The organism is Fodinicurvata halophila (assembly GCF_042651425.1).
Taxonomy (GTDB): Bacteria; Pseudomonadota; Alphaproteobacteria; order Kiloniellales; family DSM-21159; genus Fodinicurvata; species Fodinicurvata halophila.
This window is the reverse complement of the sequence record NZ_JBHSCW010000003.1, coordinates 225954-282332: the sequence shown is the minus strand read 5'-3', so window position 1 is coordinate 282332 and position 56379 is coordinate 225954. Positions and strand designations below refer to the sequence as shown.

General features: G+C 61.2%; 55 protein-coding genes (2 of these 55 running past the window's edge). 21 read left to right on the top strand and 34 right to left on the bottom strand.

Going from position 1 to position 56379, the window contains the following annotated elements; all coding sequences use genetic code 11:
* Both ACFOW6_RS06145 and ACFOW6_RS06140 read left to right on the top strand, forming a co-directional pair.
* Positions 1-242: the final stretch of a 4-hydroxyproline epimerase gene (locus ACFOW6_RS06145; protein ID WP_382421463.1), read on the top strand. It extends 769 nt beyond the left edge of the window; 242 of the gene's 1011 nt are visible here — the last part of the coding sequence; the start codon falls outside the window, past its left edge; it ends in the stop codon at positions 240-242.
* 94 nt (positions 243-336) lie between these two features.
* On the top strand, positions 337-1521 hold the full coding sequence (locus ACFOW6_RS06140; protein WP_382421462.1) for a GNAT family N-acetyltransferase: 1185 nt from the start codon (positions 337-339) through the stop codon (positions 1519-1521).
* Position 1522: 1 nt separating this feature from the next.
* Here ACFOW6_RS06140 and ACFOW6_RS06135 read toward each other — a convergent pair whose 3' ends face one another.
* Together ACFOW6_RS06135 and ACFOW6_RS06130 are read right to left on the bottom strand one after the other, a co-directional pair.
* Positions 1523-2398 carry a 50S ribosomal protein L11 methyltransferase gene (locus tag ACFOW6_RS06135; RefSeq protein ID WP_382421461.1) on the bottom strand — a complete coding sequence of 292 codons (876 nt, stop codon included), beginning with the start codon at positions 2396-2398 and terminating at the stop codon, positions 1523-1525.
* Between the two features lie 54 nt (positions 2399-2452).
* Positions 2453-4699: an ATP-dependent helicase gene (locus ACFOW6_RS06130; protein WP_382421460.1), complete on the bottom strand. Its 2247-nt coding sequence runs from the start codon at positions 4697-4699 to the stop codon at positions 2453-2455.
* A gap of 176 nt (positions 4700-4875) precedes the next feature.
* On the opposite strand from ACFOW6_RS06130, the gene ACFOW6_RS06125 reads away from it, so the two are divergent.
* From ACFOW6_RS06125 to ACFOW6_RS06115, 3 genes are read left to right on the top strand one after another with little or no spacing between them, the layout of a single operon-like run.
* Complete coding sequence (locus ACFOW6_RS06125; RefSeq protein ID WP_382421459.1) at positions 4876-6018, top strand: succinylglutamate desuccinylase/aspartoacylase family protein; 1143 nt, start codon at positions 4876-4878, stop codon at positions 6016-6018.
* A 13-nt stretch (positions 6019-6031) separates the two neighbouring features.
* On the top strand, positions 6032-6523 hold the full coding sequence (locus ACFOW6_RS06120; protein ID WP_382421458.1) for a GNAT family N-acetyltransferase: 492 nt from the start codon (positions 6032-6034) through the stop codon (positions 6521-6523).
* Complete coding sequence (locus ACFOW6_RS06115) at positions 6520-7026, top strand: GNAT family N-acetyltransferase (RefSeq protein WP_382421457.1); 507 nt, start codon at positions 6520-6522, stop codon at positions 7024-7026. Before ACFOW6_RS06120 ends, ACFOW6_RS06115 begins: the two co-directional genes overlap by 4 nt.
* Before the next feature lie 5 nt (positions 7027-7031).
* On the opposite strand, the gene ACFOW6_RS06110 is transcribed toward ACFOW6_RS06115, so the two are convergent.
* Complete coding sequence (locus ACFOW6_RS06110; RefSeq protein WP_382421456.1) at positions 7032-7268, bottom strand: hypothetical protein; 237 nt, start codon at positions 7266-7268, stop codon at positions 7032-7034.
* Between the two features lie 288 nt (positions 7269-7556).
* Here ACFOW6_RS06110 and ACFOW6_RS06105 point away from each other — a divergent pair, with 288 nt between their 5' ends.
* Together ACFOW6_RS06105 and ACFOW6_RS06100 are read left to right on the top strand one after the other, a co-directional pair.
* A complete protein-coding gene (locus ACFOW6_RS06105) occupies positions 7557-8075 on the top strand; it encodes a superoxide dismutase family protein (RefSeq protein WP_382421455.1) in 519 nt (172 codons plus the stop codon).
* Positions 8076-8192: 117 nt separating this feature from the next.
* Positions 8193-9101 (top strand): NAD(P)-dependent oxidoreductase, encoded by a 909-nt coding sequence (locus ACFOW6_RS06100; protein ID WP_382421454.1) that lies wholly within the window; start codon positions 8193-8195, stop codon positions 9099-9101.
* On the opposite strand, the gene ACFOW6_RS06095 is transcribed toward ACFOW6_RS06100, so the two are convergent.
* Together ACFOW6_RS06095 and ACFOW6_RS06090 are read right to left on the bottom strand one after the other, a co-directional pair.
* A complete protein-coding gene (locus tag ACFOW6_RS06095) occupies positions 9067-9840 on the bottom strand; it encodes an AraC family transcriptional regulator (RefSeq protein WP_382421453.1) in 774 nt (257 codons plus the stop codon). The genes ACFOW6_RS06100 and ACFOW6_RS06095 overlap by 35 nt on opposite strands.
* A 162-nt stretch (positions 9841-10002) precedes the next feature.
* Entirely contained in the window at positions 10003-10512 is a 510-nt protein-coding gene (locus tag ACFOW6_RS06090) for a pentapeptide repeat-containing protein (protein WP_382421452.1), read from the bottom strand.
* Positions 10513-10726: 214 nt separating this feature from the next.
* Between ACFOW6_RS06090 and ACFOW6_RS06085 the strand changes: the two genes are divergently transcribed.
* The 3 genes from ACFOW6_RS06085 to ACFOW6_RS06075 all read left to right on the top strand — a co-directional run bounded on the left by ACFOW6_RS06085 (position 10727) and on the right by ACFOW6_RS06075 (position 13507).
* Positions 10727-11671 carry a hypothetical protein gene (locus tag ACFOW6_RS06085; RefSeq protein ID WP_382421451.1) on the top strand — a complete coding sequence of 315 codons (945 nt, stop codon included), beginning with the start codon at positions 10727-10729 and terminating at the stop codon, positions 11669-11671.
* A 346-nt stretch (positions 11672-12017) separates the two neighbouring features.
* Positions 12018-12824 (top strand): MlaA family lipoprotein, encoded by an 807-nt coding sequence (locus ACFOW6_RS06080; RefSeq protein ID WP_382421450.1) that lies wholly within the window; start codon positions 12018-12020, stop codon positions 12822-12824.
* Between the two features lie 68 nt (positions 12825-12892).
* A complete protein-coding gene (locus tag ACFOW6_RS06075; RefSeq protein ID WP_382421449.1) occupies positions 12893-13507 on the top strand; it encodes an MlaC/ttg2D family ABC transporter substrate-binding protein in 615 nt (204 codons plus the stop codon).
* Between the two features lie 43 nt (positions 13508-13550).
* On the opposite strand, the gene ACFOW6_RS06070 is transcribed toward ACFOW6_RS06075, so the two are convergent.
* Positions 13551-13865 (bottom strand): Rieske (2Fe-2S) protein, encoded by a 315-nt coding sequence (locus ACFOW6_RS06070; protein ID WP_382421448.1) that lies wholly within the window; start codon positions 13863-13865, stop codon positions 13551-13553.
* A gap of 144 nt (positions 13866-14009) precedes the next feature.
* Between ACFOW6_RS06070 and ACFOW6_RS06065 the strand changes: the two genes are divergently transcribed.
* Entirely contained in the window at positions 14010-14462 is a 453-nt protein-coding gene (locus tag ACFOW6_RS06065; RefSeq protein ID WP_382421447.1) for a CAP domain-containing protein, read from the top strand.
* Between the two features lie 15 nt (positions 14463-14477).
* On the opposite strand, the gene ACFOW6_RS06060 is transcribed toward ACFOW6_RS06065, so the two are convergent.
* Genes ACFOW6_RS06060 through ACFOW6_RS06050 form a run of 3 tightly spaced genes read right to left on the bottom strand, consistent with a single transcriptional unit; the run spans position 14478 to position 18162 of the window.
* A complete protein-coding gene (locus ACFOW6_RS06060; RefSeq protein ID WP_382421446.1) occupies positions 14478-15644 on the bottom strand; it encodes an acetyl-CoA acetyltransferase in 1167 nt (388 codons plus the stop codon).
* A 35-nt stretch (positions 15645-15679) separates the two neighbouring features.
* Positions 15680-17029, bottom strand: coding sequence for a dihydroorotase (locus ACFOW6_RS06055; protein ID WP_382421445.1), 1350 nt, complete (start codon positions 17027-17029; stop codon positions 15680-15682).
* 23 nt (positions 17030-17052) lie between these two features.
* Positions 17053-18162, bottom strand: coding sequence for a glycosyltransferase (locus ACFOW6_RS06050; protein WP_382421444.1), 1110 nt, complete (start codon positions 18160-18162; stop codon positions 17053-17055).
* Positions 18163-18256: 94 nt separating this feature from the next.
* On the opposite strand from ACFOW6_RS06050, the gene ygfZ reads away from it, so the two are divergent.
* The gene (gene ygfZ, locus ACFOW6_RS06045; protein ID WP_382421443.1) at positions 18257-19150 is read left to right on the top strand and encodes a CAF17-like 4Fe-4S cluster assembly/insertion protein YgfZ; all 894 of its coding nucleotides are present in this window, start codon (positions 18257-18259) and stop codon (positions 19148-19150) included.
* On the opposite strand, the gene ACFOW6_RS06040 is transcribed toward ygfZ, so the two are convergent.
* Positions 19116-20063 (bottom strand): ArgK/MeaB family GTPase, encoded by a 948-nt coding sequence (locus tag ACFOW6_RS06040; protein ID WP_382421442.1) that lies wholly within the window; start codon positions 20061-20063, stop codon positions 19116-19118. The genes ygfZ and ACFOW6_RS06040 overlap by 35 nt on opposite strands.
* Before the next feature lie 78 nt (positions 20064-20141).
* Between ACFOW6_RS06040 and ACFOW6_RS06035 the strand changes: the two genes are divergently transcribed.
* Entirely contained in the window at positions 20142-20975 is an 834-nt protein-coding gene (locus tag ACFOW6_RS06035) for a class I SAM-dependent methyltransferase (RefSeq protein WP_382421441.1), read from the top strand.
* A 62-nt stretch (positions 20976-21037) separates the two neighbouring features.
* On the opposite strand, the gene ppdK is transcribed toward ACFOW6_RS06035, so the two are convergent.
* The 3 genes from ppdK to ACFOW6_RS06020 are packed head-to-tail and all read right to left on the bottom strand — an operon-like array spanning position 21038 to position 26759.
* Positions 21038-23710, bottom strand: a complete 2673-nt coding sequence (gene ppdK, locus ACFOW6_RS06030; RefSeq protein WP_382421440.1) for a pyruvate, phosphate dikinase — start codon at positions 23708-23710, stop codon at positions 21038-21040.
* 45 nt (positions 23711-23755) lie between these two features.
* A complete protein-coding gene (glyS, locus tag ACFOW6_RS06025; protein ID WP_382421439.1) occupies positions 23756-25843 on the bottom strand; it encodes a glycine--tRNA ligase subunit beta in 2088 nt (695 codons plus the stop codon).
* Positions 25836-26759 carry a glycine--tRNA ligase subunit alpha gene (locus tag ACFOW6_RS06020; protein WP_382421438.1) on the bottom strand — a complete coding sequence of 308 codons (924 nt, stop codon included), beginning with the start codon at positions 26757-26759 and terminating at the stop codon, positions 25836-25838. Before ACFOW6_RS06020 ends, glyS begins: the two co-directional genes overlap by 8 nt.
* 337 nt (positions 26760-27096) lie before the next feature.
* Between ACFOW6_RS06020 and ACFOW6_RS06015 the strand changes: the two genes are divergently transcribed.
* Positions 27097-28587, top strand: a complete 1491-nt coding sequence (locus tag ACFOW6_RS06015; protein WP_382421437.1) for a methyl-accepting chemotaxis protein — start codon at positions 27097-27099, stop codon at positions 28585-28587.
* Positions 28588-28596: 9 nt separating this feature from the next.
* Here the strand turns inward: ACFOW6_RS06015 and ACFOW6_RS06010 are convergent, their stop codons facing one another.
* Both ACFOW6_RS06010 and ACFOW6_RS06005 read right to left on the bottom strand, forming a co-directional pair.
* The gene (locus ACFOW6_RS06010) at positions 28597-28857 is read right to left on the bottom strand and encodes a hypothetical protein (RefSeq protein ID WP_382421436.1); all 261 of its coding nucleotides are present in this window, start codon (positions 28855-28857) and stop codon (positions 28597-28599) included.
* Between the two features lie 31 nt (positions 28858-28888).
* Positions 28889-30187 carry a class I SAM-dependent RNA methyltransferase gene (locus tag ACFOW6_RS06005; protein WP_382421435.1) on the bottom strand — a complete coding sequence of 433 codons (1299 nt, stop codon included), beginning with the start codon at positions 30185-30187 and terminating at the stop codon, positions 28889-28891.
* A gap of 107 nt (positions 30188-30294) precedes the next feature.
* On the opposite strand from ACFOW6_RS06005, the gene sppA reads away from it, so the two are divergent.
* A complete protein-coding gene (gene sppA / locus ACFOW6_RS06000; RefSeq protein ID WP_382421434.1) occupies positions 30295-32118 on the top strand; it encodes a signal peptide peptidase SppA in 1824 nt (607 codons plus the stop codon).
* A 10-nt stretch (positions 32119-32128) separates the two neighbouring features.
* Here the strand turns inward: sppA and ACFOW6_RS05995 are convergent, their stop codons facing one another.
* From ACFOW6_RS05995 to ACFOW6_RS05970, 6 genes are all read right to left on the bottom strand, one after another.
* Complete coding sequence (locus tag ACFOW6_RS05995; protein ID WP_382421433.1) at positions 32129-32869, bottom strand: TlyA family RNA methyltransferase; 741 nt, start codon at positions 32867-32869, stop codon at positions 32129-32131.
* Positions 32866-34302, bottom strand: a complete 1437-nt coding sequence (locus tag ACFOW6_RS05990) for an MATE family efflux transporter (RefSeq protein WP_382421432.1) — start codon at positions 34300-34302, stop codon at positions 32866-32868. Before ACFOW6_RS05990 ends, ACFOW6_RS05995 begins: the two co-directional genes overlap by 4 nt.
* Positions 34299-36215, bottom strand: coding sequence for a 1-deoxy-D-xylulose-5-phosphate synthase (gene dxs, locus ACFOW6_RS05985; RefSeq protein ID WP_382421431.1), 1917 nt, complete (start codon positions 36213-36215; stop codon positions 34299-34301). Before dxs ends, ACFOW6_RS05990 begins: the two co-directional genes overlap by 4 nt.
* 68 nt (positions 36216-36283) lie before the next feature.
* The gene (locus tag ACFOW6_RS05980; protein ID WP_382421430.1) at positions 36284-37168 is read right to left on the bottom strand and encodes a polyprenyl synthetase family protein; all 885 of its coding nucleotides are present in this window, start codon (positions 37166-37168) and stop codon (positions 36284-36286) included.
* A gap of 24 nt (positions 37169-37192) precedes the next feature.
* The gene (locus ACFOW6_RS05975) at positions 37193-37474 is read right to left on the bottom strand and encodes an exodeoxyribonuclease VII small subunit (protein WP_382421429.1); all 282 of its coding nucleotides are present in this window, start codon (positions 37472-37474) and stop codon (positions 37193-37195) included.
* Positions 37475-37496: 22 nt separating this feature from the next.
* Positions 37497-38426, bottom strand: coding sequence for a histone deacetylase family protein (locus ACFOW6_RS05970; RefSeq protein ID WP_382421428.1), 930 nt, complete (start codon positions 38424-38426; stop codon positions 37497-37499).
* Positions 38427-38545: 119 nt separating this feature from the next.
* Here ACFOW6_RS05970 and ACFOW6_RS05965 point away from each other — a divergent pair, with 119 nt between their 5' ends.
* Positions 38546-39688, top strand: coding sequence for a 2'-deoxycytidine 5'-triphosphate deaminase (locus tag ACFOW6_RS05965; RefSeq protein ID WP_382421427.1), 1143 nt, complete (start codon positions 38546-38548; stop codon positions 39686-39688).
* Positions 39689-39690: 2 nt separating this feature from the next.
* Here the strand turns inward: ACFOW6_RS05965 and ACFOW6_RS05960 are convergent, their stop codons facing one another.
* Together ACFOW6_RS05960 and ACFOW6_RS05955 are read right to left on the bottom strand one after the other, a co-directional pair.
* Complete coding sequence (locus tag ACFOW6_RS05960; RefSeq protein ID WP_382421426.1) at positions 39691-40065, bottom strand: DUF423 domain-containing protein; 375 nt, start codon at positions 40063-40065, stop codon at positions 39691-39693.
* Between the two features lie 4 nt (positions 40066-40069).
* On the bottom strand, positions 40070-40831 hold the full coding sequence (locus ACFOW6_RS05955; RefSeq protein WP_382421425.1) for a glycerophosphodiester phosphodiesterase: 762 nt from the start codon (positions 40829-40831) through the stop codon (positions 40070-40072).
* 140 nt (positions 40832-40971) lie between these two features.
* Between ACFOW6_RS05955 and queA the strand changes: the two genes are divergently transcribed.
* The 5 genes from queA to ACFOW6_RS05930 are packed head-to-tail and all read left to right on the top strand — an operon-like array spanning position 40972 to position 45049.
* A complete protein-coding gene (gene queA / locus ACFOW6_RS05950; RefSeq protein ID WP_382421424.1) occupies positions 40972-42000 on the top strand; it encodes a tRNA preQ1(34) S-adenosylmethionine ribosyltransferase-isomerase QueA in 1029 nt (342 codons plus the stop codon).
* Positions 41997-43145: a tRNA guanosine(34) transglycosylase Tgt gene (tgt, locus tag ACFOW6_RS05945; protein ID WP_382421423.1), complete on the top strand. Its 1149-nt coding sequence runs from the start codon at positions 41997-41999 to the stop codon at positions 43143-43145. Before queA ends, tgt begins: the two co-directional genes overlap by 4 nt.
* Complete coding sequence (gene queF / locus ACFOW6_RS05940) at positions 43142-43606, top strand: preQ(1) synthase (protein WP_382421422.1); 465 nt, start codon at positions 43142-43144, stop codon at positions 43604-43606. The genes tgt and queF overlap by 4 nt, the downstream gene beginning before the upstream one ends.
* Positions 43593-44723, top strand: coding sequence for a tRNA epoxyqueuosine(34) reductase QueG (gene queG, locus ACFOW6_RS05935; protein WP_449267352.1), 1131 nt, complete (start codon positions 43593-43595; stop codon positions 44721-44723). The genes queF and queG overlap by 14 nt, the downstream gene beginning before the upstream one ends.
* Entirely contained in the window at positions 44720-45049 is a 330-nt protein-coding gene (locus tag ACFOW6_RS05930) for a DUF1491 family protein (RefSeq protein ID WP_382421421.1), read from the top strand. The genes queG and ACFOW6_RS05930 overlap by 4 nt, the downstream gene beginning before the upstream one ends.
* Positions 45050-45088: 39 nt before the next feature.
* Here the strand turns inward: ACFOW6_RS05930 and ACFOW6_RS05925 are convergent, their stop codons facing one another.
* The 11 genes from ACFOW6_RS05925 to ACFOW6_RS05875 form a co-directional block, all read right to left on the bottom strand.
* Positions 45089-46315, bottom strand: a complete 1227-nt coding sequence (locus tag ACFOW6_RS05925) for a polyhydroxyalkanoate depolymerase (RefSeq protein WP_382421420.1) — start codon at positions 46313-46315, stop codon at positions 45089-45091.
* A gap of 173 nt (positions 46316-46488) precedes the next feature.
* Positions 46489-47469, bottom strand: coding sequence for a branched-chain amino acid ABC transporter permease (locus tag ACFOW6_RS05920; protein WP_382421419.1), 981 nt, complete (start codon positions 47467-47469; stop codon positions 46489-46491).
* Positions 47466-48374: a branched-chain amino acid ABC transporter permease gene (locus ACFOW6_RS05915; protein ID WP_382421418.1), complete on the bottom strand. Its 909-nt coding sequence runs from the start codon at positions 48372-48374 to the stop codon at positions 47466-47468. The genes ACFOW6_RS05920 and ACFOW6_RS05915 overlap by 4 nt, the downstream gene beginning before the upstream one ends.
* The gene (locus ACFOW6_RS05910) at positions 48374-49081 is read right to left on the bottom strand and encodes an ABC transporter ATP-binding protein (protein ID WP_382421417.1); all 708 of its coding nucleotides are present in this window, start codon (positions 49079-49081) and stop codon (positions 48374-48376) included. The genes ACFOW6_RS05915 and ACFOW6_RS05910 overlap by 1 nt, the downstream gene beginning before the upstream one ends.
* Before the next feature lie 2 nt (positions 49082-49083).
* Positions 49084-49794, bottom strand: a complete 711-nt coding sequence (locus tag ACFOW6_RS05905) for an ABC transporter ATP-binding protein (RefSeq protein ID WP_382421416.1) — start codon at positions 49792-49794, stop codon at positions 49084-49086.
* 99 nt (positions 49795-49893) lie between these two features.
* Positions 49894-51231: an ABC transporter substrate-binding protein gene (locus ACFOW6_RS05900; protein ID WP_382421415.1), complete on the bottom strand. Its 1338-nt coding sequence runs from the start codon at positions 51229-51231 to the stop codon at positions 49894-49896.
* Between the two features lie 301 nt (positions 51232-51532).
* Entirely contained in the window at positions 51533-52003 is a 471-nt protein-coding gene (locus ACFOW6_RS05895; RefSeq protein ID WP_382421414.1) for an Hsp20 family protein, read from the bottom strand.
* A 164-nt stretch (positions 52004-52167) separates the two neighbouring features.
* On the bottom strand, positions 52168-53589 hold the full coding sequence (locus tag ACFOW6_RS05890) for a sensor histidine kinase (protein ID WP_382421413.1): 1422 nt from the start codon (positions 53587-53589) through the stop codon (positions 52168-52170).
* Entirely contained in the window at positions 53576-54253 is a 678-nt protein-coding gene (locus tag ACFOW6_RS05885) for a winged helix-turn-helix domain-containing protein (protein WP_382421412.1), read from the bottom strand. The genes ACFOW6_RS05890 and ACFOW6_RS05885 overlap by 14 nt, the downstream gene beginning before the upstream one ends.
* A 164-nt stretch (positions 54254-54417) precedes the next feature.
* On the bottom strand, positions 54418-55908 hold the full coding sequence (locus ACFOW6_RS05880) for a DegQ family serine endoprotease (RefSeq protein WP_382421411.1): 1491 nt from the start codon (positions 55906-55908) through the stop codon (positions 54418-54420).
* A gap of 137 nt (positions 55909-56045) precedes the next feature.
* Positions 56046-56379 carry the 3' end of an ABC transporter ATP-binding protein gene (locus tag ACFOW6_RS05875; RefSeq protein ID WP_382421410.1) on the bottom strand. The gene runs 737 nt beyond the window's last position, so only the last 334 of its 1071 coding nucleotides appear in the window; its start codon lies off the right edge, out of view; its stop codon occupies positions 56046-56048.

The following is a 56379-nucleotide window of genomic DNA, read 5'->3' as shown; positions in this document are numbered from 1 at the left end:
GCACCGGCACCTCGGCCCGTATGGCCCAGCTCGCCGCGCGCGGGCAGCTGAAGCCGGACGACGAGTTCGTGCACGAGAGCATCATTGGCAGCCTTTTTCGCGGCCGCGTCGAGGAGGCGACCGAGATCGCGGGGCTCCCTGCCATTGTGCCCTCCATCGAAGGCTGGGCTTGCATGACAGGCCTGAACACGATCTTCCTCGACGAACGGGATCCCTACGTGCACGGCTTCCAGTTGGCCTGAACCGGACAAGGGCGCCCTTGCCGAGGATGGATTATCGTTCCAGTCTTCTGTGCTTGCAGATGGCTTTCCCAAACCGACAGGAAATGCGACGGACATGTCCGAGAGCGACAGCAGCTTCCACGCCAGGGTCACGCACAGTCTCTCCGATATTCCCGCTGCCGATTGGGACGCCTGCGCCGGCACCGGCAACCCCTTCCTGACACATGCGTTCCTTTCGGCACTCGAGGAAAGCGGCTGCGTCTCGGCCGAGACCGGTTGGCAGCCCTTTCATATCCTGCTGTCCGACGAGGATGGACACCTTCACGGAGCCGTCCCTCTTTATCTGAAGAACCATTCGTTCGGCGAATACGTCTTCGACTGGGGATGGGCCGACGCCTATGAGCGCGCGGGCGGCCAGTACTATCCCAAACTCCAGTGCGGCGTGCCCTTTACGCCTGTCACGGGACCGCGTCTTCTCACTGGAACGGCAGAGCATCCGCAACATGCACAACGCCTGCTGATCTCTGCTCTTTCCTCCGTTGCGGAGCAGACGGGTGTCTCCTCACTGCATGTGACCTTCCCGACCCGCAACGAATGGGATGCGCTCACCGAGGCCGGCTTTCTGGCCCGCACGGGGCAACAGTACCACTGGTACAATCATGGCTATGCGGATTTCGACGACTTCCTGGCCACCCTCTCCTCTCGCAAGCGCAAGAACATTCGCAAGGAACGCGCCCGTGTGCGCGAGAGTGGGATCACCTTGCGCGCGCTCAGCGGCGAAGAGCTGCATACCACTCATTGGGAAGCCTTTTATCGCTTCTACATGGACACCACCGATCGCAAGTGGGGACAGCCCTACCTGTCACTGGAGTTCTTCCTGCACCTGTCCGAGAAACTGGCCGACCGGATCGTTCTGATCCTGGCCTATCATGATGACCAGCCCGTGGCCGGCGCCTTGAACCTGCGCGACGATGAATGCCTGTACGGCCGTAACTGGGGATGCGCGGCGGATTTCCGTTTCCTTCATTTCGAAGCCTGTTACTACCAGGCCATCGACTATGCGATCTCTCACGGCCTGTCGCGCGTGGAAGCCGGTGCCCAGGGCGAGCACAAGATCCAGCGCGGCTACTTGCCCGTGGAAACCTACAGCGCCCATCTGATACGCGACCCGGCTCTGCGCGAAGCCGTTGAAAGCTACCTGAAACGCGAGCGTGAAATGGTCCGTCACACGATCGATCACCTGCAGGAGGAAAGCCCCTACCGCAGGGAAAATTCCCCGATCCCGGACAGGCAGTCCTGATTCAGGCGCGCAGCAGCAGGGTGGTCCAGTCGCCGAGCCTGTAGCGCGCTTCCAGCGCGAGCCCCGCCGTGCGGTGGCGTTGACGCACCCAGCGTTCCTGATGCCAGAGCAGGCCGGACAGAATGACGTGCCCGCCCGGTGCCGTATGGCGGGCGGTGTCGGTGGCCATGCAGCAAAGGGGGGCTGCCAGAATGTTGGCGACCACCAGATCATAGGGCCCCTCGGCCTTGATTGCGCGATGGGCGTATCCCTGGCTCAGGTAGGTCCGGATGCGCCGGGAAACCCGATTGAGCCTGGCGTTCTCGCGCGCCACCCGGACCGAGCCGGGATCGTTGTCCGCAGCCAGGATTCCGGCTTTCGGCCAGAGATAGGCCGCACCCATTGCCAGAATGCCGGAGCCGCATCCCATATCGAGCACGCGCTTCTTGCGGCCGCGCTTGGCAAGATCGCACAGGGCCAGCAGGCATCCCCGCGTCGTCTCGTGCCGCCCTGTACCGAAGGCAATGTTTGCGTCCACCAGCAGCGGAATCGCACCGGCGGCGGGACGCTCCTGGACATGACTGCCATGGACATAGAAACGTCCTGCCTGCAAGGGTGGCAGGGCCGCCTGGCTCTCCGCCACCCAGTCGGTTTCGGGCATGATCTCGTAGTGATAATCGGGCATGGGAATGCCGCATCCCAATGCAGCAGCCGCCATTCGTCCGAAAAGCTCTGTTTCACCGGGATCCGCGCCCAGATAGACCTGCAGCGGCGTGTTCTCGTGCCGGTCAGGACCGCCCACGGCAATTGCCGCTCCCAACCCTTCCAGGGCGTTCTCGAAAACCGGAACCGCCTGCGACGGTACGGAAAAGGTTAGGCAGTAAATTGGCTGGGTCATGGGCTGCTGGGTGATCTTCTGTTGATCCGGGAATTGCACGCAAGCGAGGCGTTTTCAGTCCGCCTCATCGGCCGGTACGACGAAAGAGGCCATGACCTTCTTCTCGCCGCCATGATCGAAGCGGATGGTCAGGCGGTCGCCATCCACCATGTCCACCGTGCCATAGCCGAACTTGCGATGGAAAACACGTGCCTTCGGAGCATAGCCCGCCGTATTCGGCGAGAGCTTCTCGACAGACTGGGCTTGCACGTCGATCACCTTGTCGGAGGCACGCTCCCGCGCCCGCATCATTCCGGGCGACACCCGGGTCTCGCCCCAGTCGTCGAAGCCACCGAAACGCCCACCACCCCAAGCCTGGGCGGAGGCACCGTAGAGCCCCTGGTCGCTTTCCTGAACCTTGTGCTCCTCGGGAAGCTCGTCGATGAAACGTGATGGAATGGCCGCGGCCCAGGATCCGTAGAGGCGACGATTGGCAGCGAAACTGACGATCGCGCGCACCTTGGCCCGCGTCAGGCCCACATAGGCCAGGCGACGCTCCTCCTCCAATCCCTTGAGCGCCTGTTCATCAAGCGCCCGTTGGTTGGGAAACAGGCCTTCCTCCCACCCCGGCAGGAAAACGGTCTCGAACTCCAAGCCTTTCGCGGCGTGCAGTGTCATGACCGAAACCTGATCCTGGGAGGTGTCCTCCAGGTTGTCCATCACCAGGCTGACGTGCTCCAGGAAGCCGGCGAGGGTTTCGAACTCCGCCAGGGCATCGATCAGTTCCTTCAGGTTCTCCAGGCGCCCGGGCGCCTCGATGGACTTGTCCTGGCGCCACATATCGGTATAGCCGGACTCCTCCAGGACGGTTTCCGCCAGTTCCGGATGCGGCATCTGCAGCATGTCGTCGCGCCACTTGTCGAAGAGGCCGATGAAACTCTTGAGCGCCCGACGGGCCTGGGGACGCAGTTCGTCTGTTTCCGTCAGCCGCCGAGCAGCATCGAAAAGGGACAATCCTCCGGCACGCGCCACTTCATGCAGGGTCTTCAGTGCTGCTTCCCCCAGCCCGCGCTTCGGCTTGTTGCAGATGCGCTCAAACGCCAGGTCGTTGTCCATGGAGACCAGCAAGCGCAGATAGGCAAGCGCATCGCGAATCTCCATGCGCTCATAGAAACGCGGCCCACCGACCACTCGGTACGGAAGGCCGAGAGTGACAAAACGCTCTTCGAACTCTCGGGTCTGCGCGCCCGTGCGCACCAGAATGGCGATTTCCGACAGAGCGTGGCCCTTGGTCTGCAGGGCCTCGATCTCGTCGCCCACGAAACGGGCCTCGGCTTCGCCGTCCCAAAGACCGCGCACGCGCACCGGCTCGCCCTGGTCGCCATCTGTCCAGAGCGTCTTCCCCAAACGGCCGGCATTATGCGAGATCAGACCCGAGGCTGCGCCCAGAATGTTGGGTGTGGAGCGATAGTTTCGCTCCAGGCGTACGATATGGGCACCCGGAAAGTCCTGCTCGAAGCGCAGGATGTTCCCCACCTCGGCACCTCGCCAGCCATAGATCGACTGGTCGTCGTCGCCCACGCAGCAGATGTTCCTGTGCTTCTGGGCCAGCAGTCGCAGCCAGAGATACTGGGCAATGTTGGTGTCCTGGTACTCATCGACCAGCAGGTAGCGGAACTGCTCCTGGTAGCGGCGCAGCACCTCCTCGTTGTTCTGGAACAGGCTCACGCAATGCATCAGCAGGTCCCCAAAGTCACAGGCGTTCAATTCCTTCAGGCGCCGCTGGTAGAGCGCATAGAGCGTCGGGGCCCGCCCGCCCGCGAACTCGCTGCTGTCCTCCGAGGACACCCGGTCGGGTGTAAGAGCGCGATCCTTCCAGCGTTCGATAATCGACATCAGCGCTCGCGGCGGCCAGGCCTTCTCGTCGATATTCTCCGCCTGCATCACCTGCTTGAGCAGCCGCAACTGGTCATCGCTGTCTAGGATGGTGAAATTCGATTTCAGGCCGACGGCTTCCGCCTCGCGCCGCAGGATACGCGCGGCCAGGGCATGGAAGGTTCCCAGCCACCAGCCCTCCACCGATGGGCGTCCCAGCAATTCGGCCACGCGTTCCTTCATTTCGCGGGCCGCCTTGTTGGTGAAGGTGACCGCCAATAGCTGACCGGGTGCCGCCCTGCCGCTGTAGAGCAGATGCGCCAGCCGCGTGGTCAGGGCCTTCGTCTTTCCCGTTCCCGCCCCGGCCAGCATCAGCACGGGACCCTCGAGCTGTTCCACTGCATTGCGCTGGGCTTCGTTGAGGCCCTCGGAGAATGCAGGAGGCATAGAGGCCGCTGCAGGCGGCGTGGAGGTGGACGAGGATACCGGCATGTTTCCTTATAGCCTTTTCCAGGCGGAGTCGCAGAGAGCCCCTGAACCATCGCCCGGCTCTTTGCTGCCGTATTGACCGGAAGGTTGGCTCCGGTCATCTATTTCACGGGCAGCAGGTTCACGGGAATTCCATGTCACATAGCATTGAACGGCAGATCCTTAAAGGCAGTCCTCCCGGAACGCAGCGGGAATTGGTGCTTCACCGCTTTGGTCCGGCCGAAGCAGACGCAAGAGCCTATATTCAGGCCTCGCTGCATGCCGACGAGGTTCCGGCCATGCTGGTGGCCCAGCATCTGCTGGAACTGCTGAAGGCAGCCGATGCGCAAGCTGCGATCAAGGGCCGTATCACCGTGGTTCCCTATGCCAATCCGCTTGGGCTGTCGCAGTTCGTGAACGGTGTCCACCTGGGCCGTTACAATCTGCCCGGCGGAGGCAATTACAACCGTCTATGGCCCGATCTGTACGACCTGATCCGAGACGAACTCCGTGGACGGCTCGGCCCCGATGCGAACACGAACAAACAGCTGATCCGGCAAGCCATGAAGCAGGCCGTCACGACGCTCCAGGTACACAGTGAACTGGAGCACCTGAAACAGCTTCTGGCCCGCGAGGCCTGTGATGCGGACCTGGTGCTCGATCTGCATTGCGATGACGATGCCCTGATGCACCTCTACCTGACCCCGGAGCACTGGCCGGCCGGCACGGACCTGGCCGCGGACCTGGAGTGTCGGGCCGTGTTGCTGGCCTCGGATTCGGGCGGGGGCTCCTTCGACGAAGCCTTTTCCACGCCCTGGCCGCGACTGGCTGATGCCTTTCCCGAACATCCGATCCCGCGCGACGCCTGTTTTTCCGCCACCGTGGAACTGCGTGGGCAAGCCGATGTCGACGACACGCTTGCCGCCGAGGATGCCAGGGCCCTTTACAGAGAGCTCCAGCGTCGCGGCCTTGTTGCCGGACTACCCTCGCCCGCCAAGGCCCTGCAATGCGAGGCCACGGCACTTGAGGCCTGCGAGCTGGCGAAGTCCCCTGCAAGCGGCATCCTCAGCTATCGTAAGAACTTGGGAGAGCGGGTTGCAAAAGGCGATGTCATCGCGGATCTCGTGGACCCTTCTCACTATGGCGACACCGCGAGCCGGCAGGAAATCCGCGCAAGCACCGACGGCGTACTGCTCACCCGGCGCTTGCACAAATATGTCCGTGCCGGAGACAACCTGGCCAAGATCGTTGGCACTGAGCCCCTGCCCGAGCGCACGGGTCTTCTTCTGGAGGACTAGGGAAACGGACGTCATGACCGAACAGGATTTCTCGAAAGCCAGCCCGGAAGATGCCTCCGAACTTGCCGAAATGGTCCGGGAACTGGCCGCAAGCGAGGGCAAGAGGAATACCGGGGAATTGAGTGCAGAGAAGGTTGCGGATTGGCTGTGCCAGGATCCGCCCGCCTTCGAGGCGCTCCTGGCCGGGCCACCCCGCAATCGACAGGGCTATATCGCTTTCTACAGGGCCTTTTCCCTTTTTCGCGGCGGACCCGTTCTGCTGGTGGAAAACCTTTATATCCGCCCATCAGCGCGCGGCAGCGGCCTGGGACGCCAACTCCTGAAGCAGGCCAGTGCCCATGCAGTGGCCCAGGGAATAGACCGCGTGGAATTGAACGTGCGCAGCAACAATCCGGATACCATTGCCTTCTACCAGCGCTGTGGCTTCCACCCACCCGGCGAGGAAGTCTTCCGGATCGAGGGAGCTGCGCTCAGGGACTTTGCAGGAAAGGATACGGACTCTTGATCCAGATACGCCCCGCACGCGAGGAAGACTGCGCTCAGATCCTGCAGCTCGTGAAGGAACTCGCTGCGTTCGAAGAGCTATCCGACCAGGTCCAGGCTACGGAAGAGGACTTGCGGCGCGATGGTTTCGGCCCGTCTCCGCGCTTTGAATGCCTGCTTGCCGAGACCCACGAAGGCTCTGGAACCTCACCGACGGTGGTGGGTTTCGCCCTATTCTTCCTAACATATTCGACTTTCGCAGGGCGGCCCGGACTGTATCTCGAGGATATCTATATCCGCGAAACCGCACGTGGCCTTGGAGCGGGCAGACAGCTGCTCGCCTGGTTGGCGGCCATAGCCCGAGCGAGGAACTGTCCACGTCTCGACCTTTCGGTACTGCACTGGAATCCGGCGCGCGGCTTCTACGAGAAACTGGGAATCCGCCACCAGTCTGAATGGCTCCCTTATCGGCTCGAGGGTGAGTATCTGCAGGAACTCGCCGATACAGCCCGGGACACGCTGTAAGAGCACTAGGTCCGGTCGGAGAGCGTGCCTCCTGCGCCGGCCGCCTTCGCACAGTGCGCACAGCAGTATACCTTGCCATCGCTCTCGACACCGTGCCCGATCACCTTGCAGTCGCAGTGCGGGCAAACCGGAGCCATCGCACGAATGGCGCACTCGAAACTGTCGAAGGTCAAGGTCTGGCTGCCCATGGTGATCTGGAAAGCCTTGTCATAGTCATTGCCGCATTGATCGCATTTGGCCATTTCCAGTTCTCCCGTTTTGTGAAATGGAACACTCTCCATTTCGTGATCTGCACATCCATATCAAAGGAAGAGATTGTGATCTTTCTCTGGCTTGTGCAGAAAACCATTCCCCGAAAGTAGGAGTCATTTCCCGAAATCGTAAGGGATACGTGTCCTTCACTACAACATCATGATTGAAAAATAACACTAACCGGCATGCGTGTAGCTATTAGTCTCGTTTATCGAGAAGGATATATTCTTTAACCGCAGGCTGTTCTGACCAGCCTGCCTGCATCAGGGAATCCGTCGATGAAAAGATCATTCCCGTTTCTCCTCCTTACCGGTATGGGCCTGCTGTCCGTCGCCAGTGCGACAGCCCAAGAGCCCTCCACAGCAACTGCAACCTTCGTGGACGCGAACGGCAATGAAATCGGAAATGCTACGGCCACCGAGACTCCAAGTGGTGTGTTGCTGGACCTTAGCGTTGACGGGCTACCCAAGGCGACCTGGGTTGCCGTGCATATCCATGAGAACGGAGAGTGCGATCCGGCCAGTGCTCACGATTCGGCCGGTGGACACTTTAATCCCGCCGGTCGGTCCCACGGCTATTTCTCGCCGGGCGGGCCCCATGCCGGCGATCTGCCCAATCAACACGTCCAGCCCAATGGGGAACTGCGAGCCGAGATCTTCAACCATCTCATTACCCTCGATGGCCCAGACGACGGAATCCGCAGTCGTGCGTTGGTCATTCACGCCGATGCCGATGATTACGAAAGCCAGCCTTCTGGCAATGCAGGACGTCGCCTTGCCTGTGCCGTGATCGAATGAGGCAGGCTCTTCCCGAGTGACGGCTGGGCGGCACCTGTACTGAAGGTGTCACAATCCTTCAAGACACCCCCTCTCCTCGGCGTTTAGCATATCCGCATCTGCCGAAGGAGAAACGCCGTGAATGTCGGTTTCATAGGTCTCGGAGTCATGGGAGAGCCCATGGCATTAAATCTCGTGCGGTCGGGAACGCCGTTGACGGTCTGGAACCGTTCGGCGGCGAAGTGCAAGAAACTGCAGGCAGCCGGTGCAAAGGTGGCGGCAAGTCCAGCTGGCCTCTTTCGCGTGACGGACGTCGTGATCCTCATGCTCGCGAACAGCGATGCGATCGATGCCGTTCTGAACCGCGGGACATCGCAGTTCGCAACCTTGGTCAAGGAGCACACCATCGTTCACATGGGGACCACGGCCCCGGACTACTCCCGAAACCTGGAAGCCGAGATACGTGCTGCCGGCGGACGCTATGTCGAATGCCCCGTCTCCGGGTCCCGCCAACCTGCAGAGGAGGGACAACTCGTGGCCATGCTGGCGGGAGAGTCGGCGGCAGTCGAACAGGTTCGCCCCTATCTTTCCTCCTTGTGCCACGAGACCATTCTTTGCGGGTCGGTTCCCCGGGCGCTGCTGATGAAGCTCTCGGTCAACCTCTACCTGGTCAACCTTGTGGCAAGCCTTGCAGAGGCCGTCCACTTCGCCGAACGGCATGGACTCGATCTCGAGCAGTTGCAGACTGTACTGGATGCCGGACCGATGGCGAGCGGCGTATCGCGACTCAAGCTTCCCAAGCTCATTGCCCGTGATTTCTCCGTCCAGGCGGCAAGTCTCGACGTCCTGACCATCAACCGCCTGATCGCGGAGGCCGCGCGGAAGGCCGGGATTGCCTCCCCCTTGCTCGATACCTGCCACGCGCTCTACGGCGAGACGGTGGCGCTGGGGTATGGTCAGGAAGACATGACAGCAGTTCTGAGCGCACTGGAGAGGCGCACAGACACTGGCATTACGCAAGCGCCGCAGCCCAGCATGCAGGCGTGAGGCCATAGGCACGCTTGAACTGCCGGGTCATGTGGCTCTGATCGGCAAACCCCGCTTCGTTGGCCGCCTCTGCGAGCGTGGCTCCGGCCTGGATACGGTGCCGGACAAGGTCCAGCTGACGCTGCGTACGGAAGCGACGCGGGCTTGTTCCGAACGCCGCCCGAAACTGACGGGCAAGGGTCCAGCGGTCAAGATCGGCCAGACGCTCCAGTTCCGCCATCGAGTGCCGCTTGGCGGGGCAGGATGCGATATGCTCCCGCACCCGGTCGAGCCCGGGGAGAAAGAGTGTCATCGACCTTGTCTTCCTGCGGGGCACCGCCAGGGCGAGCAGACGTGCGACGGCTGCCACCAGTTCGTTCTGCTCAAGCTCATCCAGGGTGCCTTCCATGTCCCAGACCTCCTGAATGGGAACATCTGGCATACGCGCCAAATCGACCACGGGCGTATCGACGAAAGGAAGCGCTTCCCCTGGACATGCCTCCTGGATCAGGGAAGGATCAATATAGACGATTCTGTAGCCGAAGCCCTCCTCAGTACCTGCTCCACCGTCGTGCAGTTCGTCGGGATGCAGGATATGGCATTGTCCCGGCAAGCAGTGCCAGAGCGCGCCGCGAAAATGGAAGGCCTGTACTCCGCTCAGGGTGATGCCGATCGCATAGGTGTCGTGACGGTGAAGCGCATAGGCCTTGCCGTAAAGATGGGCCTGCAGGCGCTCTATACCTGGCGCTGCCGATGCCATTCGAATGCTGTTGTCCGCCCTCTCGCCTGGCCAAGGCGGTGATGGAGCGGTTTCAGAAAGGGAACTCATCCTGTCCGGCTTTCGAGGCTACGGCTGCAAGAACGCAACCGTCTATTCGTTCAGTCAAAGGACTATACGCCGGACAACTCGGCAAGCGGAAGATCAATTGCAGCGGCCGACGGATCCCTCTCGACAGACGTACTCTCCATTCGTCCAGGTTGCCCCGGACAGCTCGGCAAAGGAAAAGTCCGTGTTGTCGAGCGTGGCGCCGCTGAGATCGGCATTCTGAAGATTCGCCCTATAGAAGCGGGCATCGCGCAGGTTCGCGCCTGACAGGTCCGCCCCACTCAGGTTGGCCTTGGTAAAGTCTGCATTGACCAATTTCGCTTCACTCAGATCGGTACCACTCAGATTGGCGCTGACGAACTTCACCTGATAAGCCTCAACCTTGGATAAATTTGCCTCGGAAAAATTTGCCCGGAAAAAGCTCGCCGAACGCAGGCGCGCTTCCGAAATATTGACACCCGAGTAGTCTAGACCATCGTGGGAGCAGCGTTGCCAGTCCACGCCCGTAATCGGGGGATCGCTGCAGCCCGCCAGCGTTTGGGAGGGGCTTGCCAGAGATGCCACGGCTGTGATCAACGCCAGAGGTAGCCAGAACAGAATCCGCATCACAGAAGAAGAGCCTTTCAAATCAACAGAATGTCACATCACACTAAAAACATGTCCCTCTCAAGGCTACCGTTAACCTTTTTCCGCTGAGAGTTGTACCAAGCTCTGCAGTTTGAGAACGCCAGCCTTCACTGAATTGCGTGTCTGATGCAGTGGCCGCACCTGCCAAAAGAGGATAGCGTCCGAGATCAAACGATAAAGTGGGGGATATCTTTTGATACGGTCCGTATTGGGTTTCTGTGGAGGTCACGGCCCCAAGGTTCTTTTCATCGGCGTTTTCCTGGGACTCGCCATCCCTGACCTGGCCGCCCTGCTGCGCCCGCATATAGGCCCGATCGTCGGCGTTCTGCTCTTTCTGTCCCTGCTACGCATCGAATGGCAGGCCATGAGTGGTTACCTGCGCCGTCCCTTCAGTCTGATCGCCCTGCTGGTCTGGCTCTTGGTGATCTCTCCCGCGCTGATCATGGTCCTGCTTCTTCCCCTGCCCCTGCCGGGAGCACTCGAAACCGCGCTCATTCTGATGGCTGCGGCCCCTCCCATCCTCGGTGCCAGCGCCATCGCCCTGCTGGTAGGACTGGACGCACCGCTCGCCATCGTCGCCGGACTGAGCGCGACACTCCTGGCTCCCATCACCGTGCCGCCAATATCCTTCTGGCTACTGGGCGTGGAGCTGGAGGTCAGCACTTACGAATTCATGCTGCGCATGGGCCTTGTCGTCGGCGGCGCGTTCCTGGCTTCGCTGCTGGTCCGCTTCCTGGCCGGCACCACGCGCCTGCGCTCGGCGGCGCGCGAAATCGACGGCGCCATCGTCCTGGTCATGCTTGTCTTTGCCATCGGCATCATGGATGGGGTGACCCAAACGCTCTTTACCCGGCCCTCCACGGTAGCCCTCTGGGTTCTCGCAGCCTTCGTCGCAAACCCCTTGCTGCAGATCCTGGCATTCCTCGTGTTCATCAAACTCGGACGCAGTCGTGCCCTGACCGCCGGATTGATGAGCGGCAATTGCAACATGGGGTTGCTGCTGGCCTCGCTGCCCGAAAGCACGGATTATGACGTGGCCCTGTTCTTCGCTCTGGCCCAGCTTCCCATGTACATGCTGCCGGCCCTTTGCCTGCCTCTCTATCGGCGACTCCTGCCAGCGAGTCAGCATTCTACATAGCAGCTGCGGTGCATTCGGGACACACCCCTTTGCCCTGTTGCCATGAGGCACTGCGATAACTGGCAATTAACCTTTCCATATGATAGTTGAGCAGGAATAAGTCACTGAGACCGAAATAGACGGAAAAAGCGGACGTGAAGGCGTTTACAGGGGGTTCGCTTGACAGTCTCGAACACAACGACCCGCAAGCGTTGAAGCAGGACCTGCGGCAAAGGCGGATATTCGGCAAGCTGGGGCAGAAAGCATGAAATCTGAATTCACACGGACTCAGGAGACAACAACGGCCGCATGTCATGGCCGCAGGAATGGTGGCTTATTCATTCCCGCAGTGGCTGTCCTCGCCGCAATGCTGTTTCTCGCTGGCTGCGGCCAGATTCCCGAATCCCAGAGACAGGCTGGACAGCCGGTGGACCTGCTTGCCCCCGGCGCAGTGCAGTACGCTCAGAACAGTGGCGACGAGAGCGACATCCTGAGCGACGAGGACGCGGAGGCCATATACGGCAGCAGCACCCCAGTCGAAAGCGACGACCCGCTCGAGCTGCTGAACCGTTTTGTCTTTGCGTTCAACGAGGCCCTGGACGTGATCCTGATCCGCCCCATGGCAGTAACCTACCGGGACCTCTTTCCCGACCCCGTCAAGGATTCCGTACGGAACTTCCTGAGACACCTCAGGTCCCCGGTCATCTTTGCCAACGATCTGCTGCAGGGCAATCCTGACAGGGCCAGCGACACGGCTGCACGTTTCTTCATCAACACGGCCTTCGGCCTCGGTTTCTTTGACCCGGCAAGTGAACTGGGACATCCCTATCATGACGAGGATTTCGGGCAGACCATGGCTACCTATGGCGCAGGAGAGGGCGCCTATATCGTATTGCCCGTTCTCGGCCCCTCTTCCCTGCGGGATACCGGCGGGCGCGTAGTCGACATGTTCTTCGATCCCCTGACCTATCTGCTGGACGGAGACGCAGCGATGCAGGAGAGCATTGTGCGCGCCGGCGTCAAAGGCCTGGACTACCGGTCACGCAACATCGAGAACTTCGACGAGATCATGGAAGATTCGGTGGACCCCTATGCCCGTTTCCGCTCGCTCTGGCGCCAGAACAGGCAGTATGAGATCGAGAACAGGGACAATAAGGTTGAAGGCCTTAATTGACCCTGGTTGTGCAGGATACAATTCTGGAAGACGGCTATAACTCACGGAATGCGTTTGGCGGAGATCACATGAAATCTGTTACGGGTTTTCTTTACGTCCTGATCCTGACCCTCGGTCTGACCACAACAGCTTACGCCCAGGGTAGCTCGGAAGAATTCATCCAGGACTTTGGCGCCAAGGCACTGCAACAGCTGACAGACCAGTCGGTCTCAGCGGAGGAGCGCGAGCAGCGTTTCCGGGGTTTGCTTCAGGAAGGTTTCGACCTGAGGTCCATTAGCCAGTTCATAATCGCGCGCCACTGGAGAGGGGCGAGCGAAGAGGAGCGCCAAGAGTTCATCCAGGTTTTCGAGGATTACCTGGTACAGCGCTTCCTGCCGCTTTTCGATAGATATCAGGGTGAAACCTTTCAGACGGCAGGCGCGCGCGTGGATTCCCAGAACGAGAATCTCTCGTGGGTGCGAGTCATCTTCGAGCGACCCCAGGGAGATGCGGTGAATACCGAATGGCGCGTGCGCCATCAGGACGGAGAATACAGCATCCTGGATGTGCGGGCGGAAGGTGCCAGTATGGCCCTGACACTGCGTGACGAATACGGCTCCGTCATGAATCAGCGCGGCGGTCTTTCCGGGCTGATTGATGTGCTCAAGCAAAAGCTGAATCAGGGCGCTTTCAAGCCCGACTGAATAACGATCGGCATGAGGTAAGAGCCTCTCCGCACGTTACGATCTATTCTTCGGGGACTTCGATATAAATCTCCTCGCCTTCGCGTTTGACGCTGTAGGTTTCCAGAGGTTCCTCCACAGGACCTTCCAGGGCCTCGCCTGTCTTGATGTCGAAAATACCCTGGTGGAGAGGACATTCGATGGTTTCGTCCTCCACGTAGCCTTCGTGCAGGCAGGCATAGGCATGGGTACAGATGTTGTGAGTCGCATAGAACTCGCCATCGATGTTGTACAGTGCGATCGGTGTTTCACCCACTTTCACCTCGATCACATTGCCTTCCTCGACATCCTGACTGGACGCCACCTTGTGCCAGGCCATTCGGAACTCTCCTTGAGCAAGATTAGGGTTCTCCCTGCCACCTCTGCTTGCGGCAGGGACTCTTTGGTAATGATTATCCTGGCTCCCCACATATCCTTGATGGCAGCAGAATTCCACCCCTCGCCCGAGTCCGGGAGATGATCTTTGCCGAAGTTTCTCTACCTTTTGGTCCTGATCCTGCTCCCCATTGCTCCTGCCACCGCCGAGCCCGTCGAAACCCTGATGGACCTGGTGAACGAATACCGCGAACAGGCGGACCTGCCTCCTGTGAGGCTCGACGCGCAACTCAGCCGAATTGCCGAGCGACATAACAGTGACATGGCGGAACGCGGATATTTCGCCCATTGCTCCCCTGACGGGGACTGCTTGGCGGAGCGCCTGCAGGAACAGGGATACCAGGCGCGCCTCTGGGCTGAGAACCTTGCAGCCGGCCAGGCCACACCACAGGACGTCCTGCAAGCATGGCACGAGAGTCCTGCTCACCGGAAGAATCTACGGCTGCGCGAGGCAACGCGCGCAGGGCTTTCGATCGACCATCACCGGAGTGAAAAGATCGCCAGCCCCCTGTGGACGCTCATATTGACGCGTCCCCGATAACTCGCTCAGCACAGCTCAGCGCAGGGATTCGAGTATCGAGACATAGTTGGCAACCGCCGTGCCCCCCATGTTGTACAGGCCCGCCAGTTCGCTCGCGGGCAGCTGCATGTCCCCCGCCTCACCTGTCAGCTGCATGGCCGCAAGAACGTGCATGGAAACCCCGGTCGCACCTATGGGATGGCCCTTGGACTTGAGGCCGCCGGAGGGATTGACCGGCAGGCGCCCCTCCTTCGTGGTCCAGCCCTCCTCGACAGCCCGTGCCCCCTCTCCGTAAGCCGTCAGGCCCATGGCCTCGTATTCCAGCAGTTCGGCGATGGTAAAGCAGTCGTGGGTTTCCACGAACGACAGATCCTCAAGTGACATGCGCGACTCGGTTAGGGCCCGCCGCCAGGCCTCCCCGCAACCCTCCAACCGAAGGATATCCCGTTTGGACATGGGCAGGTAGTCGTTCACCTGGATCGCGGACCGGAAGACCACGGCCTTGGGCAAGGCCAGGGCCGTATCCACATCCGTCAGGACCAGGGCGGCCGCTCCGTCGGAGACCGGAGAGCAATCCGTACGCTTCAGAGGACCGGCAACATAGGGGTTCTTGTCCGAGACCGTGCGACAGAACTCATAGCCCAGGTCCTTGCGCAGCTGCGCATAGGGATTGGCAACGCCATTGGCATGGTTCTTGGCCGCGATGGCCGCCAGCGCACCCGAGTGATCTCCATGACGCTGGAAGTAGCGATTGGCGATCTCGCCGAAGACCCCGGCAAAGCCGCCTTCGATCTCCCCTTCTTCCTTCACGTAAGCCGCCTTCAGCAAGGTTGCACCGATATCGGCGCCCGACAGGCCTGTCATCTTCTCGACACCCACCACCAGCACACGGCGCCCGCGTCGGCTCTCTATGGTCTTGAGCCCCTGGTGGATCGCTGCCGATCCGGTCGCACAGGCATTCTCGACTCGTGTGGCCGGCTTGAACCGGAACGCTTCGCTGTTGCTGAGCATGAGGGAGGCCGGAAAGCCCTGGGGTGAGAAGCCCTCGTTGAAGGTTCCCAGGACCAGTTCGTCGATATCCTCGGGCTCCAACCCTGCATCTGCCACGGCCTGCAGGGCGACCTCCGAAATCAGGGATTCGACATCCGCTCCTTCATGCTTTCCGAAGATGCTATGGCTCCATCCAACAATACAAGCCGTCATTACGTTTTATCCTCGCTGGTAAGATGGCTCATCTATCAGGAAAGAGGCTGCGGCGCGATTGTCTCCAGGAAGCGGATCGGCTGTCCTTGCGGCTGGGCAAGAACCTCACCATCCCGCATCACCGTGTGCCCCCGGATTATGGTCATGACCGGCCAACCCCTCACCTGCATGCCTTCAAAAGGCGACCAGCCGCACTTCGAGGCCAGCCAGGCGGAGGTAATGGTTTCGCTGCGACCCATGTCGACGACCGTGAAATCGGCATCATAGCCGCGCGCAATCCGCCCCTTGCCGGCAAGACCGAAGATGCGCTGTGGGCCCGCGCTGGTCATGTCGACCAGCCGCTGCAGGCTCAAGCGACCGGCGTTCACGTGGTCCAGCATCAGTGGCAGCAGGGTCTGAACCCCGGGCATTCCGGAGGGAATACGGGGATAGGTCCCCTGTTTCTCGTCCCGCGTATGCGGGGCATGGTCGGAGCCCAGGACATCGAACACCCCCTGGCGCACCCCTTCCCAGAGGGCTTCGCGGTGGGAAGCATCCCGGATCGGCGGGTTCATCTGGGCGAGCGCCCCTAGCCGCTCATAGCATTCCGGGGCGGACAGGGTCAGGTGCTGGGGCGTTACCTCGCAGGTCACCAGCTCCTTGCAGTCGGCCAGCAGGTCGACCTCGTCGCCCGTCGTGATATGCAGGACGTGCACGCGCCGTCCCGTCTCGCGCGATAGCGCGATGATGCGCCTGGTCGCCTTGGCCGCGGTTTCCACATCGCGCCAGACAGGATGCATTTCAGAGCCGCTGCCGTCCTCGATGACCGAAACACGCTCCCGCAGCCGCGCTTCGTCCTCGGCGTGAACGGCGACGCGGCGACGACCGCTGGCCAGGACGCGGCGCAGGGAGTCGTCATCCTCGACCAGCAGGCTGCCTGTCGAGGACCCCATGAAGATCTTCACACCCGAGCAGCCGGGCAGCGTCTCGAGCTCGGCCAGCTTCTCCGCATTCTCCTCGGCTGCGCCCATGTAGAAAGCATGATCCGTCCAGGCGCGTCCTTGTGCTCGGCTCAGTTTCTCGTTCAGGGCCTCAGCGGTCAGGGTAGAGGGGTTGGTATTGGGCATTTCGAATAGCGCCGTAACACCGCCCAGGGCTGCCGCACGCGTGCCGCTTTCCAGGTCCTCCTTGTGTTCCAGGCCGGGTTCGCGGAAATGCACCTGGCTGTCGATCACGCCAGGCAGAACCGTCAGTCCCTGTAGATTCAGGACGTCCCTGGCCGCTCCCTCCTCGAATTGCCCGATAGCGGCGATACGGCCCTCGGAGACGGCGACGTCCCCTTCAACGGGACCATTCGGCGTAAAGACATAACCGCCCTTGAGAAGCAGATCGAATGTTGCAGCCATGAAAGAAACTCCAGTCCGAGATGTCAGGCCGTGATGTCGGCATGCCCGCCCGGCTCCTCGGAAGTCCGGCCGGTGGATCCAACCGGAACCGCCTGTCCCTGAGCCCGGTAAAAGCACGCCATCCAGTGCTCCAAAGCCAGGTTTTCCTGATGATGTGCTTCATAGACGCGCCTTCCCCCTGCGGCAAGGCGATCATAAAGCATCGGATCCCGCAAAACGCGCTTCAATGTGCGCGCAAGGGCTCTTGCATCCCCAGCCGGGCTCAGCATGCCACTGTCCCCATGCCGGATCAAACCGGCAGGCCCCATTCCGCCCGTTCCCACCACGGGCCGACTCTGACTCCAGGCTTCGACCACCCCATACCCCAGGTTGTCGTTGGTCCCGGCCGCGACGACAACGTCCGCCGCCGCATACAGAGCTCTATTATCCAGGCCCGGCTCCAGCAGGCGCAGGCGACTCACTGTCTCGTGACGGCTGGCCAAGGCTTCGAGTTTCCTGTGATCGCGGCGCGGTGCAATCAGCCAGAGAAAGGCATCCTTCATGTCGGCCAGAGCCCGGATCAGGTGCATGGATCCCGAATCCCCTTTCGTCAGCGGCGTGCTCACCAGAAGATCGGCAGCACTCGGGGTGTTCAGGGCCTTTCGGGGAAAAGCCTGGCCGATCTCGTTCAGGACAGGCATGGCCGGCAGGTCCAGCAGGTCCTCGGGCCAGCCCTGTTCAAGTACGGCGTCTCCCAGATCCTCGTTCAGCGCGATCAGCCGGTGACAGGAACGCCACGGGGCAATGGAGCCATAATTACTGACCACGCCGACAAGACAGCGGTGACTCTCCAGTCGAAGGCTGCCCATTGCCTCCGGGCGCCAGACCAGAACCACATCGGGATGGACGATCTGAAGCCTTTCGGAAATCCGTGAAGACGTCGAGAAATCCAGCCAGCGCCGAAAGGGTAGCCTTTCCAGATTAAGGCCAAGGACTTCAAGGTGTTCGACAGGCAGAGCATTGTGCCGGATCACAACCTGTTGCCCCACCTCGTCGCGCCAGATGGGGTCGTGAAATGCGGAACATATCCTGGCAAACAGGCTGGAAAGCGCCAGGTCGTCCCGGCCGAAATCGGCAATATGCATCACGCGCATGCAAAGCCCCCACTGAGGACCGGCATTTCCCTGGAACCTTCTTGTTCCGACTCGTCCGGTCACCTACCTAGATCAGCAAGGGAAGGATAACAGCATGAGCAGATTTTTCGCCGTAAAACTTGAAGAGCGCGGTTTGCTGTCACTCAGTGGCAACGACCTGCGGGACTTCCTGCAGGGCATCGTCACCAACGACGTCAACCGGGTGACCGCCGAGCAGGCTATATGGGCAGCGTTCCTGACGCCCCAGGGCAAGTATCTCCACGATTTCTTCATCGCCCAACCGTCCCAGGGCACCTTCTGGCTTGATATCGAAGCGGCCCGCCGGCAGGACCTGATGAAGCGACTGAAGATCTACAAGCTGCGCTCGCAAGTGGAGATGGCGGACCTGAGCGAGGATTTCGAGGTCCACGCCCTCTATGGCGAGATCCCCGAGCATGTCTCGCTGCCGGATCAGGCCGGGGCCAGTCGCCCCATCGGCGAAGGCATTCTGTTACGGGATCCGCGCCATGCCGATGTAGGCCTGCGCTTGATCGCGCCGCGAGCGAAATCGGCCGAACTGCTGAAAGAACTCGGGACCGCACCAGGAGAGCGAGATGACTACGAAAGCAGGCGCATTGCCCTCGGCATTCCCGATGGCAGTCGCGACATGGAAATCGAGAAGGCTGTCCTGCTGGAGAACGGCTTTGACGAACTGGGCGGTGTGGACTGGCAGAAAGGCTGCTTCATGGGCCAGGAACTGACCGCACGCACCAAGTATCGCGGACTGGTCAAGAAGCGCCTGCTCCCGGTCGAGGTGGAGGGCCCCCTGCCCGAGGTTGGCAGCACGGTGACCCTGAACGGCAAGCAGGTGGGTCAGATCCGTTCCTCCGCCAATGGGCACGCACTGGCTCTGCTGCGCCTGGACACCTTCAAGAACGAGGAAACGCCGGAACTGCAGTCCGGAGAGGCCAGGCTCACGCCTCGCAAACCCGAGTGGGCAGGCTTCTAGACAAGACGGCACTGATACGGGCCAGGCGCTCGAAAGGCGCCTCGCCTGGGGTTAGTGCCAGTGCTCCGCAACGTTTGAGGCCTTCGCGTCCGTAACGGGCTCGCACAGCCTCCTGCAGCCAGTGTTCCGCCTGCGCGTTACGTGCCGCCATCAAACGATCCGGGACCGCCTGCAACCAACCCCAACGGTTTTCCAGGCAGGTCATCAAGGGATCAACACCGTCGGAGACCTGCAGCCCAAGCCGCAGGATCTCGATCTCGCTTCCATCCCTGGCCTTGGCGGGAAGGGCTTCGTGCAGGTCGGATTCCGCCTTGTGAGCGGGCGTTCCCATATCCGCCTTGGTCACCACCGCCACATGCGGAATTTCGGCGATGCCGGCCTTCATGAACTGCAGCACATCGCCACTGCCGGGCTGGACGCAGAAGACAACTGAATCCGCCACTCCGGCCACATCCGTTTCCGACTGTCCCACACCCACTGTCTCCACGATCACGCGGTCATACCGGGCTCTGAGATAGATCGCAGCCGACCAGGTTATATCGGCCAGCCCACCCAGACGATCCCGTGCCGCCATCGAGCGTACGAACAGCCCCTCATCCTCGGGATCGCCCCCCAGACGCACGCGATCGCCCAGCAGTGCACCTCCACTTTGCCGGGACGAGGGATCCACGGCGATCACGGCCACGTTCAGGCCCTGCTGGCGATTTGCTTGTATGAGGCCGCGCACCAGCGTGGACTTGCCGACGCCCGGAGGTCCGGTCACGCCGATCACATGGCCCCTTGGCGCCTGGTAGGCTTGCGTGAGCAGGCACAGGGTTTCCGCCGACTCGGAATGCCGCTCGATGGCTGCCAGGGCGCGCGCCACGGCAGCCTTGTCCACAGCGGTCGTTTCTGTCGCTGGAGAGTCACTCATGCGCTTTCTCTTGCGGGTTCGTGCTGCATTGCGTCAATCTTTATCTTGCCTTTGATCGCCTCTGATCCGGGAGTCCCGATGCATCCTGCAGAGTCCACCCGCAACAGCGGGATAACAGCGCACTATTCCCGCAACGGAGACCTCAGCCCTGCACTGGCACGCCTGCTGGAGGACAGGAAATTGCCAGTCACCTCAGAGACCTTGCGTGCCTTTGACCAGTTCCACACCCGCGGCCACCGGGCCACGAGCGAACTGGCCGACCTGACGAATCTGCACAGCGGGCAGACTCTGCTCGATATCGGCTGCGGTATCGGGGGACCGGTCCGGCAGGCCGCTCACGATCACAACGTTCGTGCAGTGGGCCTCGACCTGACCGAGGCCTACTGCCGGGCCGCCCGGCGGATCACGGACTGGCTCGAACCGCCTGTTTCAGCCCGGTTCCTCTGCGGCGACGCCACACGGCAGCCCTTTTCCGATGCGGCCTTCGATGTGATCTGGCTGCAGCACACCGGTATGAACATCGCCGACAAGCCAGCTCTCTATCGCGAAATCTTCCGGGTTCTCAGGTCAGGCGGAGCACTCGGCATTCACGAAATCACCGCCGGTGAACGCCAGGACGTGATCTATCCGACCCCCTGGGCCCAGCACGCGGAGCAATCATACCTGGTCCCACCCGCAGTACTGCGAGATCTCATAGACGGCGCCGGCTTCGAGGAAGAGCGCTGGCTGGACAAGACGAGCGATACGCGAACAACACAAAAGAATCTGGAGACACAATCCAAACAGGACCAGGCCGTTGGCGCGGCGGCTATATTGGGGCCCGAGTTCATGGACATGGCCAGGAACCTGAGGCGCAATCTGGACAGCGCACGCCTGGCCGTGATCATGGCTGTCTTCCGCAAGCCTGCGTAACAAAACCGCCCGAAGCGCTTTGCTCCGGGCGGTTTTCGGCCCAAGGCCCCTTGACTGCGTAATCAGACGTCGCGTTCGGCTTCCTCGAGTGCTGCCTGGGCGGCTGCCAGGCGTGCGATCGGCACCCGGAACGGCGAACAGCTGACATATTCCAGGCCGGTTTCGTGGCAGAAGCGAATCGAGGATGGATCCCCGCCGTGCTCGCCGCAGATGCCGAGCTTGATCCCCGGCCGAGCCTTGCGCCCGCGCTCGGTGGCAATGCTTACCAGTTCGCCGACACCCTCCTGGTCCAGCGAAATGAAGGGATCCTGTTCCAGAATGCCCTGAGACTGATAGGACGGCAGGAAATTGCCGGCATCATCTCGCGACAGGCCGAAGGTTGTCTGGGTCAGGTCGTTCGTCCCAAACGAGAAGAAATCCGCCTCCTCTGCAATGTCGGCGGCGCGCAAGGCGGCGCGCGGCAGTTCGATCATGGTGCCAACCAGGTACTGAATCTTCTGGGTGTGGTGCTCCATGACCTCCTGGGCCACCCGCTCCACCAGCGCACGCAGGATCTCCAGTTCCTTCTTGACCGAGACCAGCGGAATCATGATTTCCGGAACGATGGTATCGCCATCCCGCTTGTGTACCTCGACGGCCGCCTCGAAGATGGCCCGCACCTGCATTTCGTAAATCTCGGGATAGGTGATGCCCAGTCGACAGCCGCGATGTCCCAGCATGGGATTCACCTCGTGCAGCTTAAGCATGCGGGCCCGCGTCTGTTCCACGGGCACACCCGCCGAGCGGGACACTTCCTCGATTTCCGCCTCGCCATTGGGCAGGAACTCGTGCAGCGGCGGATCCAGCAGGCGAATGGTGACCGGCAGGCCCTTCATGATGCGGAAGATGTCGATGAAGTCCTGGCGCTGCATCGGCAAGAGCTTCTCCAGCGCCTTGCGGCGACCCTCCTCACTCTCGGCCAGGATCATCTCGCGTACCGCCACGATACGGTCGGCCTCGAAGAACATGTGCTCGGTCCGGCAGAGTCCGATGCCCTCGGCCCCGAAACTCACGGCCGTCCGACAGTCGGTCGGTGTTTCGGCATTGGTGCGCACCTTCAGTGTCCGCACGCGATCGGCCCACTCCATCAGGTGCGCGAAATCCCCACTCAGCTCGGGCTCGACGGTTGGCACATGGCCCTGGATGATCTCGCCCGTGGCTCCGTCGAGGGTGATCAGATCCCCTTCCTTCAATTCCACGGCGCCAGCCCTCAGCACGCCGCTCTTGTAATCGATACGCAATTCCCCGGCACCGGCCACGCAGGGACGCCCCATGCCCCGTGCCACGACGGCTGCATGGCTGGTCATGCCGCCGCGTGTCGTCAGGATGCCCTTGGCCGCGTGCATCCCATGGATGTCCTCGGGGCTGGTTTCGATACGACAGAGGATGACTTTCTGCCCATCGTTCGCCAGTTTCTCGGCATTGTCGGCGGTGAACACGATGGCGCCGGAAGCGGCCCCGGGCGATGCCGGCAGGCCGCGCCCGATGACCTTGCGCTCGGCTTCGGGATCCAGTGTCGGATGCAGCAGCTGGTCGAGAGAGGCCGGATCAACGCGTTGGACTGCCTCCTCTTCGGTGAGGACGCCATCCTGGACCATATCCACGGCAATCTTGAGCGCAGCCTTGGCCGTCCGCTTGCCGGCGCGCGTCTGCAGCATGTAGAGCTTGCCGCCCTGCACCGTGAACTCGATGTCCTGCATGTCGCGATAGTGCTGTTCCAGCAGGCCGCGCACCTCCAGCAGTTGGCGGAAGACGTCCGGCATGACCTCTTCCATGGCCGGCATGTCCGAGCCCTGCTTTTCCTTGCTGCGCACCGTGATGTTCTGCGGCGTGCGGATACCGGCGACCACGTCCTCACCCTGGGCGTTCACGAGATACTCGCCATAGAATTCGTTCTCGCCGGTGGAGGGGTCGCGCGTGAAGGCCACGCCGGTCGCACAGTCATCACCCATGTTGCCGAAGACCATGGCCTGGATGTTCACGGCAGTGCCCCAGGCTTCGGGAATCTGGTGCAGGCGCCGATAGGTCACTGCGCGCTGGTTGGTCCAGGACTGGAAGACAGCGGCGATGGCCGCCCAGAGCTGGTCCTTGGGGTCCTGCGGGAAGGGCGTGCCAATCTCATCGGCGATCTTCGCCTTGTATTGCTCGATGACGCCTTTCCAGTCCTCGGCCGTCAGCTCCGTGTCCAAGTTGACTCCCCGGTCTTCCTTGGCCAGTTCCAGGATCTCCTCGAAGTGATAGTGGTCCACGCCCAGAACCACATCCCCGAACATCTGGATAAAGCGGCGATAGCTGTCATAGGCGAAACGTTCATCGTTGGACTGGCGTGCCAGCCCCTCGACCGTGCTGTCGTTCAAGCCAAGGTTGAGGACGGTATCCATCATGCCAGGCATGGAGACACGCGCGCCCGAGCGCACGGAAACCAGAAGCGGATTGCTCGCATCGCCAAACTTTGCACCGGTAATCTGCTCGATGTGCTTCAGCCCTTCTTCGACCTGCTTGGCCACATCGTCGGGATACTCCGAGGTTTCCGTGAAATGCGCACAGACTTCCGTCGTGATGGTAAAACCCGGCGGTACGGGCAGGCCGATGGAAGCCATCTCGGCCAGATTCGCCCCCTTGCCACCGAGAAGGTTGCGCATATCGGAACGACCTTCGGAGTCTCCGCCGCCAAAGTTGTAAACCCACTTGGACATCTTGACACTTTCTCCCGATAGTCAGCGCTGCTTGACGCGCCTTGTCTATCCTTCAATCTGCGAAAAATCGGCCACTTCCCCCAGCGTCAGTCCGATGCGAGCCAGAAGGTTGAGGCGATTTTCCCGCAACTCCCTGTCCTCGGCATTGACCGTCACACTGTCGAAGAAGGCGTCCACAGGACGGCGCAAAGCCGCCTGGGCCGCCATGGCCGTTGCGAAATCCTCCCTCCCCAGGGCCGCTCGGGCTTCGGCCGACGCTTTTTCCAGCGCCTCATGTAGATTGGCCTCCGCCGATTCCTCGAGACGCGCGGTTTGCACGTCTCCTTCGAACACACGGCCGTCTTTCTTGGATTCAATCCGCACGATGTTTGCCGCACGACGCCAGGCCGTCAGCAGGTTGGCCCCGTCATCGCTGTTCAGGAAAGCCTCCAGGGCCTCCACCCGCGCCAGCAAGCGCACCAGGTCATCCTCGTCCCCCAGGGCGAACACGGCGGAAATCAGGTCATGGCGCACACCGCGGTCACGCAGTGTCACCTTCAGCCGCTCCGCCAGGAATTCCATCAGGGACGTCTCGACAGACCGCGTCTCCGGTCCCGTATAGGCCTCGGCCGCCCCCTTGAAAACCTCAAGCAGTGGCAGGCGCAGTCCGTTCTCGACAATCAGGCGGATAACGCCCAACGCCGCGCGGCGCAGGGCATATGGGTCCTTCGACCCGGTCGGCTTCTCGTCGATCGTCCAGAAGCCGACCAGGGTGTCGATCTTGTCGGCCAGCGCCACGGCCACGGAAACCGGTTCGTCGGGGCAGGCATCGTTGGGCCCCAGGGGCGAGTAGTGCTCGGCCACGGCCCGGGCCACTTCCTCGTGTTCCCCGTCATGGCGCGCGTAATAGCGCCCCATGACACCCTGCAGTTCCGGGAATTCCCCCACCATCTCGGTCGTGAGATCGGCCTTGCACAGCCGTGCGGCCGAGCGAACCCGATCCACGTCCGCTCCGTCCATGCGATGCGCCAGTCCCACGGCCAGGGCTTCGATCCGCACGACCTTGTCGGCAAGCGTCCCAAGCCGGGCGTGAAAGACCATCTGCGAAAGCGCTGCCACCCGGCTTTCCAGGCTCTGCCTGCGGTCCTGGTCCCAGAAGAAGCGCGCATCATCCAGGCGCGCGCGCAGCACCCGTGCATTCCCGGAAATGATATTCTCGCGAATGGTCGAGCCTTCGGGCGCGGGCATGTTGGCCACCAGCAGGAAACGATCCGCAAGCGCACCATCGGGCCGGATCATGGCGAAATAGCGCTGGTGACTGCGCATGGCCGTGATCAGCACTTCGGGCGGCAGGTCCATCAGGTCCTTGGGGATCGGCACCATCAGGGTTTCCGGCCACTCCACTAGGCCGGTCACCTCGTCCACCAATCCCGGATCCGGCCGCACGGCCAGGCCGGCGGAATGCGCGAGTGACGCGCTTTGCTCGACGATCAGGCGACGACGCTCCTCCTGATCCACAATGACATAGGCTTCGCGCAGCTGGCGCTGATAGTCCTCGAAGGACTCCACCTCGAACGGACCCGGTGCCAGGAAGCGATGGCCGATGACACCGGCATGCGCGACCTCGAACCCCCTGTCAGCCAGGTTGATGGCATCACCCACCGGCTCGCCGTTGAAAAGCGCGACAATCCTGTGCAGCGGGCGGACCCAGCGCCCCTGCCCACTCGCCCACCGCATGGACTTCGGCCAGGAAATACCCAGCAGTGCTGCTGAAATGATTTCCGGCAGGACCGTGCGTGTGGCACGCCCCTCAATGTGACGTACAGAGAAATAGAAACTCCCCTTTGGCGTCTCGCGCACCTCGGCCTCGGAGATATCGTTCAGGCCATTGGCCTTCACGAAGCCTTCCACCGCCTTTTCCGGGGCGCCGACTTTCGGCCCCTTGCGCTCTTCGCTCACATCGGGCTGCCGTTCGGGCAGCCCCCGCACGACGGCCGTCAGGCGGCGCGGCGTCACAAAGGTCTCGAGTCCTTCATGGGCAAGGCCAGCCTCCCCCAGCTTGTCGCCCAGGAGACGCTCCAGATCGGCGCGTGCGCGTGCCTGCATGCGCGCCGGGATTTCTTCCCCGAAAAGCTCCAGCAGCAGTTCAGGCACCTGTCGCCTCCCGTGCCTGTTCGTTCCCGGCAAAGCTGCTCACCCAAACCTCGCAACAGCCCTTGGCAAGTGCGCGCACCCTGCCGATATAGGCCTGCCGCTCGGTAACCGAGATAACACCGCGCGCATCCAGCAGATTGAAGAGATGGCTTGCCTTCATGCATTGGTCATAGGCTGGTAGGGCCAGCTTCTGTTCCAGCAGCAGGGCGCATTCCGCCTCCGCATCGGCAAAATGGCGGAACAGCCGCTGCGTCTCCGCATGCTCGAAATTATAGGCCGAGAACTCCCGTTCGGCCTGCAGGAAGACATCGCCGTAGCACTTGCCGCCTCTGGCCTCGGGCAGGCCGTCCCAGTCCAGGTGATAGACGTTGTCCACGCCCTGCACGTACATGGCCAGGCGCTCCAGCCCGTAGGTCAGCTCGACGGGCACCGGGTCGCAGTCGATACCGCCCACCTGCTGGAAATAGGTGAACTGGGTGACCTCCATGCCGTCGCACCAGACCTCCCAACCCAGCCCCCAGGCGCCAAGTGTCGGGCTTTCCCAGTCATCCTCGACGAAACGAATGTCGTGCTCCAGGGGATTGATTCCCATGGCCTCCAGGCTGCCCAGATAGAGCTCCTGGATGTCGGCGGGCGACGGCTTCATCAGGACCTGGAACTGGTAATAATGCTGCAGCCGATTGGGATTCTCGCCATAGCGGCCGTCGGTCGGGCGGCGCGACGGCTGGACATAGGCGCAGTTCCAGTTCCGCTCCGGCCCCAGGGACCGCAGGGTCGTAGCCGGATGGAAAGTGCCGGCGCCCACCTCCATGTCATAGGGCTGCAGCAGGACGCAGCCCTGCTCCGCCCAATAGCTTTGCAGCTTGAGTATCAGACTCTGGAAACAGGTCTTCGGGTCGGCAGCGATCTTGGGCATGAAAACAATCGGAATTGCGCTTCTGAAGGCGAGCGCACCCTATAGAGAGGAGGTCGGCAAATCAAGCCGCCGGAGGGCAGCCCCTTCTCCCCACCACCATCCTGGTATCCATACTCCAAGCCTTCCCCCTTCGAATGCCCCGCACAGGCCTTCGGGTCGGTCGCAAAATGATATGAAAAGAGAATTTCAACAAGTAACGCATTGAGAAATATAAATTACTGAATTTACCCCGCGGTTCGGTTCATCCGAATGGTCTACCTACGCGTATCAGGACATGCATGTGGGATGAGAGACACCCCGACGACAGGTAGTCATAAGATCAAGGAATGAAACAAAGATGTCTTTCAAGGAATTGCTTTCCGGTCGCGACAAACGCGCCGCCGACCAGGTTTTTGTTGCGCTCGACCGATCGATGGCACGCATCGAATTCGACCCTCACGGGCACATACTGGAGGCCAACCAGAACTTCCTGAACATCACTGGGTACGGCCTGCAGGATATCCTTGGACAACATCACAGGATACTCCTGCCGGAAGGCGAGAGTGAAACGCAGGAATACAAGGCCTTCTGGGAAGCGCTACGCAGCGGAAACGCCCGGCAAGCCACATTCCTGCGGATCGGCCGCGACGGACAGCGTATATGGATGGAAGCAACCTACAGTCCGGTTCTTGATTCGCGAGGACGAACGCTCAAGGTGGTCAAGTTTGCAAGCGATGTATCGGCTCGGATCAACGAACGGCTAATGCTTCAGAGCATCCTGGATGCAACCAGCCGCTCGCAGGCCATTATCGAGTTTGATCCGCAAGGCCACATCCTGACAGCCAACGAGAATTTCCTGAAACTCATGGGATACACCCTGGAAGAGGTGCAAGGCCGTCATCACAGCCTATTCGTGGAGCCCGAAGAACGCGAAAGCGCGGCCTATGCCGATTTCTGGCAGGCGTTGTCCCAGGGGAGGTTTCATGCCGACCAGTTCAAGCGCCTGACCAAGCAGGGAAAAGCCGTATGGATCGAAGCCAGCTACAACCCTGTGCTGGACCACGAGGGACGACCCATCAAGGTCGTGAAATTTGCCAGCGACGTCACCGATCAGGTCAGCATGCTGCTGAAGCTCAAATCGATTCTCGATACCAATTTCATAGAGGTCGACCAGAGTATCGCTGGACTGGACAGCAGGGCTGAAGAGGCCGTGAGCATGGTGGACAATGCCTCGACGATGGCGCGTGACGTAGCCGCCAGCGCTGAGGAACTGGCTACTACGGTGCGGCACGTCTCGCACAATATGATCGAAACACGGGATGCGACGGAACAGATGCTGGAGCAAACCCGGAAAGCCAATGAATCGACTCGTCACATGGCCGATTCAGCATCTTCCATGAGTACGATCATCGAAACCATTCAGGGGATAGCGGGCCACATCAACCTGCTTGCCCTGAATGCCGCCATTGAAGCCGCCCGCGCTGGAGACGCTGGCAAGGGATTTGCCGTCGTGGCCAGCGAAGTCAAGACATTGGCCGGACAGGCCGGACAGGCCACGGAGCAGGTTTCAGAACAGATCAGAAGTATTCAGCAGGTTTCAGAAGATTCCGCTAAGGCGCTGGAGCGTATCCAGGCCTCTGTACAGGACGCCAAGGATAGCGCTGTCGAAATTACCTCGGCCATGGAACAGCAAAGCGCGGTCACAGGGGCGGTCTCCGAGAACATCTCGGACATCTCGCAAACAATCGGAAATTTCTCGGAGAATATCTCCGCCATACGACAGGCCGCGACGCAGGTTGCCGGCTCGGTGGATCGAACACGGGAGGCAGCAGAGGTGCTGGCTCAGTAGGTTACGCTGTCAGTAGGGACAGTCGGCGCGCCCGCAATTCTGGGGATGGCTGGCCGGAACATAGGCGCCGCAATAGCCACAGGCCTGCATCTCCTCGACCTCGCCTCTGGCCTTGCGCGCTTCCTCTTCCTTCTCGCGCTCATACGCCCGCAGCTTGGCCTCCGACTTGCGGGCGGCATCCAGGCGGTTGACCAGTTTGAAGCCGTACCAGACAACCAGCACGACGACCACCAGCACCAGTAGCTTGGTAAGGGAGGGAAGTCCGAACATGCTCGCATTTATGCCTCTGCACGCGGCACGGTCAAGCACGCGTGAAGATACCGACCACCTCCAGATGCGCCGCCCAGAGAAACTGGTCCACCGGGACCACGCTCTCCAGTTTGTATCCGCCCTCGGCCAGAATGGCGGCGTCGCGCGCGAAAGTCGCCGGATTGCAGGAAACGCCGATCACGCAAGGCACCGAGCTGTCCGCCAGATGCGCCGCCTGTTCCTTTGCACCGCTGCGCGGGGGATCGAAAACGACGACATCAAAGCCGTTCAGTTCCTCGGGCCTCAGGGGCTGGCGGAAAAGATCCCTGTGTTCGGCCTGGACGCGCCCGGCAAGCCCGTGGCCATTGGCTGCCGCCTGCAAAGCGGAGAGAGTTGTGCTCTCTCCTTCGACAGCCCTGACCGACGCCCTTTGCGCCAGGTGAAACGTGAAGGTTCCACAGCCCGAAAAGAGGTCCAGCACGGATCCCGTCGTTGCGGGAACACCTTCCAGAACGGTCTCGACCAATAGCTTTTCGCCATCCGCAGTCGGCTGGAGGAACGCGCCCGGCGGCGGTCGAACGATAACCTCTCCAAAGCGAACCTCAGGTGCAGAGCGTTCAACCACAGGCTCGACAGGCGCATCCGACGCCTCGCGCCAGGCAAACCGCCGGATCTCGGGCAACCGTTCAGGGTTCGCGAACACCTCTCGTGCTTCCAGATCTGGCGCGCCCACCCCACTGAGAAGGACATCGAAGCCATTGTCCACTTCCGCGATATAAAGATCAGCAATTTCATCTTTTTCCAGAAATGGCTGTAAGTATTTCTTGAGAGTTCGGCACAAGCTGAAGAGGCTCGGCGTCAGGATGTGGCATTCTTTCAGGGCCACGATCCGATGGCTGAACCGCTCGCGGAAACCAAGCTCTACCCCGTCCCCCGAAGGTCGCGCCGCCAGCAGGGCACGACGTCTCGTACGAGGGGAAACCTGGCGCAACGGCCCGATCTCTCCAGCCTGCACGTCAGCCCGGCTCAACGCCTGGACGAGCAGGTTCCTTTTCCACGAGTCGTATGTCTCCTTGGAAAGATGCTGCAGCTGACAGCCGCCACAAGGGCCGAAGTGCCGACAGGGCGGCTCCATTCTATCCGGCCCTTCCTCGAGAAGCTCCAGCGGTTCGCCCCGCCAACCGCCGGCCTTCTCGGCCGTCAGCCGCACCCGCAGGCGATCGCCCGGCAAGGTCACGGGCACGAAGACAGGCCGGCCTTCGAGGGTGGCCACGCCATCCCCTCGCCCGCCCAGGGCCTCGATCTCAACGACTGCCTGCCGGCCTCCTCCCTTTCGTGCACGGCGTCCCATTGCTTGCCTGATCTTTCCTTCCCGGTGCATGGCGTATAAGACTGCCTGGAAGCGCTGTATGACGACCGTTACAGTGAATTGCAACATCCGCTGGAGTGCCCTGCCCAATGCGTCTCGTGGTCTTCCTGCTGAAGTGCCTGGTCGGCTTCCTGGCAAGCGTGGGATTTCTCGCCCTGCTGCTGGTAGCGGGCGTGGCCTTCCTTTTCACGCACTTCGAGAGCCACTTCGAGGACTGGACGGGCCAGGAGGAGTTGCCCTCGCGGATGGTCCTGATGCTCGACACGGCAGACGGTCTGGCAGAGGACGCGTCCGCTCCGAGCCTGCCGATTTCAGGCCTTGGCAGGACTCCCAGCCTGACCAGCCTGACACAATCCCTGGAACGGGCTGCCGAGGACTCTGCTGTGGAAGGCCTCGTGGTGCGGCTCGGATATGGCAATCTGAGCGCCGCCGAAGCACAGGAACTGCGCAGCCTGGTGAACGATTTCCAGGATAGCGGCAAGTTCGCCATCGGGTTTGCGGAAAGCTTCGGGGAAGCGGGGAACGGGACCCTGCACTACCACCTGGCCACGGCGATGGACGAAATCTGGCTGCAACCCTCCGGTGACCTGGATCTCATCGGCTTCCAGATGGAAACCCCCTTTCTTGCAGAAGTCCTGGAAGACTGGGATGTCGAGGTCCGCTTCGATCAGCGCCTGGAGTACAAGGGCCTGGCGGATACGCTGACACGCGAGAGCATGTCCCCCGAAGTCCGCAGCAATCTGCAGCAGCTTCTCGACTCTTGGTTCTCCCAGGTCGCCGCTTCCATTGCAGAGGGACGCGGACTGGACGAGGCCCGCGCCAGGGAGGCCATCGATCAGGGACCCTACGCCGCGCAGGAGGCCCTGGAGGCCGGCCTTGTGGACCGGCTGGGCTATTGGGACGAACTGATGGGCCGCTTCGAGGGCGACAGCAATGGCAGCGAATCCTCGGCGCCTCCCTTCGTATCCATCGCCGACTACGGAAGCCGGCAGGAAGAGGCCGGCGAGGACGCCCCTGTCATCGCGCTCGTTCATGTCAACGGACAGATCATGCTGGGCAACAGCGAAGGCGGTGCCCTCTCCGCTGCCGGAGCTGCTGCCGACCGCATCAGCGATGCCATAGCAGAGGCCGCCTCGGATGACGACGTCGCGGCCATCCTGCTGCGCATAGACAGTCCCGGAGGCTCCTATGTCGCGTCCGACACGATTTGGCGCGAAGTGGTCAAGGCACGGGAAAGCGGTGTTCCCGTCATAGCTTCCATGAGCTCGGTGGCTGCCAGCGGCGGATACTTTATCGCCGCTCCCGCAACACGCATCCTCGCCTTGCCCGGCAGCATAACCGGGTCCATCGGTGTTGCAGGCGGCAAGCTGGTGCTGACAGGCCTCTGGGATCGCCTGGGCGTAAATTGGGATGGAGCCAAGGCCGGCGAGAACGCAGATATATGGAGCACGAACGAGGACTTTGACGAGACCCAATGGGAACGCTTCCAGGAGGGCCTGGACCGTGTCTATGCGGACTTCACAGAAAAGGTTGCCCGGGGACGCGGCTTGAACCAGTCGCAAGTGGAAGCGGCGGCGGGCGGACGCATCTGGAGCGGCCAGGATGCCCGTGACATGGGTCTTGTGGACGAACTGGGCGGCCTGCGCCGTGCCATCGAGATCGCGCGAAACGAGGCCGGCCTGTCCGCCGATCAAGAGGTTCGCCTGGCGCCCTTCCCGGATCCCGACGAAGCCCTGCTCGACTGGCTGCGCCAGACCTTTGCGGGGCGGATCGAAAGCCCCGAGGTCCTGGCGAGACTGGAAAAGCTCGTGATGCTGACAGAACGCCTGGCCCCGCTTCTGGACAACCTGGGTCCGCTCTCCGCGGACAGGCACAGAGATCTCCTGCAGCGCGACATCTCGGAGCAGCCCTGACAGGACAGGCTCAATCCTCCCTGCGTCCGGCCATGAGGAACTCCCGGTTGCCCCGAGTGCCGGCAATAGGACTGTCCGTCAGACCCAGCAGGCGCCAGCCGGGTTTGGCCGCCAACCAGTCGGCAGCCGCCTCACAAACCTCCTTGTGCAGCTGTGGATCGCGTACCAGTCCGCCCTTGCCCACACGCCCACGTCCCACCTCGAATTGCGGCTTGACCAGGGTCACCAAAACACCCCCCTTCCGAACGAAATAAATGGCTTTTTCCAGCACCTTGGCAATCGAGATGAAACTGGCATCACAGACCAGAAGGTCCACTTCTTCAGGAATTTCCCCGGATGTCAGATGGCGCGCATTGACCCCCTCCAGGCAGATCACGCGCGGATCCCCCCGCAAGACCGGCGCAAGCTGGTCGTGCCCGACGTCCACAGCATAAACCCGCGCCGCCCCCTTGCGCAGCAGGACTTCGGTGAAGCCGCCGGTGGAGGCCCCGATGTCGAGGCCGACGCAGCCGCGAGGATTCAGCTCGAAATGGGAAAGCGCATGGTCCAGTTTCTCTCCGGCGCGCGAGACCCGCTGAGGGCCGGACGCCTCGAGACTCAGCTCACTGTCAGGCGCAAGCAGCTGGCTGGCCTTGCTCACCCTGTGCCCGTTGACCAGCACATGCCCTCCCGCAATCAAGGCCTGCGCCTGTTCCCGGCTGGGGGCGAGACCGCGGCGAACCAGAAGCCTGTCGGCGCGTTCCCTGCTCATCCCCTGTAAACCGCCCTTTCCAGAAGGCCGAGTTCGGTCCGCCGGCCGAAACGGCGAATGGCCAGGATCGCCACCGTGGTCAAGCCGAAGGCTAGTCCCATCCAGATACCTACACCTTCGTACCCCATGGGAAAGGCCAGCAGCCAGGCACTTCCGATACCTATGCCCCAATAGCCGAAAGCAGCATAGATCATGGGAACGCGGGTATCGCTCAAGCCGCGCAGCATGCCGCCACCAACCACCTGCCCCGCATCGGCCAACTGGAACAGCGCGGCCACGGCCAGGAAAGAGATGCCAAGAGCAAAGGCCTCGGCATTCTCCGGATTGTCAGGGTTGAGGAAGGCGCCGATCAGCACTTCGGGAATGGTAAGGAACATGAGGGCAGACAGGGACATGAACGCCAGTCCCAGGCCCAGGGCGATCCAGCCGGCCTGGCGCACACCTTCCCGACTGCCGGCGCCGGCGGCCAGGCCGATACGAACGGTTGCGGCTTGGCTGACGCCAAGCGGCATCATGAAGGTCACGGTCGCGCATTGCATGGCTACGGCATGGGCCGCCAGGGCCGTGGTGCCGAGCCAGCCCATCATCAGCGAGGAAACCGCGAACAGTCCTGCCTCACTCATCAGTATCACACCGATCGGCAGGCCCAGGGACAACAGCTGGCACAAGCGCTGCCAATCCGGCTTCCAGAAGCGCACCAGAAGATCGTATTTCCGGAACTGCGAGTCTTTCAGCACATAGACCAGTAGCCCCAGAAACATGGCCGTATGGACCAGGGCCGTGCTTATCCCCGTGCCCAGAAGTTCCAGGCGGGGAAATCCCAGCATGCCGAACATCAGGAGAGCATTGAGCGCGAAGTTCAGCGCCACACAGGAGAGCATGGCCACCATCGCGGCACGCGGTCTCGAAAGGGCGGAAATGAAGTACCTCAGGACCACGAACCCCATGCTGGCGGGAAAGGCCCAGAGCGCGGCCCGCAGATAAGTCTGCGAGTCCGCGGCAACCATGGGAGTCTGACCGATCAGCAGCAGCAGCTCTTCGCTGTACCAGAGTATGACCATCGACGGCAGGGAAACCAGAAGCGACGCCCAGAGCCCCTGCCGCACGGTCCGGCGGGCCCCGACCTCGTCACGGGCGCCGATGGCTTGCGATATCATGGGAGCTACCGCCGAGAGCACGCCCAGCGTGAAGAGCCAGAAGAACATGAAGACATGCACGCCCAGCGCCCCGGCGGCGAGGGCGTCCTGGCCCAGCCAGCCCATCATGACGACATCGGTTGTCTCGATGGCCACCTGGCCAAGCTGCAGGGCCACCAGCGGCAGGGCCAGCCGCAATGTTGCCGCCAGCTCGGTTTTCCAATCCGTCAGCCTGTAGCGCCTGGAGTATCCCCTTCCCAGCAGCCGTGCTGCCTCAGGGAAACGGAGACGCTTCATGCCGTGGCGGGACGGGTATCGGCGTCGTTGTAGCCAAGCGAGCGCAAGGCGGAAGCGACGATTCCCTCGGCGCTGAGTCCGATTGCCTGATACTGCTTGTCGGGCTTGCCATGGTCGATGAAGTGGTCCGGCAGGTAGAGCGGCCGCACCTTGGCACCGCTCTCCAGAAGGCCTTCACCGGCCAGCCAGTACATGACCTGGCTGCCGAAGCCACCGATCGCTCCCTCTTCCAGGGTCAGAAGCACCTCGTGCTCCGCGGACAGGCGACGAACAAGGTCCGTATCCAGTGGCTTGGCGAAACGGGCATCGGCCACGGTGGCGGACAGCCCACGGGCCGCCAGTTCGTCGGCCGCTTTCAGTGCTTCGCCCAGGCGTCCGCCATAGGACAGGATGGCCACCTTAGTCCCTTCGCGCAGAATGCGCCCCTTGCCGATCTCCAGCGGGACACCCTGTTCGGGCAGTTCGACACCCTGCCCCTCGCCGCGCGGATAGCGCAGGGCCGAGGGGCGATCGTCGATCTGCACCTGGGTGGCCACCATGTGCATCAGCTCGGCTTCATCGGAGGCGGCCATCAGGATGAAGCCCGGCAGGCAGCCAAGATAAGTGATGTCATAGGAACCCTGATGGGTCGCACCGTCGGCCCCCACCAGGCCGGCCCGATCTATGGCGAAACGCACCGGCAGCGACTGGATCGCGATGTCATGAACCACCTGGTCATAGGCCCGCTGCAGGAACGTGGAATAAATCGTCGCGAAAGGCCTCATCCCTGCTGCCGCCAGACCGCCGCAGAAGGTTACCCCATGCTGCTCGGCGATACCCACATCGAACGTTCGCTCCGGAAAATGCTCCCCGAACTTGTCCAGTCCGGTGCCCGACGGCATGGCAGCCGTGATGGCGACGATCCTCTCATCGCGCTCGGCCTCACCGATCAGCGCCTTGGCATAGACCGAGGTATAGGACGGGGCCTTGGGTTCGGCCTTGGCCTGCTCCCCGGTTACCACATCGAACTTGGCAACACCGTGATACTTGTCCTTGGCTTCCTCGGCCGGGGGATAGCCTTTGCCTTTCTGGGTCACGGCATGCACCAGGATCGGTCCGTCGTGCTCTGTGTCACGCACGTTTTTCAGCACCGGCAGCAGATGGTTCAGGTTGTGCCCATCCACGGGACCGACATAGTAGAAGCCCAGTTCCTCGAACAGCGTCCCGCCGGTCAGGAACCCGCGCGCATATTCCTCCGCCCTCTGGGCGGCCTTCTGCAGCGCCCCAGGGAAACGCTGGGAGAGGGACTTCCCGAAACTGCGCACGGACTGATAGGACTGCGAGGACAGCAGCTTCGAGAGGTGCGCGCTCATCGCCCCGACGGGTGGAGCGATGGACATGTCGTTGTCGTTCAGAATGACGATCAGGCGCGAATTCCGTGCACCGGCGTTGTTCATCGCCTCGTAGGCCATGCCCGCCGACATGGCGCCATCGCCGATTACGCAGACGACCCGGTGGTCTTCCTGCTTCAGGTCCCGCGCTATGGCATAGCCCAGTCCCGCCGAGATGGAGGTGGAGGAATGCGCCGCTCCGAAGGGGTCGTATTCGCTCTCCTTCCGGCTGGTGAAACCCGAGAGACCGCCTTCCTGGCGCAAGGTGCGGATACGATCCCGGCGCCCAGTCAGGATCTTGTGCGGATAGCACTGATGCCCCACGTCCCAGATCAGCTTGTCCTGAGGGGTGTCGAAGATGTAATGCAGCGCCAGGGTCAGCTCGACGACCCCCAGTCCGGCGCCAAGATGACCGCCGGTGTGCGAAACCGCATCTATGGTTTCCGTGCGCAGCTCCTCGGCCAGGGCTTGAAGATCCCCCTCCTCGAGCAGACGCAGATCGCTCGGGGTGGAAACCTTGTCCAGCAGCGGCGTCTTACTCATCGTCACTCCTTGCAGCGCTAAAGGGCCAACCCTTTTATATGGTCAGAACCCGTCGGATTCTGAAGCCGTCACGCTTTTCGCTCGAGAACGAACACGGTCACGGCTCGCAGAAAATCGGCCTTTGGCCCGAAAAGATCAAGATATTCCCGGGCTTCTGCGAGAAGGTCGCTGGCCTTCTCCTCGGCGCCTGCGGGTCCCAACAGATCGACGAAGGTCGCCTTTCCCCGGTCTGCATCCCGGCCGACGGGTTTGCCGGTTTCCGCTTCGCTTCCACTATGGTCCAGTAGGTCATCGGCAATCTGGAACGCGAGCCCGAGCCTGTCTCCGAACGCGGCAAGGGCGCGATAGGCTTCATCTCCGGCCTGGCCAAGTTCGGCTCCGGCCGTGCAGGCATAAACGATAAGGGCGCCTGTCTTGCGGCCCTGGAGGGCAATGATGTCCTTCAACATCAGGTCGCCCGCTTGAGATTCGGCGGCCAGATCCAGGGCCTGCCCTCCGGCCATCCCGTGCAGGCCGGCAGCTTCGCTTAGCCCCTTGACGAGCTTTATGCGCACTTCCGCATCAGGGTGGGTGGCTGGATCGGCAAGCACGCCAAAGGCTTCCGTCAGCAGGGCGTCACCGGCCAGGACAGCCGTGGCATCATCGAAAGCTCGATGCACCGTAGCCCGGCCGCGCCGCAATTCGCTGTCGTCCATGGCCGGCAGATCATCGTGCACGAGGCTGTAGCCATGGACCATCTCCAGGGCGGCGGCCACGCGCATGGCTCTGTCCTCCGGCACGTCGAACAGTCCCGCGCTTTCCAGCAGCAGGAAGGGGCGCAGCCGCTTGCCGCCACCCAGCACGGCGTAGCGCATCGCTTCACCCAGGCGGTACCGCTCATCCTCAGGACAGGGCAAGAGTCGATCCAACTCGGCTTCCACCCGGGCCGCCGTGTGCGCCAAACGATCCTGCATCAGCTCAGGCCTGGCATTCGGAGGTCAGCTCTGATCCAAGGGTTCCGTTTGCGGCGTCCCGTCCGGCCCCATGCCGATCTTCTCGATCTTGGCCTGAGCCTCGCGCAGTTTCAGCTCGCAATGCGCCTTCAGCTTGGCACCGCGTTCATAGGCATCGATAGCCTCATCCAGACGCCCCTCACCCTTCTCAAGACGCGTGACGATCTGTTTCAGCTCCTCAAGCGCCTCCTCGAAGTTCATCTCGGAGATGTCCTTGCCCGTTGTCTCTTCGCCAGTCTTTTCTTCGTCCGTCGTCTCTTCAGTCATATCAAACGTTTTCCCGTCACCTTCAGGTTTGCATTAGGGCCCTGACATGCGCTGCCGCGGAACTGCCAAGTGCCCGCAAGTCGTACCCGCCCTCCAGCAGCGAGACAACCCGGCCGCCGCAGCCGTGCTGCGCCGCTTCGACGGTCTGTTCGGTTGCCCAGCCGAAGTCGTCCTCGTGGAGCTTCAGGCCGGCCAGCGGGTCAGCTTCATGGGCATCGAAGCCGGCGGAAATGAACACGAAGTCCGGAGCAAAGGACGACAGGCGCGGCAGGACGATGTTGGAGAAAGCCTCTCGGAACTCCTCCGAGCCCGCCCCTGTCGGCAGGGGAATGTTCAGGATATTGCTGGCAATCCCGCGTTCCGAAGCGGCGCCGGTACCAGGATAGAGCGGCATCTGGTGGGTGGAAATCAGCAGCAGGTCCGGGTCGTCCCAGAAGGCCGCCTGGGTTCCGTTGCCGTGATGCACGTCGAAATCGACCACGGCAATACGGTGCAGTCCGTGGAAAACGCGCGCATGCTGCGCAGCGACAGCAATATTGCTGAACAGACAGAACCCCATGGCCTGAGCCGGTTCCGCATGATGGCCGGGGGGACGCACGGCACAGAAAGCGTTGTCCGCATCCCCGATCATGACCGCGTCCACCGCCGCGCAGGCCGCACCCGCAGCCCGCAAGGCCGCTTCTCCCGAATCCGGCGAGAGAGTCGTGTCACCGTCCAGGAAACCAACGCCCTCGTCCGGCAGGGCCGCAAAGATACGCTCGATATAGCTCTCGGGATGCACCCGCGTGAGCTGATCACGACTGGCCTGTGGCGCCTCGCGCCATTGCAGCTCCCGGAATTCCTCCGCCTCCAGGGCCTGCAGGACGGCACGCAGGCGATCTGGATTCTCGGGATGTCCACGGCCGGTCTCATGACGCAGGCAGGCATCATGGGTAAAAAGAAAAGTGCTCATGGAGATGCGGTCCAGACGGCTCTTGTTGTTCCTGTGGACGGCAACATACCAGCTGCCGGGCGTTGCTCCGGGAGGATCCCCCTGCTACCAAAAGACAGTCTACAAGGGAGGACCCGCCGGTGGCCACGACAAAGCTACGGACAGTGCAGGAAAACAGCAGCGGCATTCTGCCCGATCTGGCGATCGAGGACCTGATCCGACAGGGAGCGGTGCGCTCCGACGAGGACAACCTGGTCGGCCAGACTCAGCCGGCAAGCCTGGACCTGCAACTGGGGACCAAGGCCTATCGCGTGCGGGCCTCTTTCCTGCCGGGTCGCGACAAGACGGTGCGTGAGCGCATCGACGAACTATCCATGCACACAATCGACCTGACGCAGGGCGCGGTCCTGGAAGTCGGCTGTGTCTATATCGTGCCGCTGCAGGAGAGCCTTGCCCTGCCCGCGGACATCTCCGGCCTGGCAAATCCGAAATCCTCCACGGGACGCCTCAACGTCTTCACCCGCCTGATCGCCGACAACACGGAGCAGTTCGACCAAGTGCCGGAGGGATATCATGGCCCTCTCTATGCGGAAATCGCACCCAATGCGTTCAGCGTACTCGTACGTCCCGGCGTACGCCTGAACCAGCTGCGCCTGCGGCGCGGCACTCCCGACATGAACGACCAGGACCTCAAGAATCTTCACGACGAGGTCGGCATCGTCGGGGCGGGCGGCGGCAACCCCGGTACCGCCGAGATCCGCAAGGGACTGGTCTTCACCGTCGATCTCAAGGGACGCGGCGACACGACTCTGATCGGCTATCGGGCCAAGCGTCACACCTCCGTGATCGACCTTTCACGAATTGGTGTGTGCGATCCTGCCGAATTCTGGGATCCGCTCTACGTCAGTGCCCGCAACCAGCTGATCCTCGATCCCAACGAGTTCTACATCCTGGCCTCGCGTGAAAGCGTTCGCATACCCCCCGATTACGCGGCGGAGATGGTTCCCTATGACACGCAGATCGGCGAATTCAGGGTACACTATGCGGGTTTCTTCGATCCGGGCTTCGGCTGGCGCGAGGATCGCAGTGGGGGAACGCGCGCCGTACTTGAGGTTCGCTCCCACGAAGTCCCATTCGTGCTCGAGGACGGCCAGGCCGTCGGACGCCTGGTCTACGAGAAGCTCGCGTCACGCCCCGAGAAGCTCTACGGCGCGGATATCGGCTCTTCCTACCACGCCCAGGCCCTGACGCTCAGCAAGCACTTCCGCCCCTGGCAGGGCTGAGATCACCCCAGCATTCGCCAGGCATGGCGGATGAAGAAGATCCATCCGACCATGAAGGCAAGGCCGCCGACCGGGACAATCGCCCCGAAAAAACGAGGCGCGCCGAGTGCCATGGTATAGAGCAGGCCGCAGAAAAGCAGCGTTCCCACGGTGAAGGCATAACCGGCAATCGTTATATCCAGGCCGCGACCCGGCTGCCGGCCCAGGATACCCAGGGCGATCAGGGCCAGCGCATGGAACATCTGATAGCGTACGGCCGTGTCGATCCAACCCAATGCCTTCTCGTCCAGCCGTGCTTCCAGTCCATGTGCCGCAAAGGCGCCGATCAGAACCGTCAGAAGCGCGCTGACACCGCCCACCAGGATCCACACAGGCATTTCTTCAACCTCCCTGCCATTGATTGCGCCGGACCAGGACCTCCTTCAGCAGGCTCGGACGGTCCGTCATGATGCCGTCGACGCCCAGGTCCAGCAGTCGTTCCATCTCGTCTTCCTCGTCTATAGTCCAGACGTGAACCTGGACCCCGCGCTTCCGTGCCGTATGCACCAGCCTGCTAGTCACGAGCGGAATGCCCTTGTAACGGGGTGGCACCTGGACCGTCGGAAAGCCGGTGGGAAGTTTCACCCCATGGGCCGACAGCCAGAGACTGGCGACTCCCTTGTGCCCCGGCGCCCAGCAAAGATCCTTCCCCAGCAAACGGCGCAGGCGCCGTACGCGCCCCCCGTCAAATGAGGCCACGCAAACCCGGGGGACAGCATTGCAGACCGTGATGGCCTGGGCCAGCGGCTCCACGACAAGATCGCTTTTCGGATCGATGTTGAAGAGCTGGCCTGGAAAGGCGTCGAGAACCTCCTCCAGACACGGTATGGCCTGACCACCCTTGGTGCGCACATGATTGAGCTCGGCCCAGCTGTAGTTCGAAACAAACCCTTGCGCATTGGTCAGACGCTCCAGGCTTTCGTCATGAAAAACCACCGCCACACCATCGCGCGTGGCCTGCACGTCCGTTTCGATATACCGATAGCCCAGATCGGCGGCCTGCTTGAACGCCGCCAACGTATTCTCCTCGGCCTCCAGAGCCCCGCCACGATGAGCAAAGGCGATCGGGCACGGAGTATCGAGATATGTGAAGTGCCGGGTCATTGTATGAGACCTGTTGGGCTCCTTGGGGCCGGGATAGGGCTTTGCCTTGCGGATCGAGAGTGCTAGAGCAATGCCAAACTGTAAAAGCTTGAGACAAGGTCTCTACCCTGACCCGATCCGGAGCCGTGGCAACCACCTTCATGCAGCTTAGCGACTTCGATTTCCACCTGCCACGCGAGCTGATTGCACAGCGTCCCGTCGAGCCCAGGGAAAGCGCGCGCCTGCTGTATGTAGGCAATGAGCTTGCAGATTACCGGGTGCATGACCTGCCCGACCTGCTGCGCCCGAATGACCTTCTGGTCTTCAACGATACGCGCGTGATTCCGGCACGGCTCTTCGGGCACCGTGATCAGGTGCAGATCGAGGTCACGCTTCACCGGCAAACGGCAGACGGACGGTGGCGTGCCTTTGCCCGTCCGGGAAAGCGCCTGCGCGAGGGCCAGCGGATCATATTCGATAAGGACTTATCGGCGCATATTCTGCACAAACTTGAGGATGGGGAACTCGAGCTCGACTTTTCCCTCTCGGGTGCAGAGTTCCTCGCGGTCCTGGAACGAAAGGGGCATATGCCTCTGCCCCCCTATATCCAGCGTGAAGCAGGCTCCGATACCCGGGACAGGCAGGACTACCAGACCGCCTTCGCCCGCGAACCCGGAGCCGTCGCCGCCCCCACCGCAGGTCTGCACTTCACTGAGTCATTGCTGGACAGACTTGCCGCGCGAGGTATCGGGACAGCATGGGTGACGCTGCATGTTGGGGCCGGAACCTTCCTGCCGGTCAAGGTCGAGAACATCGAAGAACACCGGATGCATCTGGAATACGGCCGCCTGTCCCCGGAAACCGCCGAGCGAGTCAATCAGGCGCGTGCAAGCGGGCGGCGCGTCGTGGCCGTCGGCACCACGGCTTTGCGTTTGCTGGAAACCGCAGCCGCAGAGGATGGCACCCTGAACCCCTTTGATGGCGAAACCGGAATTTTCATCTATCCGGGCTATCGATTTCGTTGTGTGGATATGTTGATGACCAATTTCCACCTGCCGAAATCGACGCTGTTCATGCTGGTCTGTGCCTTTGCCGGGACCGAGCGCATGAAGGCCGCCTACGCCCACGCCGTCGCGCAGGGCTATCGGTTCTTTTCCTACGGCGATTCGACCCTGCTGGAGCGCTCATGAACAAGGATACCGGCACCAAATTCAGCCTCCATGCCCAGGACGGTCTTGCCCGACGCGGTCAGGTAACGACAGCACATGGTGTCATTGACACCCCTGCCTTCATGCCGGTTGGCACGGTGGGCAGCGTCAAGGGCCTGTTGCCCGAACAGGTGGCCGCAAGCGGAGCGCAGATCCTGCTGGGCAACACCTATCACCTGATGCTGCGTCCCGGCGCGGAGCGCGTGGGACGCCTGGGAGGCCTGCACAGGTTCATGAACTGGCCTGGCCCCATTCTGACGGACTCCGGCGGCTTCCAGGTCATGAGCCTCTCCGCCTTGCGCAAGATGACCGAGGAGGGCGTGACCTTCCGGTCCCATCTGGATGGCAGCAAGCACCTGCTGACACCGGAACTGTCCATGGAGATCCAGCATCACCTGGATGCCGACATCACCATGGCGTTCGACGAGTGCACCCCCTTTCCCGCCACCTACCCTGAGGCGGAAAGCTCCATGGAACGATCCATGCGCTGGGCCTCCCGTAGCAAGCAGGCCTTTCAGCCGCGTCCCGGCTATGGCCTTTTCGGGATCGTCCAAGGCAGTGTCCATGAGGATCTGCGCCGCCGTTCCGTTGAGGCCCTGATCGATATCGGCTTCGATGGCTATGCCGTGGGTGGGCTGGCTGTCGGGGAAGGCCAGGAGACCATGCTGCAGGTCCTCGACTTCACACTGCCACTGCTGCCCGCGGAGCACCCGCGCTACCTCATGGGGGTCGGCACCCCCGAGGACATCGTCAAGGCCGTGCAGCGGGGGATCGACATGTTCGACTGCGTGATCCCCACGCGTGCCGGGCGGACAGCGCGTGGCTATACACCGCGCGGCACGCTCAACCTGCGCAATGCACGGCATCAGGAGGATTCCCGCCCGCTGGACGAGGCCTGTAGTTGCCCGGCCTGTATCGGGCACAGCCGAGCCTACATCCACCATCTCTTTCGCGCAGAGGAGATGCTGGGACCGATCCTTTTGACACTGCACAATCTGCATTACTATCAATCCCTGATGTCGGGATTGCGTCAGGCCATCGAGGAAGGCGCTCTGGATCACTTCGTGCAGGCCTTCCGGGAGCAGCAGGCGCTGGGCGACATCCCAAAAACCGAGGCCGGAACATGAGTGACGATACGGACCTGAGGCTGACACAGCTCGGCAGCGACAGTCGCCTGCCCGCGTCTCCCGACGAGGCTGTACTGGACCCCATCGCCAACCCCCACCCGGACAAGCTCTACCTGGTGCGTTTTACCTGTCCGGAGTTCACGTCGCTCTGTCCGGTGACGGGCCAACCGGACTTCGCCCATCTGGTAATCGATTTCGCACCCGATCAGCACCTGGTCGAGAGCAAGTCCCTGAAGCTTTTCATGGTTTCCTTCCGCAATCACGGCGCCTTCCACGAGGACTGCACCTTGGATATCGCGCACAGGCTGGAGGAGGCCATTGAACCACGTTGGCTGAGGATCGGGGGCTACTGGTATCCGCGCGGCGGCATTCCCATCGACGTCTTCTACCAGTCCGGGCCACCTCCCGAGGGCCTCTGGCTGCCGGATCAGGGGGTACCAAGTTATCGTGGCCGCGGCTGACACCCATAGCCTCAGGCAGATGATCCGCCAGCGGGCGCTGGAGATCGGCTTTGATGCGGTCGGGTTTGCACCGGCCGACCAGCCCGACACCGCCGGCGAGCACCTGAAGGACTTTATCGGGTCCGGATACCACGGCGACATGGGTTGGATCCCGGACACCTACGAACGCCGCCGCCACCCCCAGGCGCTGTGGCCAGAAGCCCGTTCGGTCGTTGTCCTGGCCCAGAACTATGGGCCCGAGGATGATCCGCTGGAGATCCTGGAACAGCCGGAGCATGGGGCTATATCCGTCTATGCGCGCCATCGCGACTATCACGACCTGGTGAAGAAGCGCCTGAAGCAGCTGGCGCGCTGGATGCACGAGGAACTGGCCGGCGATGTGAAGGTCTTCGTGGATACGGCCCCTGTCATGGAGAAGCCCCTTGCCCAGAGTGCCGGCCTCGGCTGGCAAGGCAAGCATACCAATCTGCTGTCCCGTGATCTGGGCAACTGGTTTTTCCTGGGCGAGGTCTTCACGACGCTGGAACTGCCGACGGATACACCCGAGGTCGAGCATTGCGGCAGTTGCCGGGCCTGCCTCGATGTGTGCCCCACAAACGCCTTTCCGGCACCCTTCCAGCTCGATGCCCGGCGCTGCATCTCCTACCTCACGATCGAGCACAAGGGGCACATCCCCGAGGAGTTTCGCAAGCCCATGGGCAACCGTATCTACGGCTGCGACGACTGCCTTGCGGTTTGTCCCTGGAACAAGTTTGCGCGTCATACGCATGAAGAGAAACTGCGTGCACGCGAAGACCTTCAGGCTCCGTCCCTGGCCTATCTGGCGTCCCTGGATGACGCGTCTTTCCGGGAGTTCTTCTCGGGCAGTCCAATCAAGCGGATCGGGCGCAATCGCTTCTTGCGCAACGTCCTGATCGCCATCGGAAATTCCGGGCAGGCGGAGTTGATTCCCCATGCCGAACAGCACTTGCACGACGAGTCACCGCTGGTTCGTGCCATGGCGGTCTGGGCCCTCCTGCAGCTGCTGTCCGAAGAGGACTTCCGGCGCTTGCGTGAACGGCATGTCTGCCGGGAAACCGACAGCGATGTGCAAGCGGAATGGAGTCGTCTTTCGTGAACGAGGAGGCACGCATTCCGACCCACATCTGGGTGATGGCCGGCGTTCGCCAGAGCAACCAGCAAGGCATCCCGGCCATGCTGCGTCGGCGCGGTGAAGCCATGGACGGGCTGGTTTATCTCAAGATATCCCTGCTCGACGGTCATGCCTGGGTGCTCACCCGTCAGCGGGATCTCGACAACCGGCTGACGTGGGTTTCCGTGCCGCGCGGGGAAAAGCTGTCCGAAGAGGACGCGGAAAGCTATCTGGAGCGGGCTGTCCAGCGAGATCCCGACAGCTGGATCATCGAAGTGGAGGACCCGCAGGGCGCGAATCCCTTTGCATGAGACCGTTACTCCCTTCGCACAGAAGGACTCGCGCCCCTGTCAGGCGGAATGCCGGCGAATGAAATCGGCAATCCGGGGCTTGATCTGCTCGCGCCAGCGCCGGCCATTGAAGATGCCGTAGTGCCCGACCCCCATCTGCATGTAGGTTTCCTGCATCACGCGGGGCAGGTTGCTGCAGAGGTCGTGCGCCGCCAGTGTCTGGCCCGGGGCGGATATGTCATCCAGTTCGCCCTCGACCGTAAGCAGTGCCGTGCTGCGGATGCTCGCCGGATTCACCTGGTGGTCACGCCATTCCAGTTCGCCCTTGGGCAGCAGGTGCCTCTGGAAGATCCGGTCAACCGTCTCGAGATAGTATTTGGCGGGCGTGTCCATCACGGCCTGGTATTCGTCATAAAACGCCCGATGTGCTGCTGCCGAGTCTCCGTCGCCGCGCACGAGATGCCGGAACATGCGTAGATGAGCATCGAAGTGCCGGGACGGATTCATCGAGATGAACCCGCTCAGCTGCATGAAGCCAGGATAGACCATCCGCCCTGCCCCGTCATAGTACGAGGGCACTTCGGTTATCAGCGTCCGCTCGAACCATGACAGCGGCTTGGATTCGGCAAAGCGTGTCACCTGCGTCGGCTCGGCCCTCGTATCGACCGGCCCGCCCATGAGGGTCATCGTCCTTGGTTGGGCGGGATCGTCCTGAGCCGCAAGCAGGGATACGGCAGCCAGCACCAGTGGTGCCGGCTGACACACAGCAATCACATGACAATCGCGGCCCAGATACCGCATGAAGCTCATCAATTCGTCGAGATATTCGTCGAAACCGAATTCCCCCTCGTCACAAGGGATTTCCCGCGCATCCCGCCAATCGGTTACATAGACATCATGGTCGGCCACCAGTGCCTGGATCGTCCCGCGCAGCAGCGTGGCATAGTGTCCGGACAGCGGGGCCACCAGGAGGACCTTCGGGTCCTTTGCGGCATCCGGGCTATCCCGGTGGAAGCGTTGCAGATGGCAGAAAGGCCGTTCGAGAATGCAATCCCGGTGCACCTTTTGCCGCTGTCCGTCCACTTTGACGCTGTCTATACGCCAGTCGGGGCGCGGTCTCTGGCGCACGGCGTCATCAAAGATCTCGAGGCCGGCTGCGACCGACTTGCCAAGATGGGTATAGGAAGCGGGAAAGAAGGGATTGCTCAACAGCCCGCGCGTAAAATCCCCGGCCAACCGCCAGGGCATCAAAGCTGCGTGCTGAAACTCATATAGCCGATAAAGCATGCTGGATATTCCCGCCTCTCACTGACTGCGGCGGCTGTCTCCGCCGTTCCGATACCATTCTTGGTCTTTAAGAGTTACCATTCCGTAAGCGGAGAAACACCCTTTTATCTCGTTATCCCAATAGTGCGCACATGGGGAAACAGCCGGCTGGAAGATCCAGCCGGCTGTTTCCATTACCAAACATACCGCTTGAGTCCGGAAAGTCCTTTTCTCGCAAACAGCATGACGAAAATCAGCAGGCAGCCGAAGATCACCAGGCGCCACGGCCCCAGCCCGCGGAAGTATTCCTGGAAGCCGATCAGCAGGAAACCGGCAAAGAGTGACCCCCACAGCGTTCCTCGACCCCCGACATAAGCGATCGTCAGGATCTCTACAGTACGATAGACACCAAATTCCTCGGCTGTTGGCGAGAGGATACTGATGTAATGGGCATAGAACGACCCCATGATACCAGCAAAGAAGCTGGCGATCGTGAAGTTGTATATCTTGTACTTCGTTGTATTGAGCCCCATGCTCTGGCTTGCTAGCTGGTCTTCGCGCAAGGCTTGGAACGCAAGGCCGAAACGCGACTTAACCAGCCACCACATCAGTCCCATGATGATGGTGCCGAGGATCAGAAGCAGATAATAGTAATTCAACAGTTCCGCGCGACTGAAATCGAGGCCCAGGATATCCGGGTAAGGCGGAACGGACAGTCCTAGCATGCCGCGTGTATAATCCGGTGTGTTTGAGATCGTGAACCGGATCGCCTCGCCGACGAAAAAGGTCATCAAAGCGATGTAGAGCCCCCGCAGACGCAGGGTAATGATCCCCACCAGAAAACCCATGAAGGCGGTCAGGAGACCACCTGTAAGCAGCCCCACCCAAGGGGAAATGCCATAATTGAAGGTTCCCAGGGCAGAGGTATAGGCACCGACCGCGATAAACCCCGCGTACCCGAAGTTGATGAGTCCCGCATAGCCGATCATCAGATCGAAGATCGCCGCCATCAGCCCCATCATGACCGCGGAAATGAAGATGCGGGTGATGTAGTCGTTGTCAATCAGCGACGGAACGAAGAGCAGCAGGACGACCAGGACCGCAATCTTGAGGACGCGCGCTGTCTTGCTGTGCCAGATGTTCAGACTTGCCGCCAAGACATTCGCGTTGGTCATGCTCTTTCCACCTTGCTTGAAGAGAACAGTCCACTGGGCCGGATGATCAGGATTACGATGACCAGAACCGCAGTCATCACGTTCTGCCAGCCGCCCGTCATGAAGAAGGATGAATAGGCTTCGATGATGCCAAGCAGCATGGCTGCAATGATGGCCCCTGAGATATTGCCTAATCCGCCGAGAATGACACAGGCGATCGACTTGATGACTGGATAGAAACCAACCGTCGGATGAGCCGGGAAAAGAGAGATCAGCAAGCCGCCGGCCAGACCGGCCAGGCCAGCACCGATGCCAAAGGTATAGGTATAGATACGTTGGATATCGATCCCGAGGGTCTGGGCCGCACCGGGATCCTGGGATGTCGCGCGAATGGCCTTGCCCAGATCGCTGTAGCGTATGAAGGACCAAAGAGCCAAGCCGACCAGGACGGCCACGGCCACGATCATCATTCGTTCATAGGTTATGATGATGGGACCATAGACGAAAGTCCCCTCCACCAATCCGGCAACCCCACGGCGTTCCGTTCCGAAAACGGCTAGAGCTAGGTTCTGCATCACGACGAGCATGCCGATGGTCAGAACGAAGGCATCCAGCAGCCAGTCACGCCCCGCACGCTTGCGTAGAGTGGCGATAAGACTGCGTTCGATCAGGACACCAACCCCGAACAGCACAACAGCCGCCGCGGCCACCCCCATGGGCCAGGGCAACCCCAGAACTGCCGTCACGAAGAACATCACATAGGCACCGAGCATGAACAGCTCACCGTGAGAGAAGTTCTTCACGCCCATGATCCCGAAGATCAGGGAGAGGCCGGCAGCCATCAGCGCATACATTGAGCCACGCACAAATCCTTGGGCAAGGACCTGGGCCAGGATACCCGGATCGAGTAAAAGGCTGAAATCCATTAGATCCACTCCTTCACAATTTCATCCAGCCGCTCAGCGAACTCCTCCTTTGTGCCTTCGTGGCGGTTCTCGCCAAGTGCCAGGGCGTAGACATAATCCGCGATGGAAATGGACTTCTTCACGTTCTGATCGACGATCAGGATGGTGTATTTCTCTTCCTTGAGTTTGGATATCTCCTCATAGACCTCGGTGACCAATTTGGGCATCAAGCCCACCGAGGGCTCATCCAGCAACAAGGTACGCGGACCGGTCATGGTCAAACGCGCAATCTCGAGTATGCGCTGCTCGCCCCCCGAGAGGATGCCTGCCGGCAGTCGCCGCTTTTCCTTGAGACGGGGATAGCGTTCATAGACACGCTCAAGGGCCTCACGGCGCTCCCTTTCCGAGCCCAGGATCCAGCCACCCAGCTCCAGGTTCTCTTCCACAAGCATGCGCGGAAAAACGCTGTGTCCCTGGATCAGATAGGCAATCCCCTTGCGCAGCATGTCCTTGGGGGCATAGCCAAGAATCGATTCCCCGTCATGACTTATGCTGCCGCGCTCAGGCTTGAGGTAGCCGTATATGGTTTTCAGAAGAGTGGATTTTCCAGCCCCGTTCGGACCGATGATCACGGTGACGCGGCCATCTTCCGCAGTCAGGTTCAGACCGTTGAGAATGGGAACTTCCCGCGTGTAACCCGCTACGACATCAGAAACTTCCAGGCCCATTGCTACTGCCCCAAGTAGGCTTCGATCACGGTTGGATTCTCGCGCACTTCCGAGGGGGAGCCGCGAGCAACATTCCCGCCTGCGGCCAAGACCGCAACCGTATTGCAGAGTTCACTCACGTGCGGCATCTCGTGACTTATCAGCAGGAAGGTCTTTCCTTGATTATTGAGCTTGCGCACGATTCCGATCAGGACCTCAATCAGAGCCGGGTTGATTCCATTGAAGGGCTCGTCAAGCAGGATCAGGGTGGGATCGGTCATCATCGTCCGCATGAATTCCAGAAGCTTCTTCTGGCCGCCGGAGATCTCGACCGCAGGATTGGCCTTCACGCCGTCGAGCGTGGCCATTTCCAGCAGTTCTTCCGCACGACGGAGGGCTTCCGGACGGCTCATGGACAGCGGCACGGTCGGCACCAGCATGTTCTGCAGCACGGTCATTTCATCGAAGACCCGAGCGACTTGAAAGGTTCGACCGATTCCCATAGTAGCGATGCGATGCACCGGCTTGTTGGCAATCTCCTGGCCGCGGAACCGAACAGACCCGCCATCCGCCGTGTAGATTCCGTTGATCACGTTGAAAAGCGTCGATTTCCCGGCGCCATTCGGACCCATGATTCCCTGGATATCGCCTTCCTCGACATCGACATCCACACCGTCCAGGACGACGAGGCCATCGAATTGCTTCTTAAGCCCTCGAACTTCGAGCAGACTCATACGCTTCAGCTTTCCTTGCTGTCTCAGAAATAAGGTTGCAATGACATGAAAGGAGGAGAAGGCGGACTTCGGTCCGCCTTCTCCGGAAATTTCTGCGGATCAGAGCCAGGGCGGCGCCTCGAATTCGCCCTCGGCGTGTTTAAGCGGCCAGAGAATCTTGGCCTCTCCGTCCTTCAACTGGACAAGCGGGAAGAAGAAGCCTTCCTCGAAGCCGCCCACCTGGACTTCGCCTGGGCAGAGTGCATTCTCGCCCGCCTCCTCGGCAAAGTTGATGCGCTGCCATACACCCTGGTGGTCAAGTTCACGGGCGCTTTCAACCAGCGCATCGAAATCCAGCGTGCCGGCATCCTGAAGGACCTTTAGGCCAGCAGTCATGTAGTCATAGCCCTGCTGACCTGCCGGTGCCAGAGACGGATCCTCGTCGTACTTCTCGCGATAGCGCTCGATCCATTCCTGCTGATAGGGAGCGATGACACGTGGAGAATCCATGGTCACCACGTAGTCCGAAGCCTCGCCAGTCAGTTCATGCCATTCACTGAACCAGGTCAGGCCATGACCGATCAGCAGCGCAGGAATCTGCTGATTTCGGAACTGCTTGACGAAGTTCGATGCACTGACATTACCCGTAACGGTCATGCCAACCACCGAGACGCCCTGGGCGCGATACTTCGTGAGAATGGAGGAGAACTCCGTCTCGTCCAGGGGGATCACGTCATAGGGCAGAACGTCGAAGCCGATATTCTCCAGTGACTTGACCAGGGCATCGCCCCAGCCACGGCCATAGTCGGTGTCCTCCACCACGACGGCCGCCTTCATGTTCGCCGGTTCCCACAGGCCTTCATTCATGAAGTGCTGCAGTGGTTCGCCGTAGAGTCCGGCAAAGATGGGCGGAGAAGACCAGCCCTTGAACCAGTGCCTGTAGTTCGAAGGATCCTCGTTGATCTTCTCGCAGATATACTGGGATTCCCCGCCGTGTCCAATATGCACGATCCCCATGCCGGCTTCGGCCTCCGAGACCGCCATGGCAACCGAGGAATGCCAACCGGAAACCATGAACTCCACGCCTTCACGGCTGACCGCATTCTCGACAGCCCGGACGGCACGCTCCGGATTGGATTCACTGTCCACCCAGACGATCTCGATATCGCGCTCCTGGCCATCTACGGTGACAGGCAGCAAACCGTCTTCACGGGCATCCTCAACGGCCATCATGGCTCCGTTCTGGATTCCCTCGCCGGTCCGACTGGCCGCCCCTGTAAAGGGCCCCATGACACCGACCTTGATTGGGCCGGAGTCCGACTGCGCCCGGGCAAGACCGGGGGCCGCGAGAATTGTTGCCGCTCCCAGCCCGACTGTGCTGGCTGTTTCCATGAAACGCCGGCGGGTTACACCGCCTGAAGCGGGATTGCGCGCAAGTTTCTTGTCTTTGCTGGTCATTGAATTGCTCCCCATTCTTTGGATTTTGCACGTCTTGAGACCGTGAACCCAATTGAGAAGGGTGTTTCGATCATCTCCACGGCCTAATAGGAACGTGAGCTAGGGTTAACGCTAGCATGATCTTTTCTGAAGAAGCAATCTCTCTGTTTTTACGGAGAAATTTTAAGCTTTAGATAAAATCACGAAAGCTAAAGGATCAATTTTTGGTTGTTTTTCTTGCGCAGGCAGCACCACCGCCCCAAAGAAAAGACCGGGCAGATACCTCTCTGCCCGGTCACTTTCTCGCGCTTGCGCCTGGGTGTCAGGCGGCCTTGCTTTCTATGGTCTTGCGGCTCTTGTCCGAGTCCGAGGAGTCGATCTGAATCGTCCTCGGCTTCATTGCCTCGGGGATTTCGCGCACAAGATCGATGTGCAACAGACCGTTCTCGAGGTTCGCGCCGGTGACCTTGATATGGTCCGCAAGACGGAAGGACCTCTGGAAGGCACGCTCGGCGATGCCTCGATACAGGTAAGTCCCTTCCTGCTCATCGTTGTCCTTTTCCTTCTTGCCCTCGATCACCAGCGAATTCTCCTGAACCGTGATGTTCAGGTCCTCTTCCGAGAACCCGGCCACGGCCATGGAAATGCGGTAATCGTCCTCGCTGCGCTTTTCAATGTTGTAGGGTGGATAGCTCGGCGTCTCTTCATAACGCGCGACATTGTCCATCAGGTCCATCATGCGGTCGAACCCGACGGTGGCTCGAAGCATCGGCGAAAAATCCAGGCTACGCATAACTATATCCTCCTTTGAGCGATACAGATGTTGGAATGTACCCCTTGCGGGTCACGAACTGTGGGAAGCCCCTACTGGCGACTCCCCAACAAAATTTGAGATAGGAATTCGCAAGCGGACCTTCAAGAGGAAAGACCACCTGAATCTGGAACTCTATTCCCAGGCTACTTTCCGTTCGCACTAGAATCGGAACTCGCCTCTTCTTCAGAAGACTTCTCTGCTTCTCGAAAAACCCAACGGACTTTAAGTCCAGGGTTGTTGTCTTCCAGGGCAAGTTCGGATTCATGAAGGCGAGCCACGGCAGCCACAAGACTGAGCCCCAGCCCGCTGCCTGGTTCACTGCGCGCTGTATCCAGACGCACGAAGCGTTCGAGCACCCGCTTGCGGTCGGCTTCTGGAATACCCTCTCCCTCGTCGGCGACCGTAACCTCCACCTGTTCCTGCTGAGGCGTCAGGGAGACAAGGACCTGGCTATCCTGCGGGCTGTACTTGATCGCATTGTCCAGCAGATTGGCGAATGCCTGGGCCAGCAGTTGCCGATGACCGCTCACATAGACCGGAGTCTCTATGTCTGCCCGCAAGCGCAGGCCCTTGTCCTCGGCAAGAGGCTCGTAGAGTTCCTGCACATCTCTCAAGACCTCGCTCAGGTCCAGGGTTTCCAGACGCGTCCGGCTGACCCCGGATTCCGCTTCGGCAATGGCCAGAAGCGCATTGAACGTGGTCTGGATGGTGTCGATCTCGGAAAGCGCCTGTTCCAGGGTCTGGCGATAGCTTTCCACATCCGGTGGCCCGAGCAGGGTAAGCTCGATCCGCCCCTTGAGATGGGTCAAGGGACTTCGCAGGTCATGGGCCAGGCTGTCCGAAACAAGCCGCATGCCGGTCATCAGCGCCTCGATACGCTCCAGCATGCGATTCAGGTTGCCAGCCAGACGATCGAACTCGTCATTACCGCCTTCGCGTGGAACACGCTGGCTGAGATCCCCGTCCATGATGCGTCGACTGGTTTCGGCCACGGCATCGACCCGGCGCAGGATGTTGCGGCCGAAGATCCAGCCGCCCCCAAGCCCCAGCGCCAGGGTGACGCCCAGTCCCCAGGCCAAGGCCTCCTGCAGGTTCTGCTGAAAACTGGCACGCGCCGACATGTCACGCCCGACCAGCAGGCGATAGCCATTGGGCAGTTGGAAGCTGCGGGCACCGACCAGGATCGGCTCATCCCCGCGCTCGCGATGATAGAGGGGCAATACCGTCCAGCGGCCATCCGCGATGGCCGTTTCCGGCCAATTTCTCAGATTGCCGGCCACGGGATTGTAGTTGCTGTCCGTCAGCAGGTAGACACTCTCCGCCTCTCCGCCCCGGCCACTGCGCTGTGAGATGGCTTCCTCGAGACCGCTGATTCCCTCGTTGCGATAGCGTTCCTCCAGGCCGGTGATCTCGGCTGCGACGGTCTGGGCAACCTGGCCTTCGATAAGGGTAATGGTCGACCAGTAGATGAAACCGAACAGCAACAGGACCGAGACCCCGAAGAGCGCCACGTAGGCCAGAGCGAAACGGAAGGTCGCACTGTTGGAAATTCTAAGTATCTGCACGGAGCATGTATCCTGCGCCTCGCACGGTGTGCAGGAGCTGTTTGTCGAAGCCCTTGTCGATCTTCTGTCTCAGGCGGCTCACATGCACATCGATCACGTTGGTCTGGGGATCGAAGTGATAATCCCAGACTCCTTCCAGCAGCATCGTGCGTGTCACCGTCTGCCCGGCGTGGCGCAGCAGGTACTCGAGCAGCCTGAACTCGCGCGGCTGCAGTTCGATGGCCTTTCCGCTGCGTTCCACGCGCCGTGACAGCAGATCCATCTCAAGATCTCCGGCCTGCAGTTTCGTTTCCACGGCCGGTGCATTGTTGCGCCGGACCAGCGCCTCGGCGCGGGCCTGCAGTTCCGAGTAGGCGAAAGGTTTCGTCAGATAGTCATCCCCGCCAGCACGCAGACCCGCCACGCGCTCGTCGACCTGCGCCAGGGCACTGAGAATCAGCACCGGTGTGGTACTGCCGTTGGAGCGCAGCGCCTGCAACACGGCAAGGCCGTCCAGCTTGGGCAGCATGCGGTCCAGGATGATCAGGTCATGGCTGCCTTCGCTGCCCAGGAACAGACCTTCATGCCCATCCGACGCACGGTCCACGACATGTCCGCTTTCCGTGAGTCCCTTGACCATGTAGTCGGCCGTCTTGTCATCATCTTCGACGATCAGGACACGCACCGGAATATCCTTTCCGAATCTTTCCGTAGTGAATTCGCGGAGGAGTATAAAGCGACGACGCGCCAGGATGAAATATCCGGCGCGCCGTCGAGGTAAGCCGGAACCGGTCCAGGGGAGAAACCGGCTCCGGCAGAAGCACCGCGGTGAAGGAGAAACCGCTGGTGTCAGGCGTCGCCCAGGCGGAAACCGAGGAACAGCGGGCTGCCGTCCCGCTCGACAAGGAAGACAACCGTCTTCTTGCCTTCGCGAGCCGCCTCATCAAGCTGCTCCTCGACATCGTTCGGGCTTGTCACCTCCTGGCCATCCACCTGCTCGATCACGTCGCCGGGGGCCAAGCCCTGAGAGGCTGCACGGCCATCCGGCTCAACGTCCGTGATGACCACACCGGACATGTCCTCCGGCAGTCCCAGACGTTCCCGTGTCTCGTCATCCAGGCTGGAAAGCGTGGCGCCGAGACGATCGGAGCTGCGCTGGGCATCTCCATCATCCCCTCGCTGCTGACGGGAGTCGCTGAACGCCGCCATGCTTTCCTCGGTCTGCTCGGCAATCGTCGCCTCCAGCGTTGTCTCCTCGCCATTGCGCCAGACGACGATCTCCACGTCCCGGCCGGCCTGGACTGAAGCAACGAGCCGGGGCAGATCGCGCATGCTGTCTACACTCTCGCCATTGAACTCCAGGATGACGTCGCCTGTGCGGATACCGGCGTTGTCGGCCGGACCGTCAGGCTCGACGCTGGCAACGAGAGCGCCTTTCTCCTCATCCAGGCCCAGGCCTTCCGCCAGTTCAGGCGTAACCTGCTGGATGCGCACGCCCAGCCAGCCTCGGTCCACTTCACCCTTCTCGCGCAGCTGCGTGATCACGTCGCTGGCAAGGTTGGAGGGAATGGCAAAGCCGATGCCGACAGAACCCCCGGAGGGCGAGAAGATGGCCGTGCTTATACCGATAACGTCACCTTCCATATTGAACATCGGACCACCGGAGTTGCCGCGGTTGATGGCCGCATCCGTCTGCAGGAAGTCGTCATAGGGACCGGCATTGATATCCCGGCTGCGCGCCGAGATGATGCCAGCGGTCACCGAACCGCCAAGACCGAAGGGATTGCCGACGGCCATCACCCAGTCACCGACGCGGACATCATCGGAATTCCCCATGGTGACATGCGGAAGCTCCTCTTCGGACGAGATCTTCAGGAGTGCCAAATCCGTCTTCGGGTCGCGGCCGATCACCTCGGCCTCCAGATCACGACCATCCGACAGCTTGACACGAATATCGTCCGCCTCGTCGATTACGTGGTTGTTGGTAACGACATAACCTTCGGCATCAATGATGAAGCCAGAGCCCAGGCTTGTGCCCGGGCGGTTCTGATACTGCTGAGGGCGCATGCCATCGAAGTGCTCCTCGAACTGCTTGAAGAACTCCTCGAAGGGAGAACCGGGCGGCAGGTCGAAGGGCATGGAATCGCGAGAACGCGAACCATTGTCCTCCTCGGGCACACGCGTTGAAGATATGTTCACAACGGCCGGACTGACCTCTTCAGCCAGGTCGGCAAAACTGTCGGGCGGTGACGCTGCCTGCGCCACCGCCGACCAGACCAGGAACCCACCTGCCACGAGGGCAGTCATCGGCGCCTGTAATGACTTGATCGCAAGAGACATATAAAGGGACCTCCTAGGTACTCCTAATAACTGACTATGATTTGTAACGCATGCCACCTAACACGGCTGTGTCGTGAATATTACAAATCGTTCATGTTCGGGGTTCACAGGATTGCGGAAAGCCTCCCTAGCGCCTCCTAGCGCCTGGCTGCCGCTTCAGCCAAGACCTGAGGCGTAAGGCGCCCTTCCTCAACCGCATGGCAACGCACGCGCACATCCCTGGCCTCCGTGATACCGGGAATTTCCTCGCGACATCTTGCGTCAGCAAAGGGGCAGCGCGGATGGAAATGACAGCCTGAGGGCGGCTCTATGGGACTGGGAACCTCTCCGGCCACGGGAATTCTGCGTCGTCCGGACATCTCCAGATCAGGAATGGCATCCAGAAGCATGCGGGTATAGGGGTGTTGCGGATTGTCGAAGATATCCCCAGCCCGGCCAGCTTCCACCAGGCGCCCCAGGTACATGACTCCC

Bases quoted from the DNA above. Each gene is read 5' to 3' on its own strand.
- ACFOW6_RS06120 (WP_382421458.1), top strand. From the start codon at position 6,032: ATGACCGAACAGGATTTCTCGAAAGCCAGCCCGGAAGATGCCTCCGAA.
- ACFOW6_RS05960 (WP_382421426.1), bottom strand. From the start codon at position 40,065: ATGCCTGTGTGGATCCTGGTGGGCGGTGTCAGCGCGCTTCTGACGGTT.
- ppdK (WP_382421440.1), bottom strand. From the start codon at position 23,710: ATGTCCAAGTGGGTTTACAACTTTGGCGGCGGAGACTCCGAAGGTCGT.
- ACFOW6_RS06035 (WP_382421441.1), top strand. From the start codon at position 20,142: ATGCATCCTGCAGAGTCCACCCGCAACAGCGGGATAACAGCGCACTAT.
- ACFOW6_RS06095 (WP_382421453.1), bottom strand. From the start codon at position 9,840: ATGGCATCGGCAGCGCCAGGTATAGAGCGCCTGCAGGCCCATCTTTAC.
- ACFOW6_RS05955 (WP_382421425.1), bottom strand. From the start codon at position 40,831: ATGACCCGGCACTTCACATATCTCGATACTCCGTGCCCGATCGCCTTT.
- sppA (WP_382421434.1), top strand. From the start codon at position 30,295: ATGCGTCTCGTGGTCTTCCTGCTGAAGTGCCTGGTCGGCTTCCTGGCA.
- ACFOW6_RS06070 (WP_382421448.1), bottom strand. From the start codon at position 13,865: ATGGCCTGGCACAAGGTGGCGTCCAGTCAGGATGTCGAGGAAGGCAAT.
- ACFOW6_RS06015 (WP_382421437.1), top strand. From the start codon at position 27,097: ATGTCTTTCAAGGAATTGCTTTCCGGTCGCGACAAACGCGCCGCCGAC.
- ACFOW6_RS06040 (WP_382421442.1), bottom strand. From the start codon at position 20,063: ATGAGTGACTCTCCAGCGACAGAAACGACCGCTGTGGACAAGGCTGCC.
- ACFOW6_RS05910 (WP_382421417.1), bottom strand. From the start codon at position 49,081: ATGGGCCTGGAAGTTTCTGATGTCGTAGCGGGTTACACGCGGGAAGTT.
- ACFOW6_RS05990 (WP_382421432.1), bottom strand. From the start codon at position 34,302: ATGAAGCGTCTCCGTTTCCCTGAGGCAGCACGGCTGCTGGGAAGGGGA.
- ACFOW6_RS06055 (WP_382421445.1), bottom strand. From the start codon at position 17,029: ATGGCTGCAACATTCGATCTGCTTCTCAAGGGCGGTTATGTCTTTACG.
- ACFOW6_RS06105 (WP_382421455.1), top strand. From the start codon at position 7,557: ATGAAAAGATCATTCCCGTTTCTCCTCCTTACCGGTATGGGCCTGCTG.
- ACFOW6_RS05980 (WP_382421430.1), bottom strand. From the start codon at position 37,168: ATGCAGGATCGTTTGGCGCACACGGCGGCCCGGGTGGAAGCCGAGTTG.
- ACFOW6_RS06075 (WP_382421449.1), top strand. From the start codon at position 12,893: ATGAAATCTGTTACGGGTTTTCTTTACGTCCTGATCCTGACCCTCGGT.
- queA (WP_382421424.1), top strand. From the start codon at position 40,972: ATGCAGCTTAGCGACTTCGATTTCCACCTGCCACGCGAGCTGATTGCA.
- ACFOW6_RS05970 (WP_382421428.1), bottom strand. From the start codon at position 38,426: ATGAGCACTTTTCTTTTTACCCATGATGCCTGCCTGCGTCATGAGACC.
- ACFOW6_RS05880 (WP_382421411.1), bottom strand. From the start codon at position 55,908: ATGTCTCTTGCGATCAAGTCATTACAGGCGCCGATGACTGCCCTCGTG.
- ACFOW6_RS06125 (WP_382421459.1), top strand. From the start codon at position 4,876: ATGTCACATAGCATTGAACGGCAGATCCTTAAAGGCAGTCCTCCCGGA.
- ACFOW6_RS06080 (WP_382421450.1), top strand. From the start codon at position 12,018: ATGCTGTTTCTCGCTGGCTGCGGCCAGATTCCCGAATCCCAGAGACAG.
- tgt (WP_382421423.1), top strand. From the start codon at position 41,997: ATGAACAAGGATACCGGCACCAAATTCAGCCTCCATGCCCAGGACGGT.
- ACFOW6_RS06140 (WP_382421462.1), top strand. From the start codon at position 337: ATGTCCGAGAGCGACAGCAGCTTCCACGCCAGGGTCACGCACAGTCTC.
- ACFOW6_RS05900 (WP_382421415.1), bottom strand. From the start codon at position 51,231: ATGACCAGCAAAGACAAGAAACTTGCGCGCAATCCCGCTTCAGGCGGT.
- ACFOW6_RS06090 (WP_382421452.1), bottom strand. From the start codon at position 10,512: ATGCGGATTCTGTTCTGGCTACCTCTGGCGTTGATCACAGCCGTGGCA.
- ACFOW6_RS05975 (WP_382421429.1), bottom strand. From the start codon at position 37,474: ATGACTGAAGAGACGACGGACGAAGAAAAGACTGGCGAAGAGACAACG.
- ACFOW6_RS05920 (WP_382421419.1), bottom strand. From the start codon at position 47,469: ATGACCAACGCGAATGTCTTGGCGGCAAGTCTGAACATCTGGCACAGC.
- ACFOW6_RS05915 (WP_382421418.1), bottom strand. From the start codon at position 48,374: ATGGATTTCAGCCTTTTACTCGATCCGGGTATCCTGGCCCAGGTCCTT.
- ACFOW6_RS06130 (WP_382421460.1), bottom strand. From the start codon at position 4,699: ATGCCTCCTGCATTCTCCGAGGGCCTCAACGAAGCCCAGCGCAATGCA.
- dxs (WP_382421431.1), bottom strand. From the start codon at position 36,215: ATGAGTAAGACGCCGCTGCTGGACAAGGTTTCCACCCCGAGCGATCTG.
- ACFOW6_RS05905 (WP_382421416.1), bottom strand. From the start codon at position 49,794: ATGAGTCTGCTCGAAGTTCGAGGGCTTAAGAAGCAATTCGATGGCCTC.
- queF (WP_382421422.1), top strand. From the start codon at position 43,142: ATGAGTGACGATACGGACCTGAGGCTGACACAGCTCGGCAGCGACAGT.
- ACFOW6_RS06110 (WP_382421456.1), bottom strand. From the start codon at position 7,268: ATGGCCAAATGCGATCAATGCGGCAATGACTATGACAAGGCTTTCCAG.
- ACFOW6_RS06050 (WP_382421444.1), bottom strand. From the start codon at position 18,162: ATGCGCGTGATGCATATTGCCGATTTCGGCCGGGACGACCTGGCGCTT.
- ACFOW6_RS05995 (WP_382421433.1), bottom strand. From the start codon at position 32,869: ATGAGCAGGGAACGCGCCGACAGGCTTCTGGTTCGCCGCGGTCTCGCC.
- ygfZ (WP_382421443.1), top strand. From the start codon at position 18,257: ATGAGCAGATTTTTCGCCGTAAAACTTGAAGAGCGCGGTTTGCTGTCA.
- ACFOW6_RS06010 (WP_382421436.1), bottom strand. From the start codon at position 28,857: ATGTTCGGACTTCCCTCCCTTACCAAGCTACTGGTGCTGGTGGTCGTC.
- ACFOW6_RS05895 (WP_382421414.1), bottom strand. From the start codon at position 52,003: ATGCGTAGCCTGGATTTTTCGCCGATGCTTCGAGCCACCGTCGGGTTC.
- ACFOW6_RS06020 (WP_382421438.1), bottom strand. From the start codon at position 26,759: ATGCCCAAGATCGCTGCCGACCCGAAGACCTGTTTCCAGAGTCTGATA.
- ACFOW6_RS06060 (WP_382421446.1), bottom strand. From the start codon at position 15,644: ATGACGGCTTGTATTGTTGGATGGAGCCATAGCATCTTCGGAAAGCAT.
- ACFOW6_RS06135 (WP_382421461.1), bottom strand. From the start codon at position 2,398: ATGACCCAGCCAATTTACTGCCTAACCTTTTCCGTACCGTCGCAGGCG.
- ACFOW6_RS05925 (WP_382421420.1), bottom strand. From the start codon at position 46,315: ATGCTTTATCGGCTATATGAGTTTCAGCACGCAGCTTTGATGCCCTGG.
- ACFOW6_RS06005 (WP_382421435.1), bottom strand. From the start codon at position 30,187: ATGGGACGCCGTGCACGAAAGGGAGGAGGCCGGCAGGCAGTCGTTGAG.